The organism is Chryseobacterium sp. DZ-32, assembly GCF_059587025.1.
This window is the reverse complement of sequence record NZ_JCAIOM010000004.1, coordinates 57,672-115,342: the sequence shown is the minus strand read 5'-3', so window position 1 is coordinate 115,342 and position 57,671 is coordinate 57,672. Positions and strand designations below refer to the sequence as shown.

Below are 57,671 nucleotides of genomic sequence, written 5' to 3'. Positions count from 1 at the left end.
ACTGACCGCCGGGATCCTTTTCATTTTTGCGTATGTCCTGTATTTCGTTTCAGAGAAAAACAGGGAAGATGAGTTCAATGACCGTTTGGGATATAAGATCACCTGGAGATCGGAATTCATATTCGATGCAAAGATCAACAATTCCAAGATCCGGGAACTTCACGAGCGAAACAAGAAGATACTGAACGAAGCGGACATCACCGTATACGACAGTAATAAAAAGCTTCTGTTTACAGACATCAGGCCTTCTTCAAAAAATCAGCAATATCTGGATCGACTTATCAGAAGTAAAAAGGAAAGAATAGCCTGGGTAAGAAGGGAGCGCCAGTATATGGCCATTAGATATGAGTTTAACGGAGAGAATTATTACATCATAGGAAGTGCAGTGGATATAACAGGAAAAGCCCATATCGACGAGTTTAAGTATGATATCATTATCATCTATTTCATTTCGATCGTGATCATTTTCATCGTTGGTTTTATATTTTCATATTATACTTTGAAACCTTTGAAAGATATCATTCTCCAGATCCGCGATATTTCTGAGCATAATCTGAATAAAAGGTTGGTTGTCCCGAAGGCAAAAGACGAGATCTATGAACTGACGGAAACGTTCAACTCAACATTTAGCAGGTTGGAGAGATCGTTTAATAACCATAAACAGTTTATCACAACGATTTCCCACGAATTCCGAACGCCATTGTCCATACTGATAACAGAACTTGAACTTGCAAAAGAATTGAATGTAACCCTGGAAGATTATAAGAATTCTATTGACAATGCTTTGCAGGATGCCCAACAGGCCTCACAACTTTCTTCGGCTTTATTGGATTTTGCCAGGGCAAGTTATGATGTCTCACAGATCAGCTTTACAGATCTTCGCCTGGACGAAGTTCTAGCTGATGCGAAAATAGCATTAATACAGAAAAATTCGGATTACAGGGTCGGGATCAATTACATGGATGGATGGGCAGATACGGAAGAGAATAATTATGATTTTTTCGGTAATCCATATTTATTACAAATTGCATTTTTAAATCTAATGGAGAATGCCTGCAAGTATTCTCCAGATAAATATTGCTCGGTAGAAATTATAATGCAGAATGGAGATCTTCGAATTGATTTTATTGACCAGGGTATTGGTATCTCTATAGAAGACCAGTCGAAGATCTTTGATCTGTTCTACAGAGTGAACAATAAAGATCATCAAAAAGGAAATGGTATCGGATTATCTATAGTATCGAGAATTATTGAGGTCCACAAGGGACAGATCTCACTGAAATCTGTACCAGGTGAAGGCACAATTTTTAGTGTTGATTTCAGATCTTATAAGGAATATTCTCAGCGATCTTAATTCCCTTGTTCATTTAAAAGTACATCTTGATCAATATGACAATATCTATACTTGATGGGCCAAAGCAAATATTGATAAAAAATATTGTTAGCAGAATGACTTTGTCCATTCGATCGATCTAGTAAATTCTATTTTAAACAACAATATTTGGTAAATTAAAGTAAACATTACGCAGCGATTGATAACTTGTTGCAATAACTAGATATAATGCAGACATTATATTTAAGAATTCTTTTTGGTACTAATATACTTAACTGTACCACCCAATATCTTTTATTGAAAACATTATTGTACTGCTAAATATAACCAGTTATATTGAATTTAGAAACCTAGATTTTAGATATTTGATTGGGTACATTCAAATATATGGTTGCCTTAAAATAACACCTAACAAGATATAGATTAAAAGTCCCAACGCCGCAATGAGGGATATGATAGGCCCAGTTTTGTCAATGGGGCCTCCTATATGTAATAGCGAAATAGGGATAGCAAGCCACCGTTCTAGGGAAATAGTTGCAATGTTATCGATGTATATAACAGCCATAACTGTTTTGATCATTTTATTTTACAATTTTATTATCTATCCGTATTCTCATCAAAAAATCAAAAACAACAGTGGAATGATAATGCCGATAACGAATTCAATACCCCGGATACCAAAGAAACCGCGGTCGCCTTTGTTCATAATCAACCCAGTGATGATGACGATGATGATACTGATGGCAAATGCATCGGAAAAATACTTCCAGTATGTACCTGGATTATAGTGCAGAAAAGATAGTTGGAAGAAAAAAGGCCGCCTTTTTATCCCCTGATATTCCACCTGCCCGTTTACGGTATTAACGGTAAAGGAGGAACCGGTAGAAAGGAACACTTTAAGTGTTTGGGAGTTGGGATAAAAATGTTTTTTGTAATGTTGGTCTTCGGACACAGGTTTCAGCAGGTTTACGATTTCATCTTTGGTAAAATTTGCACTGTGCGGAAATTGTCCTTCAGCTCTGTACTGTTGGACGGAAACGTCATACTGGGGGTTAAAAATGTTTTGGTGGTTCATTGCGATCCCGGAAACAACGTAAATGAAAAGCACTCCCGAAAAAAAGAAGGATAAGTGACCATGTAGATTACGGCTGTACTTGCGTAAAGTATTGCCCCAGGTTGAATCGTTGATTATTTCTTTAGCCATATATTTGTTATTTCAGATATAAACATATTGTGATGGGACATAGGTGCATTTTTGTACATATCGGCAATTTTATAGGACGGAACAGTCTTATTATAGTCTAAATCCTGTATCATTATATTTTTACATTCAATAATCATCCTTGCTTCCCTATAGGAAATTAGTCCGGAAGGTGTCTCTATAGGTGTAAGGCCTGCTTCTTTCACTTTGTCGTTAGACTTTCCCGATTTACCACCTAAGATGCGCATTGCTCCTCGGTATTTTTCAGGGAAGACAGCCAATGTGTAGCCACTCTCCTGTTGTAAAAACTGATAAGTATATCTGCTGCTGTTTATGAAAGTAAAAACAACTGGTTTCTCCCATATATAACCCAGTCCTCCCCAGCTGATCACCATGCTGTTAAATGCATTTTCTTTACCTGCCGTAACCACCATCCATTGCTCACTGATAAGCTCGATAGCATTGTCAGGTAGATCTTTTGGGTCGATGTGATCGTATTGTGACTGCCATCCATTATTTTGCGTGATGCTGTGCGTTTTCTTGGCAGGTGGCTTTGGATCATTGCTGCAACCTGATAATGCCATGACAAATGGTAAAAATCCCCATAGCCACTTTATGCTTGTTGTTCTCATCTTTTTTGGGCTAAGCCCCTTTTTAGTTGTTCTTAAAATGTTTAAAACAAAGGTTCTGGATAAGAAATCATCCGGATACATTTTTTTTACCAGTAATCTAACTGATGTTTTTATATTTTTAAAAATTGTCTTTTAAATTAAACACGGCCTTGTAAAAAAGGTAAGGTATAAAATTGAATCTTGAACTTTATCCATATTTTTTCCTAGGGCAAATACTTCCAGCTTAAGACATGATTCATAAACCGTGATTTAAAACCTTTTTTCTCAGCGTAGGTTGTAAGTTCCTCATTTGAAACAATAAAACGACACCTGCATTTTTTTGCAATTTCTTGAACATCTAACGCATGGTTTAGATGTCTAGGTGTAGAAAGTATAATCTGCTTGGAGCAATTGATAGCAATGCTTTAACAATTGGATTTCCGGAAGTAAATAAATTGATAATAATATGGAGTATCTTAAACGAGATCACCAAAAGTATACTCAAAATAACTAACTCATATTATGCAATTTAAATATGATTTTTGATTCCACTTTATGCTAATTGAAAATCGGGTGGTTTATTAGGATCAAAAGATTGCGCATTTAAAATGTTTTGTTTCTATTGATAAGAAATTTAAATCTCAACCGACAACTCCATTGACTCTCCAATATCTAAGAGCAGCAATTCCTTGCCTTTTTTGGAAAATATTCGTTTTGATTCTTCATGATCTATCTCTATAAAAGGATTGGTATCAAAATGATAACCCAAAACCCTATCACATTCTAAGAAGTCGGAGGCTATTACTGCATCTTCAACATCCATTGTAAAATTACTACCCATGGGTAAAATTGCCAGGTCCAATCTTGTACGCACCGGAATCAATTTCATATCATAGGTGAGAGCGGTATCTCCCGCATATTTCCATCTTCGGTATCGATGACAAACCCACCTGGATTTCCACCGTGGGTACCGTCCGCAAAACTGCTGGAATGGCTTGCATTGACGTATTTTACTTTACCAAAATCAAAGTTCCAGCTTCCGCCGTGATTCATAAAATGATATCTGAATCCTCTTTTCTCATAATAGGTTGTGATCTCAGCATTTGAAACGATCACGGCATCTGTATTTTTAGCAATGGCCTCAACATCCAAAACATGATCAAAATGAGCGTGCGTCAAAAATATATAATCTGCTTTGAGTTTTGTGATATCGATTTTAGCGGCTAGCGGATTCCCTGTTATAAAAGGATCGACAATGATATGTTTTCCTCCCACTTCAATTCCCAATGAAGCGTGGCCGTAAAATGTTATTTTCATTTATTATTTGATTCTATTTTTTATTTTACCCCAGTCTATGAGTGCGATGATTACTTTTTTTAAAGTACTTCCGTAATCTGTCAGTTCATATTGTACAGCAACATTCCGCGAATCTAAAATTCTCCTGGTAATAAGCTGGTTAGTTTCCAGTTCTTTCAGCTCCTTGCTCAGCATTCTGGCGGATATCCCACTGACATCTCTTTCTATACTCGAGAAATTTCTTTGACGATGACATAATAAAGAATAGAGAATGCGAAGCCTCCACTTGCCGTTCAATATGGTTACGCAGTTTTGCAATGACGTCATATCAATTTCAAACTTCTCTATTCCAACAGATTTACCGGCCATAACGATTCATTAAGAATGATTATTAGTTCTTAACTATTATAAGATTCCCAGTCGATATTTTTTTCTGCCCATTGTTTTGCAGAGGTTGTCTCAATCCCATTTTTGAAATTAAATGTCTTGTCAAAATCCCAGGATACTCCACGCCCTGCACCGAAAATTGAGCGGTATTTTTTAACGAAATTAGTGGGATCATTTTGAAGGTCATTCTGTAATTCATTGACATCAGAAAGTATGCGCTCGTACTTCTGTCCGGATAATGATTCTGCAATATCTCCTAACTGTCCATAGGTCAGGGTGTCTCCACCAATGTAAACGATCGTATCTTCAATAAGTGGCTCTGCAAAAAATATTTCAGCTGTTAGCATTCCGATATCTTCGGGTGTGGTTACGGTAACAGCGGTATCCCAGCCCCCGATCGCATTGACCACTTTTCTCTCCAGGTCCAATACGCCAAAGAATGGTTCAAACAGATAACTTGTAAACATCCCGGTCGATATGATCACCCATTTTGTCTTGTTCTGCGCACGAAGAAGTTCACGTACATCAAGTTGTTCATCAAAAAGATCTTGTGCACTGCCTCTTCCGATGATTTCAAAGTCAACTCCAAACTGCCATGGAAAATACCTTTCAACACCTGCCTTTAAAACAGCATTAGCCAATTTTAGCTGAAAACCTCCGGCGCCACTTCCATAGCCTGTACAGGAAATAATGGCATCGAAGTTTTTGAATATTGAAACTAATTCAGACGAAGGTGCAGACAAGTCTCCTGAAAGCAATTGAACATCGAGTGCCTTGATCTCGTCAATATTCTTTTTCTTATCAGGTTCTTCGGAATTGATCGTTGCTTCTCTAAGCAGTACGGTGACTGTAACGTTATGGTAGCTTTTAGCCTTTTTTGCTATATTTCTGATGACCGGCATTCCTAATTCGCCCGCGCCCAAAATTAAAATTGATGTATTTTTCATTGTAAAAAAATTAAGTATTGGAATTGAAATTCGTTCATTGCTGATCAATTCACTTCCTTTTTCTTCTACAAATTTAAACCGTTAAAACCTGTAAAACAATAAGGTACAATGATGTCAGCTAGTTACCTATATGTTAGTATTTTGATTGATAGCCACATTAATTTCAAATAATTTTCAAATAATAATAGTCTCTAAAATTCTCATTATTCTCAATTTTCTCATCAGAATCATTTATCTTTAAGCAAAATATTTTATTTAAACATAAGAGAATATGGAAAGATTGATGTCAGATGAAGAGATCGTAAAAGCTTGGGACGACATTTGTAAAGTTTTGAATAAAGATCAGGATGAACTTAAACGAGATGTATTGAATCACGTTGGTAACAAATGGTCACTTTTTGTCATACACGCTCTGGGAATAGATGGCAAAATGCGTTTTTCAAATCTACAGAATCATATTAACGGCATCAGTCAAAAAATGTTGACAAAATGCCTTCGCGAATTAGAAAGGGACGGATTGGTGTCGAGAAATATTTATCCCGAAGTGCCACCGAGAGTTGAATATGAACTCACGACTTTAGGCAGAGGTTTATTAGTACAGGTAACACCTCTTTGGTTTTGGATTGCCGATAATATCAATGAGTTTAGTGAGGCGAGATCCAATTTTTTAAATAATAGTACTATATAATATCTTTTGTTTAGAAATTATCAAGTATCCTAAAATATCTTTCCTAACCTAATATCCTTTTCCTAAAGCGGGAATATAGCAATAGAGAGTTGCCATAGATCTTTCGAGACTTTTTGCTATTTTTTAGTCCAGGTCTTCCACGTATCGCGCAGAGTAAAACATCTTCATTGCTTTTTTCGCAGCCAGACTTGTTGTGAGTCTCTATGAAGTTCTATAATTTGATCTACGGTCGATTCTTAGGTAATCTATTTTCATACTGAACTTTTGATAAAATTCTTACAATCCGAAAATAGGCTACATACTCTGAGCTCTCCCATTACAGAAATTTTGTAGCAAACTTCCTTTTTAGAAGTTCCGTTATGAGAAATAAAGATCAGAAAATCTTTAAAATTACAAACCTAATTTAAAGTTGTATTATTCCACAAAAAAAACTGTCTCTCAAATGAGACAGCTTCTCTTCTCCTGATTGTAAACTACAGTCGTATTGATTTTACATACTAATAATTTCTGAGGAATAACTTTTATTTATTAATAATCAGCTTACTGCTGAATGTCACACCAATGCCAGTGCCGGTCAGGATGTATGTACCTTTAGGAAGTGCAGAGGTCAGAACCGGTTCATCGGCGTTAACCGACTGTTCATCCACCTTTTTCCCGGACATATCATAGATAGAAACCTTGATTTTTCCAGAAATCTGTACGCCATTGGTTTTAATAAAAACTTCCTTGCTGGCCGGATTTGGATAGATAGAAATTTTCTTATTGACTGTAATTTCAAAAGTCCCCAAAGAGCACTCTGCCGGCACAGAAAAATCTTCTATCTGGTCAGAGATCGCATTAGGCAACGCTCCTCTTGTAGCGCCGGCGCTGGCATTAGCCCCAAGACCACGTTTGGCAAATGCGCTCCAGATCATACATTTGTTTTGACCGTTGTTCAGGTCAGCATCCGCTGCTATGATTGCATCTCGGCCAGTTACGAAATTCGGATAGCAACCTTGTATTTTCATTGCTTCCATTACCAGTTGAACCACTTTTCCGCTTCCTGAGTTTGGATTGTTTGCGATGTCATTAGAATAACCATACTTATCAGCAAATTTCCAATGAAGGTCCCACAGCATCGTTGCCCAGATAAAACCCACACCGTGAACATCTACGGCAAGGGCACCGCCGCCCGTGTCTATGTATTTCCCGTTTGTATCTCCATAGGTATAATCATTGATGGCAAAATCAGGAGAATACTTAGCAGGTCGGATTCCTGGACCGTCGGCTCCTTGATTCGCCACGAAACTTCCTGTAGACCTTGGCAGCGCAGCTGTGGCATCAGCTTTTCCGGTGACCATTAGTGCCATAAAGTCGGACCAGCCCTCTCCCATCTGCTCATTGGCATAAGCGGCATTGAGACAGCTGTAGCCGTTACCTGTACTTCTTGTAGAGATGCCGTGCGTATATTCGTGTGCTATAACACCGTTATCGAGACTTCCATCTACATCGAAAGTATTGTATTTCAGGTTGACATTTACATTAATGTTCTGGTCTATTTTGCTTTTGATGATTTCTCCTTCCTCATTGTCAATTAAGATTCCGGGGATTGTTACAGTGGTATCAGTACCACTCATATTGATGATCGTTTGACCCGGAGTAGGATTATATATGATAACACCTTTCGCTCCTTTGTCCTGTGCTTTTTTGAATTTGACATCAAAGTTGCAGGTTCCTCTCTGGATAAGTGCAATTTTTCCGTTCAGATTGGTATTGTCCAAGTTCGTACAAGCGTCTGCAGGTGTAGCTATGGCAACATCGCCGGTTAATGGTGAGTTTATTGGAAAGGCACCTCCAAAGTCAGCATTATAGCCTGCAGCAGGTTTTCTGTTCACCAAATCACTTGGTGCATTGTAGCTCAGCAAATAGCCATACCTCCAAAGGTACATCTGCATTCTTGGAGAAAAGCCGTCCGGAGGTGTTGCAAAGTTTGCATTATTAAGAGAAGAGCCGTCTCTGGCCTCTGATAGAACAGGATCGAAATCGGTGTAAGGTTCGCCCTTTCCAAAATTATTTGACTGAAAGTTACGCCCCGCTTCATCAAATCCAAATTTGTAGAATATGTCGTGCATCTTGTTGGACGCGTAGAAAAGATTGGTAATAGAAGCATTGGTATAGGTAGTTACTGGCTGATTCAAATCTAGTGGAAAATCAAAAAGTTTCTGTACCCCTCCATCGGCACTAGGTCCAAATGCATTGGAACCATTGAGGTCTACGTAGGCGTAGGCATTATTTCCTCTCGTGATGTTATAAATTTCGTCACCGTCATTTTGCCAACCTAGTGGAGAAGCATCCAGAAACCACGGGCTGGTTTCCAGCGTGCGCTGACCGAAATTAGGTGATTCGATTGGAAATGCATACACACGGTAAGAGGCATTATCTACAAGTACAGACTTGTGTTCTCCAGTTTGTTGGTCTGTTGGCTTTTCAGAATTATAATGAATACTATCCAACTGATGTTCAGAAGAAAAAGAATGGTCGTGAAACTGGCAAGATACTGTGAGATTGGTTTTCTCAATAATAGCACCTGTTACTGCATCTACAATGATGTCCCAGTAATTGTTGGTTCCTTTTTCATAGAAATTGACAGCATAAGCCAATTGCAGTTGTCCTTTCTCTGTTGGAAAATAAACTAATTTAGATAATACCGAATTATTTTTTCGTCCCTCGAAGGTATAATCGCCTTTGTCTCCTTTCAGATTAGCTGATGATAAAATGACCGAGAAGTCTTTGGGAACATCCACAGAAGGCTTGGCAGCAGTAATATTATCCGATACGGAAATAAATTTGTCAGACATATATTTCACCGTGTTGCCTCGCATCAACACAGACGAAATGGCACCGTAAACAGGAATACCTCTATAAGTCTGCTGTATATTTACAACTTTACCGTCAGAATCTTTTTTAGCCTCGGAATGAATGATGTCAAAGGTCTGGCTAAAAGTCGTTTTACCTGTTGCCAGATATTGTTCTATGATAGCCTTGTCGCTGTTCTGAGCCTGCATCACGGTGCCCGCAAACAGGGCGACTGCCGCTATCGTAATTTTAAATGTATGTTTATGATTTAGTTTCATTAGACCAAAATTAATTTTTAATGATTTTCTGTGATGATATTTTGCCTGTTGCATCGGTAATATTGATGATGTAATTACCGATTGGAAGATGGCTGATGTCAATCATCGTGGCATTTTGATAGCTCGCCACTTTTTGCCCTGCCATATTAAATACCGTTGCATCTTTGACCTTGTTTTTCAGGAAAAGATAGCCCGATGTAGGATTAGGATAAAAAGATGGTTTCGATGCGCTTGCTACTTCCTGACTGCCCATAATGGCACTGCAATCCGTTGCAAAAACTGCTGTCGAATCTATTTGCCAAAGCGTCTGACTGGAGCTGTACGCTACATCATCCACTTGTATACACTTTAGATTCGGGCTGGTATGTGCAAAAAAACCGATGGCGTTTTTATTGTTCCCGTTTTTCACGTTGATGAATTTCATCTTCTGATTTTCAATCGCATTAACATAGATCAGATCGCCGTTTGTAGATGCATCCACCTCGGTCAGCTGCGAATAATTAGCATAAAAATATTGCAGCATAGAATGACCGGTCAAGTTGACTACGGGTATTTGCGTACCATCCATTATAAATTGCCTTAAGTAAAGTTGCTTGCTGATGTCAATAGATGTGATAGGATTGGCCTGAATCATAAAAGTATCCAGCAAAGGATTGTTCGATACATCAATCTGCTGAAGTTTGTTAAGGCCTACGTTGAGGTAGGTAAGACGCGTATTTTTCGTCACATCAAGCGTCGAGATTTGATTGGCTGCTGTGTTTAGTTCCGCAAGTCTTGGGTTCTTGGTTACATCAATACTGGAGACATTGTTGGACGCAAAGTAAAAATTGGTCAGCATTGGACATCCTGTAACATTCAATGCTTCGATCGCATTGAACATAAGGCTGATAAATGACAATTGAGGATGCGATCCGAAGGTCAATTCTTTCAAGTAAGATGATTTGCTAATGTCTACTGCCAAGAGTTTGGAATTTTGTGAGAGGTTCAGTTTGGTGAGGAGAGAATTGTTGATCCGCACTTGATTGATTTCTTTGTTAGTCGTCACATCTACAACGGCCACTTTGGAACCATTGATAACAAGTGAAGTCAGGTTTTTGAAGTATTTAACCTCCGGAACGTCTTTGATATTTCCGGTAAGAGTAAATCCTCCGGTATAAGCCTCAGCTTCTGTCATCTGTATCTCGCCGTCATTATTGGTATCAATACCGGTATAGAGCAGAATATACTCGAGGAAATTTTCGTCTGCGAAATTGATGTTCTGTGCGTTTGCTGTCGTGAAACTGGCACTAATGAGCATCAATCCTATAGTTGCTAGAGTTTTTTTCATTTTACAATTAATTTAGTGGTGTTAACAGTTCCTTCATTGGTTTTACCTACCAGGATGTAGTTTCCATTAGGAACTGATAAATGCGTTTTGTTACCGTTGATTTTAACATTCTGATCCAGAAGACGCCCGTTCAGGTCATAGAGGTCATAGCTCACATATTCTTTTCCGCTGAAGAAAATATCGCCAGTGGTAGGATTAGGATAAACCATTTCGCTTTTTTTGTTAATGCCGGAGACTGCAAGAGTTGGAAACTCTATCTTGTAAAGTTCCTGTCCGTTAGCCACGTTAAGTTTCGCTGACAGATAAAGAGCCCCGTTATATGCTTCCATCTTCCCAAGAACAAAATTGGTGTATCCTGGTTTAAGTTCCAAAGTAAGCTTAGTTCCATCCGCTGTTCCATCACTCTCCCAAAGCCTTGCTTCGCCGGAACCATCATTTGCCAGAAAGTAGAGCTTACCGTTCAGTTCGGTCAGACTGCTGGGATTGGATGCCGCAGAACCAGGGTTGATATCTTTAACCAGTTTCGTTCCTTCCCCTGTGCCATCTGTTATCCAAAGTTCCGTACCGTTGGATCCATTATTGGCACTGAAGAAAACCTTATCACCAACTTGTTTGAAGTTCCCAGGGAAAGAGTTTGAGGTGCCCGGATTAATATTTTTCACCTCTACAGTGCCTTCCGTTGTTCCGTCTGTTTTCCAGAGTTCAAATCCTGATGTACTAGAACCTGCTGAAAAGAATACAGTATTTAATTGGCTGCTGTAAAAGAAATTCTGAGGATTGGAAGTTGTATTAGGATTAATGGTTTTAAGAAGAGAAACCGATGTGCCATCATACATATATATCTGGGCATTGTTAACGCCTGCTGCTGGAGATGCGGCCATTACAATTTTACCGTTGACAGCGCCCATCTGTCCGGTAATGACAATGGGTGTACTGATATCGTGTGTAGCGTTATCAGAAAAGTACCATAGTTTATTATTTAATCTGTAAAAGATCTTTCCATTGCTCTGCAAAAGATTTGCGGCAGTAGAAAGTCCGGAGCTTACAAGATGCGCACCTTCGCTATTATCATAGGAATAAAGACCTGTCGTACCAATCACTGTTAGAAAATGCAGTTTATTATTGTAATTCATTAAAGAAATCGGTAAAGAACTGGCAGTACCTGGGTTTATATCAAAAGCGAGATTTGTACCTTCCGGGGTACCGTCTGTGGACCAGAGTTCATTACCATAAGTTGGATTGCTGGCATTAAAGTACAGCTTGTCGCCGTAATTGAAAAATTCTGCCGGAGTAGATGGATTTGCACCGGGATTGATATCTTTTAATAAAGTAATGCTTTGTGCGCTTAACGCATTGGCTATAAAAAGGGTAAATACTATTTTTTTCATAATGATGTTTTTTGATTATTGAACAATAACTTTGGTCGACGCGTTCATCTTCTTATCATCAGAAGTAACCTTCAGAATGTAGTTTCCTGCTTTTGAATTCAGATTGATTTTACTATTATTATCAAATTTTCCAGCTTTGATGAGGCGACCAGTCGTATCGAATAACTCAAACGAACCGGAATTGACATTGCTGATCTTAATTTCGCCTTTAGAAGGATTAGGATACACGTTAAGCTTTGATGATGAAGCAGTCGTTACAGCAAGGGTTTCATTAGGAAGATTGACCTTGTAAAGTTCCACACCGATCTGGTCTGCAGCATCTACCCTGGCAGAAGCATAAAGATTGTCATTATACACAGCTAGTCCAAATGCCGCAGGAAGTGTTGAAAGCACTTTGGTGCCTTCTTCCGTGCCGTCTGATTCCCAAAGTTGTCTCAAATTGCCAGTGTTGTTCAGAAGGAAATATAGTTTATTTTTGAAAACCGTCAGTTTATCAGGAAATGAACTTGTGGAACCAGGCACTATGTCCTTCACCATTTTGGTTCCCTGCTCGGTGCCATCTGTCACCCACAGTTCGCTGCCGCTGGTTGCCCCATCTGATGCAGTAAAATAAACTTTCCCATTGTACTCTGTAAAGTTTGTGGCACTGGAGCCTGCCGTGGCCGTAGTGGTATTGATATCTTTGACCTGAACAGTTCCGTCCGCAGTTCCGTCTGACATCCACAGTTCCGGACCGTTACCTCCGTTTGCAGAGAAAAACGATTTTCCTAATGCGGGACTGTAATAAAAGTTCTGAGGATAAGCAGTAGCTGCAGAATTAATGGTTTTTAAAATATCCAGCGTATTTCCGTTCAAACTAAAAAGCTGATACCAACTTGGGTTTGTAGCCGTTTTGTACTGGCCATTGGCGATAATCTGCTGTCCCACATTTCCGAGGAACATCACGGTCACATTATCATCGACCATCACAGGCTGTAAACTATCATCCAAAGTATAAAGACGCTGCGTATTAGGTGACATTGTGCTGTTGGTCGCCTTGAAATAAAGCTTATTGTTGCTGGTTAGAAAAGTGGTTGCAAACTTAGCAGTTGTGGAAACTGTTTTAAGACCTTCAACGCTGTCGTAGGACATCAGGACACCAGAACTACTGACTCCATTCACAGGTAGAGCGGCTGTAAAATAAAGTTTGTTTCCGAAGGTATAAAGATTGGTCGGCGATGACGAAGGTGCACCAGGATTGATATCCGCCACTATCTTTGTACCAGCCTCTGTTCCGTCCGTTTCCCAAAGTTCAGTTCCTGTGGCAGAACCTGTCTGACCATAGGTGGCACTAAAGTACATTTTATTATTAAACACCATAAAATTAGAGGGGGCCGAATTGTTTAGGCCGGGATAAATGTCCCTTATAAGAGTAAAAGTAGTTTGGGCGGATAAAAGTCCCCCTAAAAGAATTGCTAAAAAGTTGATTTTTCTCATATCAATAAATTATCTTTAAATAAATAAGGTTTCTAAAAATGATTCAGAAAAATTATCTATCAATTAAATTGATTAAAAGATATTTTATCTCATCATTTTAGATTTCTAAATTATCAATATGAGCGTAAAAAAAATAGAGAAAAGCTTTCACATTTGAGAAAAATACTTGAATATGACAGTACAAAAGACCATCTAAATAATTCTGAATGAATTATTTACATTTCAAAAAGAAACAATATCAATTAAAAGTTTTTTTCATTGAAAAATGGTAGAAAAACGAAGTTAAAAGAGTTAAAATGATGACTAAAATCGAAATCGTTATGAAATTCCATATTACGTTTTTATTATTTTTATGGATAAAATTTGCATTATCATTAATTACAAGCCTTTCAATTGTTTCATTCTGAAATTTTGAAATTTTCAATAATACTTGATTATATTTATCAAAATAATAAAGATATAATTTGTAATTTTTTCTTAAATAACTATCCTGAGCCATCAGTCGATAATAAAGAGATGTAAGCTCTGCATCATACTGAACAAAATCATCGACATCAATAGTTTTCAGTAATTGGCCAGCTCTATCCAAATCTTTTCTTTTTAAATAGATATCGACCAGCCCCACAGATGCAAAGTATTTATTATAACCTAATCCATCTTTTTTGCTGTCCAGAACTTCGGCGTAGAGCTTTTCTGCATCTTGGGTCTTCCCAATGGATTCCAAACAGTGAGCTTTCTGGATATCAATCAAAAGCCGGTTTGTAACAACCACATCCTCAGCTGGTAACTGATCATAGACGGTCAGTGCCTTGTCAAAATATTTTATGGCAAACTCACAGTTGAGCTCATTTTTGAAGACAATACCTTTCACATTATAGACATTGCCTTGAATAAATAGAAGGTCTTTGGGCAACGATATTATATTGATTAAATTCTCTGCCTCGTCTAGATTTCTCTTGGCGTCAGCATTCATATTGATTTGCTGATACTGGTTTCCGAGCATCGAGAGAAAACGGACCTGATTGATTTTATCATCATTTTCCTTGGCCATCTTAATGCCCTGATTGCAATTTCTAATGACCTGACTGATGTCTCCCAGAACCATCTGCGCATTGACCAACTTGGAAAGTGCTCTAATTTTTGTAGGATAATCCTTAGCTTCCAGGAGTATTTTCGTAGAAATGCTCACCAATTTTTTTGGATCGGTAAAAATAAGATTCGCGGCTTCGTCCAACTGTTTATCGTTCTCCGTTTTTTGTCCAAATACTGCGAAGGCGAAAAGCATCAATAGTATGTTCAATAATTTTCTCATCCATTTATTTTTTGGAGAAATTCTGTTGGCGAAAGGTTCATCCTGTTTTTAAAAATCGTTGTAAAAAGGCTGTGTGACGAGAATCCGCACTCGTCTGCAAGATAACTTACCTTATATTTCCTGTATTCTGGATTTTCTTTGATCTTATCAACAATATAATCGATTCTGAGATTGTTGATATAGGTATTAAAATTAGAGTTTTTATGTTTGTTAACCACCTCGGACAAATACTTCGGATTGGTATCGAACTGTTGCGCCAGAGTTTTGAGCGACACCGTTTTCTGGATGTATTTCTGATTTTTTTCAAACTCTTCGAGCTTGTTCAGAATCCTTTTTTCCGTTTTATCTGAAATGACGAAATTTTTGACCTCTGTACTAGCAGGCACTTTTTTTGCGAGCCTGGACTTATACTTTACAGACCAATAAATCAATATTATTGCGATGATGAAAATCACAATAATTGCGAGATAGATATACCGGAACATCTTTTGCTGAGCTGCCAGTTTTTCCTCATTCATCTTGTTGATATGGTTCACCAACATTGCTTTGGCAACCGATTTTTTTGATTCGATGTTTTGAATAATGTTGAAATAATTATTATTCGCCGAACCAAGCATATTGAATTCATTGATTCCTGCAGAAGCTTTTGCCAGATTTTTGTAAAAATCTGCTTTCAGTCCAATATTAGAAATACCGGAAGCCGAACTCTGGAAATTTTTGAGTAAATCAAATGCAGCCTTTGGGTTACTCTTTTCCAATTCAATTTTAGCTAAAGAGTTGAAAACCAGAATCTCGTAATAAATACCAGACTTATTGATGCTTGTTAGTCCACGGGCATAATTTCTTGCAAGTATCGATTTAGCACTATTCTTGTTCAATAATTCCGAAAGCCATATACTGCTCTGAATCAAAGCCTTGTTATTACCTGCTTTTTTGTAATTCTCAATGGCAGATTTCAGAATGGCAATTCTTTCGGAAGGTGCAAATACTTCAAAACTGGTTTTATCAATCGCCAGATCTGCAAAAATTATTTGTTTTGAAAATTTAAAATTCTGAACATCATTGCTTATGTTTTTCAACTCACTGGTTAGACCTAAAGCCTGGCAAAGTTCTGCGTACAAGTATTGATATTGAAAGAAAATCTCAGACTTTTTATCATTCGTTGCAATTTTTTTTAATGCTGATAAACTGTTCAATGCTTCCTCGTAATTGCCTTTGATTAATAATGACTTAATGCGGAGAATCTGCGCGTCGGCTGGTGAAATTTTGGAATAATACTTCAGCAGCGGTTCCAGCTGTTGACTGTCGTACTGCATCTTGTCCAGGATCTCTTCTCTCAGGATTCCGACATCATTCGGCGTCTGCGGGGTATAGAATGCAATAATAAATAAGCACAGAAAAACAACAATGCGCTCTGTCAACAGATTTACTGGTATTTTCTTTATTATTGCTATCATACTAACTTACAAAAATAGGAAATAATTATCGCTATCTTATTAACTATATACCACACAATTGTAATTCTCAAAAACCCAACTATCTGCGATAATTTCTAAGTAAGTAAATTTGATATCTAAAAATTAAGTGATCTTCGATTACATAATTACTATTCGTACTTTTTTTCTTCAGGCTTCATCAACATCACACACGCACCAGCAATCAGGAAAAGAAATCCCGTCAGAACAATGACCAACGAAGGGTTGTCATTCAGAAAGGTTTTGTAAATGAATCCGAAAGAAACAGTCTGTAACAGCATCGGTATTACGATCATCATATTGATAACGCCCATATAAACTCCTCTCTTCTTCGATGGAATAGATGGAGAAACCATCGAATAAGGCAGTCCCATGATGGATGCCCAGCCTATTCCCAACGCGACCATCGGAAGCAGAATGAGATACTCATTCTTGATGAATGGCAATGTCATTATACCAAATCCCGTGATACAAAGACAGAAAATATAGGTGTTTTTGGAAGTAAATTTTTTGGCAAAAGGCACCAGTAATAAGGCCGAAATCATCGTTACGATATTGTAGGAGCCATTCATTAGTCCGGTTTGTCCAACAGCAACTTCCACTATGTGAAGCACGTTTTTTGCCCAGGATACATCTTTTTCTGCTACAGAAACTCCGCTCTTCGCCAGTGCAATGATTTTGCCTGCCTTTTGCTCATCGCTTTCAGAAATTCCATATAGCGACAGCTTGAGCATTGGCGTGATGAACTGCCAGTAGCAGAACAGCGCATACCATTGGAAAAGATAGACCAAAGCCAGCTGCCAGAGTAATTTCGGCATATCCCGTATTGCAGAAAAAATTTCTATGAATGGTGTAAAAAATGTACTTCCTTCCTTGAACTTTCTGAGTTCTTCAAGCTCTTCGTCAGATGGAGGAATCTCAGGTGTTCTGTAAACCGACCATACCACTGATGCTATAGAACAGAAAGATCCCAGAAAAAAAGAATAATATACCCAAACAGGAATACCACCACCGGAAGCATTGCCGCCGAGATATTTCTGGAAAATGAACAATGACAGGTTAGCAAGTGTAATCCCGGCTCCAACAAACAAGCTCTGCATCTGAAATCCGAAAGTCTGCTGTTCGTGCGGAAGTTTGTCTGCAATGAAAGCACGGTAAGGTTCCATCGCCGTATTATTGGCGGCATCCAGAATCCAAAGTAATCCTACTGCCATCCAAATAGCGGAACTGAAAGGAAACAAAAATAAAGAGATACTGCAAAAAATGGCTCCCAAAAGAAAAAACGGTTTTCTGCGCCCCCATTTAGGACTCCAGGTTTTATCGCTGATGGCACCAATTAATGGCTGAATCAGCAATCCTGTAATAGGACCGGCAAGATTTAGAATTGGAAGCTGCTCTGCGTGTGCTCCGAGAAAAGTATATATCGGGTTCACCGCGGTCTGCTGCAATCCAAAACTGTATTGTATTCCGAAAAAGCCGACATTCATATTCCAGATTTGCCAAAAACTGAGATGCGGAATTATTTTCTTTGTTGTCATAATTTATTTTTCTTTGTGAGAATCAACAAGGTAAAGTACTATTAAATACATCATTTATTTCGGCAAGAGCTCGTAATTCTTTCCAAGAACGAGGTCTGCTTTTGCTTTGAATTGTTTAATAATCTGATGTTCTATTTCCAGCACCTGTTCTACAAAATCACTCATTTCATCGCGGTTTCTGCTCATCCTGTTTTCATAGGTATCTTTGTAATTTCTGTCGATGAAAATTTTAAAATCAAAATCATCAATTTCCAGAATGTAGGTGCCTTCCACGATAACAACTTTGTAATCTGCTACCTCTGTCTCTTCGCTGGCTATCCTATTCTCATTGTAATGTACCAAAGGTTTTTCTATTTCCGTTTTCCCATTTTTAAACTCGGAAATATTTTGGGAAAGCTTTGCCAAATCGACTTCCTGTATTCCTACATTTTGTATGGATTTCAGGCGATTTTCGTGATTACTCTTTGGTGGAAGTTTAAAATAATCATCCATCTGCCACACCAGACTTTTGATGTTATTTTCGTTTAAAATCTTTTGAAGTGCAAAAGCGGTCACAGATTTACCGCTCCCGCTTTCTCCTGCAATTCCTATGGTGAGTTTGTGTTTACTTTTTAATGGCAATTTTGTATTCAGTATTTCAAATATTTCTTTACCTGTTGCCAGATGAATCTCTTTAAGTTCTATTATATCTCCAATCATTTTATTCTTTCTTAATGTATTAATTCTGTTTTTCCAGGGTCATCATCAGATATCCTGAAGCCGAAAAGCATAATTGCTCGGTTCCCAGAGGCAGGAGTTTATCGGTGGAATAATATTCCCTGAAATGAAAACCCTTTTCCTGCATCAACTGTTCGTACTGTGAAAGTATTTTTCCAGGGATCTCTGCCAATCCTTTTCTATTAAGTGCCAAACAAAGCCATCCCAAAAATATAGGCCAGGAACCGCCATTGTGAAAATGGTGTGGTTCGTTTTTGAAGCTATAACTGTAATTGTTTTCCAGGAGTTTCCAATCGTAATCGCCGGGATAAATCACGGGATAGAATACGGGAAGCATCCAGTGTTCGAATTCTGTATGAAGACCTTCCAAAAATCCGGTAAAAGCTTCGAGATCCAATTCGAAATCCAGGAGAATCGCCAAAGCATTTCCTGCCAGGTCAAATCGGTCATCGTAGCCATTGGCATTAAGCGATGCCCAGAAATAAGGTTTTGCATCGGTTTTGGCGTAAGCTGTTTCGTGGTATTTTGGTTCTGATGAATCGTTCTTATAAAAATTTTCCTGAATCAAATTCCGGATGTGTGTTGCCTGAATTTCCAACTCGGAGTTCTGGTAAAGCTCGGCTGCATTTTTCACCGCCCAGTAGCGCAAAACATTATCGTAGAGCGTGTATCCGGAAGTTACATATTCGTCTGCCCAGTTGCCGCCTAACGGACTGTACAAAAGATCTTTCTGATTGTATTCCCAGGTTTTGAGGCAGGACAGTGCTTTCAGTATTTTTTCTTCGAAAGATTGTTTTAGGTCATCTTTTTGATAAATTTTCAAATATTCGCAGGTTACAATAATCCACCAAGTGGTGGCGTCTGTTCTGCCAACGTGTGTTCCGTAGCTTGCTTTTCCGCTCACAACATTGGACGGAATCTGCCCGTTGTCCGCCTGATGTTTGGCAAGCGTGCGGATAGATTGTTCCAAGCCCGCCAGAATCTCTTCATCATTGACCAAAATACCGGCATAGCCTGTCATCATAGAATCTCTTGCCCAGACGCGGGCATAGTTGTCCCTTTGCTGCGCCGATGCTAAAATTCCTTCTTCCGTAATTGCTTTCCTGATAATATCTATGGCTTCTTGTTTAAACATATCTAATTTTTACTTTTATATGAAGCCAAAATCTATCAAAATTTGGCTTAAATGTTTTCTGTATTACCTTATCGATTCAAAATAAATTCATATTAATAAAACTAAGTTGAGTATAAGCAAAATAAAATATTTTTAAAAATATCATATTCTGATCTGTCATCAATTATCTACAAATCAAATTTCACACTCACGCTGTAGCTGGCTCCCGGAAGTGTTCTTGCTCTCACGATTCCGTTTCCGCCGGCAATGGAACCTTCTTCTGCCTCTGTCACCGCAATGGTATTGAATACATTATTAGCATTCAAACTTACGGAAAGGTTTTTGAGCACCTGATAAGAAACATATGGATTTACGATAGCGTAACCCGGCATTAACAATTTGTTGTTATCCTGGGTAAATGCTTTGGTAGCGCCGATCAGGTAGAATCCTACATTGAACTTGTTCGCATTGAAGTTAGGATTCACTGAATACATCAATTTCGGTGTTCTTCTCGGCATATTTCCGATGATAGTAGGGTCTATAGCATTTCTAATTTCTGCGTGGGTGTAGGTAAGACCGGCCTTTACATCTAATCCCTTCGTAATTTTGTAATAACCATCTAATTCTACCCCGAAAGACTGGTATTTGTTATCCGTTTTTCTCTGAGTTGTAGCTTCGTAATTGGCTTCTTTGGTTCCTGCATAGAACAAAGTGGTATTAAGGAAATAGCCTGAACCTCTTAATTTATATCCCGCTTCCACCTGATTAACCTTATTTACTTTCACAGCATCCAAAGCCGGGTCGTCATTATTAGTATAATTGTAACCGGAAAACAGGATTCTGTCCGCAGATGCGCTTCCGCCCTGGCTTACTCTTGCGAAAACCGCATTTTTGTTGCTCAGAGCATAGTTGGCACCTACCGAATATCCGAAGATGCCGTATCTGTAATTTACTGGAACATTAATGTTATCATTGGAACCAACCATCTGTTCAGGAATGTCAATCACGCCGTTTCCGTTCATATCACGGCTGGTGTAAGTTACTGTAGCTCCTGAGAAATAGCCTGTTACTTTTCCAATGTCATATCTTGCACCCGCATCGATTGTTAATTTGTCTGTTGCATTGATTTCCACCTGAGCGTGCGGTGCGGTAATATCATATTTGGTGTTGTAGTCTCTTTTCAGGTTGCCCCAGTCTTTCATTCCGTAGTTAAGCAAACCATTATCAGTAATGTATTGTCCTGACGTATTTTTAACATCAACTAATCTTGCATTTTTATCGCTCACTTCCTTCAGGTAGTTGTTCCACATCCAGGACATATTGATGTTCTGGGATGCCTTGTATAATCCTGCGTTGAACTTCACAATATCCCATTTTTTACTGACGTTAAAGTCATTCACAAAATTATTGAAGTTGTTCAGCTTTACATTGAAAAGGGCAATTTTCATATAATTCGCATTCATATCAACCGGCGTGTTGGTTCCCGCATAGACTGCGCTTCCGAAATTGGCGAAATTAGTTGCATTGAAAAAATCGCTACCCTTGCTCACACTTGCAGGGAAAGGTGCCACAAACTGTCCGTCATTGGCAGCATATCTGATTTTTTCGTCCAATTTCCAGCCTTCTCCCAAATCATAATTGAATTCGGCACCGATGGTTTTTGAAAGGGAATGCATCCCGTCTGAAACATCGGTATTGAAAATATTACCATCATTCCCCAAAGTCCTATCGTGCTGCAGATTGATGGTCTGCAACGCACCAGTAAGAATGTTGTAGTTAGGCAGTGAAGACCATTTCGGGTCAGCATCTGTACCTTTAACGCCAACAGGCATCGGCATATAAGCTGCAGTTCTGTCATCCAGAACTTTTGCATAAATCCTGAAGCTTCCTTTTTCAAATTTCTTAAGAAAAGACAGTCTGAACTGGCCGCCGTTGTTGGAATTAAATCCTGTTTTTCTTGGGCCATCCCCTATCCTGTAGAAACCTCCCACTGCCATATAAGTATCATCGCCTATTTTGGTTCCGTAATCGAAATCGGTTCTGTAATTTTTGTAATTAAGTCCCATTTGCTGGGTAATGCTTCCGCCTTCTTTCTCACCGGTCTTGGTAATAAAGTTGATAATTCCGGCCGGAGAGTTGCTCGCAAATACCGAAGCCGAACCTCCTCTAAGTGCCTCAACTCTTGAAACGAACGAGTCAAATCTTGTAAACTGGTCCTGAGTTCCGAAAGCAATGTCACCAAACTGCATGACCGGAAGACCATCTTCCTGAATCAGCAAATATCTGGAACCACCGGCCGAAACAGGAACCCCTCTCACGGTAATGTTAGAATTACCTTCCCCACCTGAAGATTCTGAACGGATTCCCGGAATGGTACGGAAAATCTCTGCGGTAGTTCTTGGAGCTGCATTTTCTATATCTTTCATTTTTAATGTAGAGATAGACGTACTGGTCTTGATGGATGCTTTAGGATTAGAGTTCCCTGTAATCACCACTTCATCAATTGTTTTATCTCTTGATATTGTGTCATTTACAGTACTCTGCGAAAACATAAAGGCCGCGGTGTTCATCGCACCGAAAATCAGTAATTTAGTGAACATCTTTGATTCCATATCTTTATGAAGTTTTTTTGTTATGGGTTAAAAGTATTTTTTTTAACACATCAAAAATGCGTTTTGAATATTGTATTAACATTGCGTTAATATCAACCGGTTGCGCAAACGGTTGCGGTTGGTAACAAAATTTTATTTTAACGTTTTATTAACTTTGAATATTTCAAATTTAACATATTTTAACAATTAAAACAATGTAAATCATTACTAAATTACCCCAAAAATATACTCCATTAACTCAAAATGAAAAGAATCACTATAAAAGATATTGCAAAAATGCTCAATATAAGTACCTCTACAGTGTCCCGAGCGCTTAAGAATCACCCTGACATCAGTGCAGCTGTAAAACAGCGTGTAAAAGAGGTTGCAGATACCTTCAACTATGTCCCGAATGATTTCGCCATCAATTTCCGAAAGAAATCATCCAAGGTTATCGGACTTATCATCCCGGAAATTTCGATGTTTTTCATTCCTTCCATTATCAAAGGGATTTCCTCCGTGCTACATTCGGAAGGCTATAACTTTTTTGTGCTTTCTTCGGAAGAATCTCTGGGAATGGAAGAGGAAAATCTGCTTACCTGTATCAACTCAAGGGTGGATGGCATCCTGATTTCTCTCAGCAGACAGACAAAGGACCTCACCCATTTCAATAAAATTAAGGAGCTGGAACTTCCTTTGGTCATTTTCGACAAGACCATTCCACAAAATGTCTTTGAAGAGGTGATATTTGACAACAGGCTTTATGCGCAAACTGCCGCCCAAAAGCTCATAGAAGCTGGCTGTAAAAATATTGTTGCTATTTTCGGGGATGAAAACCTGGAAATATCACAAACCCGTAAAAATCATTTTTCAGAGGTTATCGATAAGCACAAAGATGTAAAGTGCAAGATCATCTACTGCAATTCCGCCGATATGGTAAAGGAGAAAATGAGTATCATCTTTGATTATGAAGACTTCGACGGTTACTTTGTAATGAGTGATGAGACTCTTGCCGGACTGCACAGTTCCCTTGTCAATAAAAAAACGGCTTCCCCAAAAGCTAAAGTCGTTGCCATAACGGAGGGAATTCTTCCAAAATATCTGGACGATTCCTATGAATGTATCATTAACGACGGCTATGAAATGGGAAAAACGGCTGCGATGAAACTATTGACAATCATTAAAAAACAGTCTATTTAAAATTTACTCAATTAACTGTACTTGCTTGAACATTTAAAGAACCGATTTTGTTATTGTGCACTTACGCAAACTCAGTTGTATGAAAGTTTTTTTATATCTCGATTTTTCTACATTAAAATTTGTGGCTACCAGAATTTTACAATATAATTTTAATGTATTTTAATTCTAAATGACTACGTGACGAGGAAATATTTTATATACCATACTTTATTTTAACATTTAATTTACAATAAATTAGAATATATTATTAAGCTAAAATCTCAATTGCTATAATATTATTTTCGTAATGACAACCTCTTGATTAGTAACCGATCCAAGATTTAAATTGTGCAGATTTTTCTCGACTTATGATAATTGCTTCATCGCTTTTTTTTAGTTTTACTTTAAGCTTACCCTTAAAATAATTGCTGATCTGTAAAATAGAATTAATGTTTATAATATACTGCCTGTTGGCTCTGAAAAATAATTTGGGATCAAGTTGCTGTTCCAGTTCTTCCAACGTTTCCGGAATTATTTCCTCCTCACCATTAGCCAGCCTGGCTTTCGTCATTTTAAATTCTGAATAAAAGTACATTATATCATCAACGAGTACAGTCTTATAACTATCTCTATATGATATCAGAAAACGATTCCTGTAACCTTGTGGCTTCAGAGAAGTTAAAAGAGTTTCCATTAATGTACGATCAATTTTTACAATCGTCTTTGCTTCGAGTTTTTCTATAGCCATATTCAGTTCATCCTGCTCAATAGGCTTCAAAAGATAAAAAACACTGTTATACCTGAACGCCTTGACTGCATATTCGTCATATGCAGTGGTAAAGATAACGGGGCAAAGGACTTCCGCTTTTTCAAAAATTTCAAAACTTAATCCATCAGACAGCCTGATATCCATCATCACAACATCGGGCTGCTCATTTTCATTAAACCACTCCACACTTTCCGCAACGCTTTCAATAACAGCTACTATCTCTGCATTTGGTCGTACTTTACCAAGCAGACGAACAAGTCTTTCTGCATTGGGAATCTCGTCTTCAATAATTAAAATCCTGCTTGTCATCATAGTTTAAGAAGTGGTATGGTTACTTTGAAACAATTATTGGCTTTACTGATCTCAACCGGCCGTTTTGACAGCAAATGATACCTACGTTTTATATTGGTTAATCCTATACCAAAAGAATCTTGAACCTTTGCAATTGGCAGCATATTATTTTCAACTGTCAATGTTTGCGCATTATCAGTACTGATGCGTACGATCAGTGGTTCTTTTCGGTTCGTTTTATTGTGCTTTAACGCATTTTCGACAAGAAGCTGCAAGGTAAGAGGCGGCATATAAAGATTTTTTGATGACTCATCTGCAGAGATATGAAACTGTACCCCATTAGAGAACCGGTGTTCAATAAGAAATCGGTAAGACTCTAAAAATTTAAGCTCCTGTTCCAGCGTAATAATATCTTTTTTAGCATTTAGAAGAAGGTAACGGTATATACGGGAAAAGTTTTCAGCATATGCATATCCCAGCATCTGATCTTTGAGGATGGTCTCAGACAATACACTCAGATTATTGAATACAAAATGTGAATCTATCTGAAGTTTTAATGACTGTAACTCAGCATCCAATGCTACCTGCTTAAGCTCTGAAGCCTTTAATGCCTCGTTTTTCCAATTTGATATCAGGTAATTGCCAATATGAATTCCTACGATAAATAGTGCAATAATAGTACTAACGACAAGCCACTGGATCATCCCTCTTGCCTCTTCTACGGATCCTCCCGGACCAAATCCAAAAGTCAGAGGTTTTCCATTCATCCTCGATTTGAAAAAGTTAATAATCAGCTGTACTGCCAGGATTACAAAAAGATTCAGAAATATTTCAATCGTAAAACGCTTTCCAGGATAATTGGTCCAGGGAACACTTTGGTTAAACCTGTTGCTGATGAGAATGCTCACTTCTGATACAATAAAGCAAAAAATAAAAGAGGTTGCAAGATCCCGGCTTACTTTCGTCCAATCCCTTTTAAAAAAATTGCCCCAGTAAGGAGAGAACGGATCGATGATGAATGAAATGAGGTACATCATTAAAAAGGCAAAACAAACAATCAATATTCGTTTCCAGCGGTTATTCAAAAATGCATTTTGTTCTTTCTTCATAAAATAGATCTCAATTGTTAAGTCGAATTATATTATTAAAATTCATTATAAATTAAAAAATGAGAATTTAAATATACAAAGACTTTTACACCGATAGCATTTTGCCCTTCTTAAGTTTATTGGTCAGAACAGATTTCCTCAGATTTATCAGTTAGCTTTTTTTGCCCTATCATTGATTGCAGAATGTTGTCTCTGTAAATAAACCCGTGAATCAAGGCCGCAGAAAGATGCCCGACTATCATAAAGAAAAACGCCCAAGCCATTATCCGGTGTGAATCGTGCAACAAGGCATAAGAAGTTGGGTTTTGTTCTAATATCGCGGGAAGATGGAAACCCGGGTAAAGCCTCACCGGGAAGCCACCGGCTGACAGCTGTGCCCAGCCGGAAAGAGGCAGTGCAAACATCAGCGCATAAAATACCCAATGCAGTATCGTAGCCATATATTTCTGCCAGCCCGGCATTTCACCGGGAAGCTTTGGAACGGGTCTGGTCAGGCGGTTGATCAAACGGACAATTACCAGCAGCAGTACAGCTACTCCCAACGGTATATGCAAATCCAGCAGCCAAGGCCTTAATGTTAATGATGTCATCATTCCTACTCCCACGAATAACATTGTTAATATCATTGCGGCCATCAGCCAATGTAGGATTCGCGCCGTAATATTAAAAGATGAAGGAGGCATCTGAGTCAGCTTTTTATTATTCATCGTTATTTGTTTTGAGAGTTGTCTTTTTAGGTTTTCCTACAGCATCGGTCGCTTTGCCATAACCGATTTCTCTTACCCTGTCATTGTACGAATGAGAATATATACCTGCCCTTGCTGCTAAAACAGGATCATCAGACAACGCAATTCCCTTCGGCACAAGCGTTGGATCAAAGTTGATATCCCTGCACCCACCTTCTGCCTGATCAAAAACACGGTTAACTTCCAAAGTCCCTGCAATGATTTGTTTACGGTTTGCAGGCCATTGTTGGGAGGGGTCGTTGACAGGGTCTCCGGGTTCAGCGATAGTCAATACCAGATCCCAATAAAGAGGAGCTTTTTCCAGTCGCTTTTTCAATTCATCAAATAAATAGTTTGGGCCAGCCTTTTTTCGTTCTTCTGCGCTCATCGAAACAAAGGGAGCGTGCGGACGCATTGACCAACGAACAGGATGTTCTTTTCCGTTGGAATCTATTAAAAGAAATGCATTGATAACATAATATTCCGAGCCTGCAAAACTTTTAGTCCAGGGTGCCTTGGCATCATATTCCATAGACTTTTTTGCTTCAGGGTATTCTTTAAGAAAAGCTGCAACCTTTTCAGGATTAGGTTTTCCTGTTGTAGGATCGGGCTTAAAAGCTTCAATTTGTTTTAGAAATCCTACGGCATCCCGAGTGCCAAAAAAAGGTTTATTATTCAATTTCATTCGCCACTGTTCGCCATCAGCAGATGTCAGCATCAAAGCCATACTTACTGTACGGCTGGAATTATCCGGCGCGTGCGGATTGCCGGTACCTAAAGAAAATCGACCCACTGCAGGAACATCTTTCTGTCCAAATACCTGTGCTATAGATAATGGCACAGCATTTCCAGAAGCGTGAAAAGTGCCTTCAAAGCAAATACCTTTGCCGTGAGCCCGACGGTATCCTGCCGGAAATGAATCCGGTGTATTCTCTAAAAATGTTCTGGTCGTATTACGTTGCCCAATAAGACCTGCAGACCACGCAAAGGCTGAAACTAGCAGCAATGCAGTAAGGGCAATACCCGCTAATCTGATTCCGGTTTTTCGTTTTATGGAATCAGCTGGAAAAAAATATTTTTTCATAATATTCTGGTTCAATTATTTATATTTATTAATACAAAGAAATGAACGAGAAGCCGACATCTGACTTTTATCTTTACCGAAACGGAATAATTGGCTACTGAAATGGACTTTGAAATAACTGAAATTTACTACTATTTCAATCCTGATTGTATCAAAGCTTTACGAAACTATCAATTTTGTTTAAAAAAATTATGCTCAAAGGCTATGAAATAAATATATTGAGATTCTCCATTTAGCATTTTCATTGGTCAAATCATCAACGAAAAAGTATAATCGTGGTGCTAAAACTTTAATCCCTTATAATCCCATGCAATGTTTTTTTTATTGCTTTATAGATAAAGTACCAAACCGAATTTGCCCAGCTAAAAAACAGATATTTTTTAGCTTCAATTTTTAATGAATGTAAATTAAACAACATTTAATACATTCAAAATATTATCAATATCTAATATTAATTGGTTTGAATATAGTCCTGTGATGTCACAAGACGGGGATTAAGATTTTTCAAATTTTGATCCCCTCTTTTTTTTCCACCTAATTCCTTCTTAATCAAAAAAATACTTTTAGCAAAACTATTCATTTTAGCGGTTCGAAAACTAGTTCCGTCAAAAGTTAACTTTTCAGGAAATATCGAACCAACAATCGCCCGTTTATCAATCAAATTGGCATTTCTGTAACGATCTGCTACATTTGTTACAGCATCTAATGCCAAAGAAAGTTTAGTTTCAATTTCACTCTCGGGGCTTTTCTTTATCAAACCTGACTTTTCTTTTAATTCGTCCAGTTCACCCTTATACCTATTCTTAATGTCTCTAAAATCATCTTCATCGATTTTATCAGATAAAAACATATCTCTTGCCTTTGAGATTCTTTCATTTAGAGAGTTGATTCTATTTGTAATAGTAGATCTTTCATCTTTTATCGTTGATGAAACACTTTTGAAATTATGTAGAATTATCGTATTTAAAATTTTTCTAATACCAGGCTGAAACTCATATTTTGAAAGTTCACTTTCAAATAGTTCATTAACTAAATCAGAATTATGTCTAAATCCACAGGCAGAACTGCAATGATAATAGTAGTAATGCTTTTTTCTTCCTTTTGAACCGCTCGCAGTAAGATTGTTTCCACATTTAGGACAGAGCAAAATTCCTCGCAAAGGGTATCTTTCATCATTAATTGCTTTTCCTCCTGGCAACCTTAGGTCCTTGGTCCCTTTTCGTCGTAAAACATTCTGAACCTTCATAAAGAGCTCTTCTGATATTAACGGCTCGTGTTTTCCCTCCACTATTTTCTCCTCTTCTTTTCCATTAGCACGTAATAATAACTTCCCACAATAAGCTACATTCTTTAAGGCTTCCATAAAAGCATTTAAAGAAATATTCCTCCCATCATGTTTGTTCATTTCAACACGCACTATAGCTGTAGGTAAATGACCTTTGGCCACTTGTTTAAATGCCCATATTATATTAGAAGCTTCCGGCTCCTTAAGAACACTTGTCTAAAGAATATGTACTTGGCATCGTTAATCTTAGGTATCATTCGTTACTTAATTTCGCAAGATTCTGACTATGCAAACATGAAATAATTGCAAAATTACCGAAAATCATAAAAGTTGCCATCTAATTAGCAGTGAAATAAATTCAGTTGTTAACTTTATTCATAAAAAAAACCGATTGTTCTATTTTATTATTTAACTTTGTCCCGGGTAAGAAAATAGTACTGATGAAAACTCAAAAATCCGAAACTACCAAACAGCTGATCATAGAGAAAACTTCGACCGTTTTTAATGTGAAAGGCTATGCGGGTACATCCATAAATGATGTAATGAGCGCCACTGGTCTTTCGAAAGGTTGCATCTATGGTAATTTTGTGAATAAGGATGAGATTGCATTAAGCGTATTTGACTATAATTTTGCTAAGGTAACGCAGCATATGAAAGAACGTATTTTAGCAACTAAAGACTCACTTGAAAGGTTGTTGGTTTATCCTCATACCTACAAGAACTATTTTAGGTACCCTTATTTGCAGGCAGGATGCCCTATTTTAAATACTGCCACGGAGGCTGATGATACACATCCGGCACTGCAGAAACGCGTACAAAAAGCCCTGGCATTTTGGAAAACATCTATCGAAAATCAAATCAAACGCGGCATAGATAGAAATGAAATAAAAGCAGATACCGACCCTACCGAAATTGCTGTAGTGATGATCTCGATGATCGAAGGTGCTTTTATGCAGGCAAAGGTCAACAAGCATATGACAGAGCTTAATATAGCGATGTCCTTTTTAGAGAGAATGATCAGCAATCTGAAAGCATAATTTTTTTTTGCTTATGAAAAGACCGATCGGTTTATTTTAATAAATATTATACTAAAAAACGAATAAAATATCATTAAAACTAAATTACCATCTTAAAGTTATGCCAACACAAATCAGGCTCGCAACCACCGGAGATTATCCAGGAATCATGGAAATCTGGGAATCCGCTGTAAGAGCAACTCACGACTTTCTTGCCGAAGAAGATTTCATTTATTTCAAAGAAATCATCCCAAAAGATTATCTGACCCATCTCGAAGTATTTCTTCTTATTGAAAATAGGAAACCTATCGGATTTTCTTCGGTATCAGAAGGAAACCTCGAAATGCTTTTTATTCACAATGACTACCGCGGCAAAGGTTATGGAAAGAGCCTATTTTAATTTATGGATGAGACAATAGGCATTACAAAGGTTGACGTCAATGAGCAAAATTATCAGGCTATCGGATTTTATGAAAAATTAGGGTTCAGAAAATTAGGACGATCTGAAAAAGATGGATCAGGTAAAGATTATCCGATAATTCATATGCTTAGATGACAAATGTCCCTAATTATCAAAATACTATAATTATTAATAATAAAATATATAAAAATGATTGAAGGATTATACGAGACACACATTCAAGTAAGCAACTTGGAAAACGCAGTTCAGTTTTATACTCAAATATTGGGACTTGAGTTTGCACACTATGATGAAACCAGACCGATTGCATTTCTTTGGATTGGAGAAAATAAAAAGGCCATGCTTGGACTTTGGGAACAACAGGGTAATCTCCATAAAAGACATTTTGCATTCAGCTGTTCCAAAGATTTTATCTTAAAAGATGCAAATACTTTTTTAGATAAAAACGGATTAAAGGCGTATAATTTTCTCAAAAATGGCAGCAATGAACCAATGGTTTTTACCTGGATGCCCGCACTTGCTCTTTATTTTGACGATCCAGACGGAAATCAACTGGAGTTTATCCATATTCTGAACGGTAAAAGTCAACCAGAACTTGGCGTAATCAGCTACGAGGAATGGCAAAAAATCAATTCACCTCAGTAAATAAATAATATGAATGCAGAAGACAATTATTTGGAAATAAACAGGGATTCTTGGAATACCAGAACAGAAGCTCATATCAATTCTGATTTTTATAACCTGGATGCCTTTTTGAAAGGGAAAAGTTCATTAAAAGATATAGAAATTAATTTACTTGGAGACTTGACAGGCAAATCCGTATTGCATTTACAGTGCCATTTCGGACAGGATAGTATCTCTTTAAGTCGCCTGGGAGTGGATGTGATCGGCGTTGACCTTTCGGATGTAGCAATAGATCGAGCACGGGAACTGGCAAAACAGAGTAATGTTTCAACAGCTTTTATCTGCAGCGATGTTTATGATCTGCCCAATCATCTGGATCGCGAGTTTGATATTGTCTTTACAAGTTATGGGACCATCGGCTGGCTTCCTGATCTGGATCGGTGGGCAAAAATTATTTCTAAATTCCTGAAACCCGGCGGTACATTTGTTTTTGTAGAATTTCATCCGGTTGTCTGGATGTTTGACTCGGCGTTTAAAAAGATTGAATACAGGTATTTTAATTCCGGAGCCATCATAGAAATCGAAAAAGGAACTTATGCAGATAAGGATGCGGAATTTGAAGTCAAATCAATTGGCTGGAATCACGGCTTAGCCGAAGTGATAGGTAGTTTGATGCAAAATGGTTTAGAAATAAATTCCATTGAAGAATTTGATTATTCACCATACAATAATTTCAATAATTCAATTGAATTTGAACCCGGTAAGTTCAGAATTGCTCATCTGGGAGACAAAATTCCTATGGTATATGCATTAAAAGCCTCAAAAAGGCATTTTACGGATAAGGAACAATAAAATTTTATATTGTCCTTAAATTAAAATACTCGGTTTATTCAAATTATATGTTTTTCAGGTTAATAATTCTTTATCTGTCATTTCTTCCACTTACTGTTAATGCTCAAAATAGTACTCAAAAAAAGTATGTATTTTTTTTGCATAATAAATTTTTGGAAGAACATTCGTTAAATGAATCCCATCCTAAATACGGACCAGCGGCATATACAGCTATTTTAGAAAAACTTCAGTCTAAAAATTCTGTTATACTATCTGAAAAAAGAAAGCCCGGCACTAATCCCAAGATATATGCAAAAAAAATGATTCTTAAAATTGACAGCTTACACAGTGATGGAGTTCCTTATGACCATATTTCAATTGTTGGAACGTCTCAGGGAGGTTATATAGCTCAATATATCTCCTATTATGCCAAAAATCCAGATTTGAAATTTGTTTTCATTGGTGCAAGCTTTAAAAATGATTCGATGAATAAAAATCAAAAGTTCAGGCTCTACGGTAACATTTTATCGATTAATGAAAAAACTGATGTTGACGCTGAGTTATTATCAAGGCAACTTAGGTTTAAAGATTCTGATTTAAAATCTTTTAAAGAAATTACCCTCAACACAGGCCTAGAACACGGCTTTCTGTTCAGGGCATTAGATGAGTGGATAATACCTGTCAAAGAATGGATAAACAGTAATAACCTATAAATTGATACTTATGAAAGAAGTAAAGTCACAATCATTTGTCAGATGGTTCGATCGACAATTTGATTCAAACACAGGTTCGGAATATTTTGACAAATTTCTACAACGCCTTGAACATTTTCCGGTCGTTTTATATCAACTGCTGAAAAGTTGTCCTAAAGAAGTTTCAACGCTCAAAAAGGGAAATAAATGGTCTGTCAATGAAAATATAGGACATTTGATTCTCTTAGAAGGCCTATGGCGAATCCGTTTTAGAGATATAAAGGAAGGAAAGCCTGATATGTCTCCTGCCGATTTAAACAATACAGCAACCGATCAATCTTCTTTCAACAAAATGTTGGTTGAAGAGCTTGCTGAAGGTTTGAAAAATGTAAGAGCCGGGACCATTACAATGCTTCAAACATTGAGTGAAAAAGATTTACTGAAGACAAGTATGCATCCTAGGTTACATCAACCAATGAATATCATTGACCTGATGCATTTTGTTGCGGAGCATGATTTGCACCACTTGAACGCCATACAATCTATAATCGGACGCATGGAAACGATATAATTTTTTATCACAAAAAAGACCGATTGGTTTATTTTACACAAATATAAATAACAACAGATATGACAAAGTTATCAATATTGGATTACTTAAATAAATTGATAAAAAGGGAAATCACAGATGACATGCATACGCACATGCATTACCCGACACCAATATCAAAAACATTGGGGATAGACATTGTTGAAGCCGGTTCAGGTACAGCTACTGTACAGATCAATGCTACAAAAGAAAAGCACAGTAACCAACAGGGAACCATTCACGGAGGTCTGCTTTGTGAACTGGCAGACGCAGCCATCGGAACCGCACATTCGACCCTTATTCAGGAAGGCGAAACTTTTACATCTGTAGAATTGAAAATCAATTTTTACCGACCCGTTTTCGAGGATATACTCACTGCCAAAGCATCACCCTTACATAGTGGAAAAAACTTAAGCCATTATCAATGCGATATTTTCCGCAGTGATGGTAAAAAAGCCGCTATGATAACAAGTACGGTCATGACTTTAAGAGATGATAAAGCGACAGGACGTTAATCTAATTCTCAATTACAACTTTATACAAACCATTCATGAATCAATCAATCTTTAAAAGCCCTGAAGGAAAAGACAAAATTATCCGGACTTACGACGATGCCATAAAAAATGCTCCATTGAATTTGAAAACCGGTGTCCTGAAAACAACTTATGGGGACACCCATTTTTTGGCGGCAGGAAGTCAACACCAAGAAATTATCATCTTATTGCATGGCGCGTCTTCTAATGCGACATCATGGTTATCCGACATGGCTGAATATTCAAAACAATATAAAGTCATAGCAATAGATATTATCGGAGAGGCAGGAAAGAGCGCAGAAACCAGACTTTCTTATGAAACAAATGACTTCACAAAATGGCTAAAAGAGATTTTTGACAGGCTCAATATCAGCAAGGCAAATATAATCGGATTATCGCAAGGAGGATGGCTGGCATTGCGCTTTGCAACAAGCTTTCCTGAATTAGTCGACCGGCTGATTTTGCTGACACCGGCGGGAGTAGTTCCTACCAAAACAACATTTATCATAAAAGCCATCCTCTATTCCCTTTTGGGAACAACTGGACGTATCAAGATTAATAGATTGGTCTTGGGAAGCCAGCGTGTGGATCAAAAAATTGTAGCATTTATGGATTTAATACAAACCAATTTTAATGCGAGGATAGAAAAAGAATATATTTTTTCAGATGATGAGCTCAGCCGTTTGACAATGCCTGTGTTATTCATTGGCGGAGAACAGGATGTAATCCGCTCTACTCAGGAAATTGCTGCTAGATTGCAACATATTATCGACGACTTTACCATAATAACCATTCCGGAAATGGGACATGTTTTGACTGGATTAGCACCACGAATATTTCCTTTTTTAAACAAAACACTAATTAAATCGTAGTACCTGATGAATACGCAAATAAACTACAGTCACCTCAAGATTCCATTTGATAACCTGGAAATCTATATTCTTTTCGATGGATATTTTGATATAGGATCATATCAGCCTATTATTGCAACGGATGCAACACCTGCAGATCTTCAAAAAGAGCTTAACCGACTGCATTTACCTGCCGATATCTACGAAGCTCCTATTAATGTGATGCTTATCCGAAAGGATGAACAATTAATACTCATAGATACAGGAGAAGGCTTTTATGATAAAAAAAATGCAGGCAAACTATTATATAGCCTGGAAAGTGCCGGATTTAAAGCCAGTGATATTTCTGATGTATTGATAACGCATGCTCATCGGGATCACATTGGAGGCATATTAACCGAAGATGGTAATTTGGCATTTCCAAATGCAAGATTCTGTATTTCACGAACTGAACTGGAATTTTGGTTTGCAAAGAATCCTGATTTTTCCAACAGCCGGAGACCGGAGTTTGGGCATGCGTCTGTTTCACTGGTTAAGCAGATATTAAACGCCATTACCCACCGTTTAGAAATATTTGATGCAGGTGATGAATTATTTTCCTGTATTAAAACACAGGCAGCTCCCGGACATACTCCTGGGCACATCATCTTTACAGTGTATTCGGATAAGCTGTCCATTACGCATCTGGTTGATCTGGTTCATAGTTCTGTATTGATCTCTAATCCGGTTTGGGGAACACAATGGGATGCTGATTTTTCTTTGGGAATCAACACCCGAAAAAATATACTGGAACAATGTTATGAGCAAAAATCTATAGTTTGCACATCCCACCTTCCCTGGCCGGGAATAGGTTTTATTGACAGATATCATGATCAATGGCAATGGACTCCAAAACCATATCTCTCACCGTTGTTACTCACATTTTGATAATGATGTTTCATTCAGCTTTAGCAATAAAATTTGAAATGTCTTTCACAAGCGACGGAAACAGTGAATCTGGTATAGCGTGTCCCATACCTTTTTTTATGATCAGCTGAGAGTCGGATATATTGTTTTTTAAATCAGTCGCATGTTCTATACTGAAAAGCGGATCTTCGTTCCCATGTATCACTATAGTAGGCGCCTGAATATCAATAAGAACATTCGGATTAAATATATAAGTTACGAGGGCGACTATTTGGCGATAAGGTCTTACCGAAGAAGATTTTCGGATTTCATCTTCAATAATTAGCACCTGCTCTTTTTCCTCATTGAGGATATATCTGCTGCCGTAAATAGCTTTCATAAAGTCTATTTTTTCTTTCAAATAGGCTTCCCGGTTATCTTCGAAATTAACAGATGAGCTGGTCATTTTTTTTACCAATGCATCATCAGGCTTCGGAAGAGCTGGATTAAAACTTGAAGACATCAATAAAGTTAGTGTCTGAGCCATTGCCGGATATCGTGATACGAATAGCTGTGCTATGATACCACAGTTGTAATGCTGTAATCCGATTCCAAATTTTCATCATGAAACTGTGAAGATAAGAAACGTCGTAGGGCTTCCAATATTGTAAAACACTCTTGAAAAATAGAAAGTTTATGAATTTTTGTAAAGAAAAATATATCATTGATTGTTATTATAAAGCTAATTTTTTTACACCAATTTTTGAGACTACCTCTATAATATTAATTTTAAATAATCAATCACTCTGAAGTGTTTATCAATTCTAAACACAGTATTCTATCAAGATCTTCTAAAAAATGGTTCGAAGATAATCCTGTCAAGTTCACAAACACCCAAATGGCTCCAATTTAATCTAAATTGAGCCATTTTTTTGATTCTAAAATAATCTTTTTGAATGTTTTAGAAAATTTAGATTCGAAATACTAATAAATAATTTTTCAGAAAATGATATATCTTAAAAATTACTAAGATTCTGTTGATACATTAAAGTATATAGTTAGCACCATTTTTATTTAATGAGAATATTATTTTAAGTATTGGAACATAATCAAAATACAATATTTTAAAAATGACTATTATCAATCATTTTTCTTCCTTACTTATATCCTATTTTTGCAAAAAAGAATAAATGGATAAACTCAATTTTCTGGAAGTTATTGCTGTGATTGCCGTTTTTATATCGCTGCTGCTTGCCGTTTTTTTATTAACGGTAAAAACAGAAAGAAAACTGGAAAACAGATTATTTGCAGCGTTCCTTATCATTAATGCCATTGATATCAGCGGACTTTTTATGCATCTTTTTACTGATAGCTATAATCTGAAAGCTTTCAAAATATCCGCTTATTTATTGGTAATGCCTCTTTTTTATCTGTACGTTAATGCCGTTTGTTATTCAGATTTTACCTTAAAAAGAAAACATTTACTGCATCTTATTCCGTTTATTGTTGCCAATTTAATTTTAGTTCCACGACTTTTTCTGGCAGAAGGTGCTGCTAAAGAGTCGTTCTTTAAAGATATGTGGAATTCCCCAGAAATGTTTTTATATCAGGCAATCGCAGAACTGCAGTATTTCTTTTATATCATTGGTGTATTTCTTATCCTTAAAAAATATAAGAAGATTTACCTTGAAAACTATACCAATCCAAATACTTTGTTGTACAAATGGCTGTCTCAGCTTACAATAATCTTTCTATTCATCCACTTATGTATTATTGTAAAAAACATCGTAAGATACTCGCACGATAGAGATTTATTTATCTGGTTGAATATTGTTGCTGGAACGGTGTTTTTACTGACCGCCTGTTGGTTTATACTAAAGGCTTTAAATTATCCTGAACTTTTTCGCAGAATCGATTCTACCTTACAACCGACAGAAAATTTTGTTGAAAATTTGGAAATTGAAACCCAAACCGATGAAACAAAAAATTTCCAGATCGAACAGCTTAGAAAATTTATGGTTGAAAAAGAACCTTTTTTAGAACCGTCACTAACGATTCAGGAATTGGCAGATCAGGTTCAAATTCCTGTTCGTGATTTGTCTGTGTTAATTAATCATCATATCAATCAGCATTTTTTTGATTTCGTAAATGAATACCGCATTAAAAAAGCAATGACCATTCTGAAAGATTCCACAAAAAAAGAAGTAACCGTTTTAGAAATCTTGTATGAGGTAGGTTTCAATTCAAAATCTTCATTTCATACTTATTTTAAAAAATATACGAACCAAACGCCAACAGAATTCAGAAACAATTGATAATTAAACAATTGTAAATACTCGAACTTTGGTTTGCAGATAATCGGACTCATTTTATTGATCAAAATGAGTCCGACTTTTTTTATCTGGACTTCTTTCAAAACTTTCTAAAGCATATTTGTATCAACAAATTTAAACTCAAATTAAAACTTAGAAATAATGAAAAAAGTAAGTCTTTTTATCTTCACTCTGTTATCAATATTTTATTTCGCACAATCAAATGTCGTAAAAATGGACACTCTTCTCACCGTAGAAATTGGCGGAATAAAACAAGCGATAGACATTAAAACTGATGATATTCATAAACCTATCCTACTCTTTTTATCAGGCGGTCCGGGAAGCTCAATGATGAAAAATGCGGATTCTTTTACCACTATTTTAAAAAATAAATTTACAATCGTCCAGTGGGATCAAAGAGATGCCGGAAAAACATTGGAATTGAATCCGTCACCCATTCAGCCTTCAGTAGAACTTATGGGAAAAGATACGTATGAGGTTATTAATTTCCTGCTCAAAAAACTCAATCAGAAAAAGCTTTATTTATTAGGCAGCTCTTGGGGAAATGCTTTGGGCTTTTATATTGTCAAAAATCATCCCGAATTATTGAATGCTTATTATGCTGTTAATCCCGTCATCAGTCAGCTGGCGAGTGAGAAAGAATTGCTTAAAACATTAAAATTTCATTTTAAAGATAACCCTATAGCCTCAGAAGAACTATCAAAAGTACATTTTCCTTTTACCAATGATGAGTTTATGTTTTACTTGAGAAAGTGGCTTTTTTACAAAGACGGTAAGGAATATGTAACCTCTGATAATTTCAAAAAAGGTTTTCTGCAATGGTCAAAAACCTGGTCACCTGCCTGGAACGAAGTGATGAAAATTGATTTACCAAAAACTTTAAAGAAAGTTGATTGTCCGGTTTATTTCTTAGTCGGGAAAAACGATATTCAAACATTAACTTCTATTACAGAAGAATATTATAAGCAAGTGAAAGCGCCCAAGAAAGATTTATTCTTATTTGAAAATTCAGGGCATCAAATTCATAAAGATGAAGCTGAAAAATTTCAAAAAACAATCCTTAAAACAGTAGATTAATAAACTTTTATTAAACTATAAATTATGACCATAAAATATTTAATTGCTATCCTGTTTTTCGCTTTAATTGGGTGTAAAAGTGTTCATCAAACCAGTCAACAAAAGGTTGAAAATGCGATTACAAAAAATGCGCTTCAGTTATTAGAGGACAAAAGATTTCATTCTGTTTCTGTTGCAGTGCTTAAAGACGGAAAATCTACCATTAAACATTTTGGAGAATTAATGATTGGAAAAGGAAACAAGCCAAACGATTCTACACTTTATGAATTGGCTTCTGTAACTAAGACTTTTACAGGTTATGTAGCTACAAAAGCCGTACTTGATAAAAAAATAAACTTAGATGATGATATTAGAATCTATCTTGATGAGCCTTATCCCAATTTAGAATTTAAAGGAGAACCTATAACAATCAAACATCTTATCACGCATACAAGTGGTTTTCCTAATATGCCTCTAAAAAGTGAAAATATAAAGGCTTTTTTGGGAGGATTGACACTCATCAAAATTGAAACGAAGCCCGGAGAAGTCTATTCTTATTCCAACACAGCTCCAGAGTTAACCGCATATATTCTTGAAAAAGTGTATCAAAAATCTTTTGAGCAATTGGTTATTGAATTTATTTTAAAGCCCAATAAAATGAACCAAACCAAATTTACACTCAATGAAAATGACAGAAAAAGATTAGTAAAAGGTTATAACGATAAAAATGAATTAATGCCCAACTACAACAGAACTTTATGGGGTGGAATTTCGGGATTACACTCTACGGCTCCAGATTTAGTGAAATATATGAAATTGCAACTTGATCAATCAAATCCTGTTGTAAACGAATCTCATAGAAAATTACACAAAGAGGGTTCTGATTTTTGGGAAGGCTATCATTGGTACATCATAGAAAATGATAATCTATTAATTTACAGACATCACGGCGGTATTTACGGAATGCAGAATTGGTTTGTAATCTATCCTAAACAAAATATTGGGATATCTATATTAACAAACACTAGCTTTAATGAAACAGGAGAAATTTTAGAAAAAGTGGTTGATAACTTGTATAATGATCTTAATGTAAAATAAAAATAATTCGCTCATAATAACAGTTTTATTTAGGATACATAAATTTAAATATCATTTAAAACCTTCAAAATATTGTCAATATCTGCTAATAAATGGTTTGAATAGAGTCCTGTCAAGTTCACCAAAAGCCAAACGGCGCCAACTGTCTTCAGTTGGCGCTATTTTTATTATTATCAATAATTAATTAAATTTGTAATTATTAAAAAAAATTATATCTAAATAATTGGATCAGGTGCAAAAGTTGGGGCTAGGCAAAGAATAAATGACAAATTTAAATTAATATTTGATTCAATGCACTTTTATAACACCCTAAAATAAATTCGGTATATACAACTGTGCATCCAGTGCCTGAGTCTTATCATGAAGCTCTATGCGTTTGGAAAGTACAATCTCTCCTTTGTAACTGAATGAACAGAATGAATACACTTTAAATCCCGAATTTCTTACAGATGCAGCATATCCAGTAGAAGCAATTCCCCAATCTGTTCCAAATGATTCAGCGACCTTTACAGCCATTGTATCAGCCATTTTTTGGGTTTCAAAACCATTTTCCTTAACTTCAATTTGATTTATATCTAAAAATTGAACTTTTTCAGGTAATGTAAAAGTCGTTATTCCTCCTTTGTAAAACAGTTTTGCATTAGCCATTTGGGAAAAAGCCAGCTGTATTAATCCCGAGGTTACGCTTTCTGCTATAGAAACCGTTTCATTCATTGTAATGAGTGAAGTACTGATATAATCAAGTAAACTTTGCTGAAATTTCATGGGTCTATTATTTATGTTGATCAAAAAAACTTTTATGCTGCTGAAATCAATATTCAGATAACGTCATAATCATTCATGGTTGTAACAAAATAATGCTCAATCATTTCTCTGGCATTTCTGCACATTGACAAAAGATCTTCTCTGGTCATATCTTCAAAAATAAAATCATCATGAACTTCAATAATGAACTCAGTCACTTTTTCGGTGTTCATCAGATCATAGGCCATTAAATCATTTAAATTATCTAATCTACATTCTTCCTTAAAAAAAGGAGGTTTCCTGGTAATGGAATTCTTAAACTGAAAAAGGTGTATTGTTTTCATGACTTTTGATGTTAAAGTGATAATAAGAAAGTCTGTTTTGTATTTAAACATGTTGTTTACTCATGAATGTTCAAACAATTTTATGGACTCAGTTGATGAAAATTTTTATATATCTATCAATTCCTATAATATGGATGAAAAGGACAGAAACCATGGGTCTCCATCCTTGATTAATTAAACCCTTTCGAAAACATATCTACTATTTTATCGGGACTTAATATGCTCATTGTCAAAATTGAGAATCCTTAAGCCTACTAATTTTATATGTCGTATATTCGCTTTTTCACATCTTTCTTTATTACTACAATGTTTTCAAATACGGGAGAACAGCCTGTTGTTTGATAAATATTTTCAACTGTTCACTATATTTCCTATCTAAAATTGCACTATTTATAGTGATATAAGCTTTATGGATTTTGTGAATTCCTGATTATTATACTACAAAGATGGCCGTTTAAGTGTTATACTAAGCTATATATATCCGACATAATTTTACATATATCACACATTTATAAGTCTTCCAGATTTCCAAGACGTCTTTGTTTCAGCTGTTTATAAAATGAAGGGGAAAGTCCTGTAATTTTTTTAAACTGATTGGAGAGGTGGGCCACGCTGCTGTAATTGAGTTTATAAGAGATTTCTGTAAGATTAAGTTCATCATATAACAGCAGTTCTTTTACCTTTTCTACTTTATTAATAATAATAAAATGCTGGAGTGTCATTCCTTTCACTTCTGAAAAGGTATTAGCCAGATAGGTATAATCATAGCCTAATTTTTCACTTACATAGTCTGAGAAATTTTCTTTTGGGAGTTCATCTGAATAATGAATCATTTCTATCACTACATTCTTTATTTTCTCTATCAGGATACTTTTTTTATCATCTAATACTTCAAGTCCTGTTTTAAGTAAATTTTCTTTAAGGATCTGTCTTTGTTCTGAGCTAATATCATCCAATAATTCTACTGTCCCTAAATCAACGACAGCATTTTTAATGCCCAATCTTTCCAGTTCCTGATGGACAACCATTTTGCAGCGCAAACTTACCATATATTTTACATACAACTTCATCTCCCTTACTGTTTACATCTGTCAATTATTTCATTAACAGTCATTTATCCAAAGTTAGTCTATTAAATCGGAAATATCTATGATTTATACAACAAATTAAAAGACAATTGCAAAGCTTTCCTTTTTTAATGATTGAAATTTACAGGTAACAAAAAAATATTTCACAATGTCAAAAGAAAAAGACGGAAAAAAGAAATCAGATAAAACTCCACCCGCAAAATCTGCAAAAGAGAAACGGGAGGATAAAATGAGTAAACGAAGAGAAAGGGAACAAGAAGCTCGAAATACCGGCAACTAAATGGTATCCTTGAAAAAAGATGGAATTATACTCAGAAAAACAACATTAGACTTTGAGAGTGAAGGAGTTCTAAATCCTGCAGTCATTCAGGATAACGGAAAAATACATTTATTATACAGGGCTCTTGCCAGGAATAACTTCTCGAGTATCGGATACTGTATATTATCGGATTATAAGACTCCTGAAATACGGCTCAGCAATCCGGTTATTATCCCTGAATTTGAATACGAAAAACATGGTGTTGAAGATCCAAGAATTGTCAAAATCGATCACTTATTTTACCTTACTTATACCAGTTATGACGGGGTTAATGCATTGGGTGCACTTGCCGTATCTAAGGATCTAATATCATGGCAAAAGCTAGGAATCATTGTGCCAAAAATTCCATACAAAAAGTTTAAGCTTTTAGCAGAATCTCAAGGTGAAATAGGAGAAAAGTACAGACGTTTCAACAAACTCCCGCATACTCATATAAAGGATAAAGTGGTCTTCCTTTGGGATAAAAATGTGATATTTTTTCCAAGAAGAATTAATGGTAAGCTTTATTTTCTACATCGCATAAGGCCTGATATCCAAATTGTAAGGATAGAAAAGATTGAAGATCTGAATCCTGATTTCTGGAAAGACTACTTCCTTCATTTTAAAGAACATATTGTATTATCTCCCAAATATGAGCATGAAGTAAGCTATATTGGCGGTGGATGCCCCCCTATAGAAACTGAACATGGATGGCTTTTAATCTACCATGGTGTACATGATACCATTGATGGATATGTTTACAGCGCATGTGCTGCTTTACTAGACCTTGATACTCCTGAAAAAGAAATTTCAAGACTTCCTTATCCTCTTTTCAAGCCCGATGAAGAATGGGAACAGAAGGGAGAAGTGAACAATGTCTGCTTCCCTACCGGAGCCATCGTAGAAGGACATACACTCCATATTTACTATGGCGCTGCAGACAAAAGAATAGCTATTGCTTCTTTAAGCATCCCTGAATTACTGAAGGAATTACTACAGTACACATCATAATTGACTATTCTATACAGAATGTCAGATTTAAAATAAATATCAATATGAATAAAAATATAAAATCAGAAGTGGAGGAAAAGACAAAAAGACAATCTTTACAAAGTAATAAAAACACAATTTATCATATACCTGAAATTATCTTTATAAGCACTTTTCCTCCCAAGGTATGCGGTATTGCAACATACTGTCAGGACTTGGTACAATCCCTTAAATTAAAATTCAGAGACTCATTTAGCATCAGCATCTGCCCAATGGAAACTGAGGATGAGCATTATCAATATGAAGATGATCCAGAATATCGCTTAAATACATCCGATGCCGTATCTTATCTGGAGCTGGCTGTTAAAATCAATAAGAATAACAATATTCAACTGGTTATGCTTCAGCATGAATTTGGATTTTTCAACGAAACCCCCAACGGATTACTGCTTTTTCTTCAAAATACAGAAAAAGATATCATCATGACTTTTCACACCGTTCTACCAAAACCGGATTGGGAATTAAAAGAAAAGGTAAAAGAAATCAGCAGTTTTGTAAAATCTATTATTGTAATGACCAGTATTTCTGCGGATATACTGAACAATGATTATGATATACCACCTGATAAAATTAAAGTGATACCCCACGGCACCCATTTACTGCCATTTATCGATAAAATTTCACTGAAAGCGAAATACGGATTTAATGATAAAAAAATTCTTTCAACATTTGGTTTATTGGGTTCTGGGAAAAATATTGAAACCACTTTAGAAGCTTTGCCTGAAATTATTACAAAAAACCCCGATGTAATGTTTCTGATTATTGGAAAAACGCATCCCGGCATCATTAAATACGAAGGTGAAAAATATCGTGATTTTTTGCAGCATACGATTAAGAGGCTCCATCTCGAAAAACATACTTACTTTATCAACCAGTACCTGCCTTTAGATGAGTTGTTGGATTATCTTCAGCTTACAAATATCTATCTTTTCACTTCAAAAGACAGAAATCAGGCAGTAAGTGGTACCTTTTCCTATGCCATCAGTTGTGGCTGCCCTGTGGTTTCCACTCCTATTCCCCATGCTTTGGAAGTACTGAATGAAGATCTTGGAATCATTATTGATTTCGAAGATCCGAAACAGCTTGCTGTTGCCGTGAATACATTACTAAAAAATGAAACTGCACAGGAAAAATTACGGTCAAATAGTTTGGAAAAAATGGCTCCCACAGCCTGGGAAAATTCTTCTATTTCGCACGCCCTATTATTTCAACAATACATCAAAAATAAAATGACATTACATTATACATTCCCCAACATTAATCTAAGCCATGTCAAAAATATGACAACGGATTTTGGGATGATTCAATTTTCTAAAATCAACAAACCTGATATCAATTCCGGGTATACTTTAGACGATAATGCTCGGGCTATGATTGTAGCCTGCAGACATTATGAGCTGAGCAGAGATGAATCTGACCTAGACTTAATCTCCACTTATCTAAAATTTATTAAGTTTTGTCAACAACCGGATGGAAGTTTTCTCAATTATATAAATCAGTACAAGGAATTTGTGCAACAGAATTATGAAACCAACCTTGAAGATTCCAATGGAAGAGCTATCTGGGCACTGGGATATCTTCTTTCAATAAAAGCAATCTTACCGCAGCAGTTTTCTGATGAAGCAGAATCAATCATTGAAAAAAGTATTTCATCTATTGAGAATATCCATTCTACCCGGGCAATGGCTTTTATCATCAAGGGATTGCATTATCAAAACTCTGAAAACAATATTCCATTATTGAAAAAACTCGCCAATCGTCTGGTGAAAATGTATCAGCATGAAAAACATAAAGACTGGCATTGGTTTGAAAACTATCTCACTTACGGAAACGGTGTACTCCCTGAAGCTTTATTGTGTGCGTGGATTACCACCAAGGATGAAATGTATAAACAGGTTGCCGATGAATCATTCAAGTTTTTGCTTTCTAAAATATTTAGTAAGGGCGGCATCAAAGTAATCTCCAATAAAGGATGGCTACAGAAAGAAACGGTTAAAAGTCCTGAATCAATTGGCGGGGAACAGCCCATAGATGTTGCTTACACCATACTTGCATTATCTACATTCTACAAGGTTTTTAAGGATGAAAAATATTTGCAGATGATGAGGAGTGCTTTTAGTTGGTTTTTAGGAAAAAATTATTTACATCAGATTATTTATAACCCTGCAACAGGTGGATGTTATGATGGGCTTGAAGAGAAAAATGTCAATCTCAATCAGGGAGCGGAATCAACAGTCAGCTATCTCATGGCAAGGCTCTGTTTTACTAAATAATTAGTTTACTTGTTTTTCAACCAGCAGCCAACCCTATGATCAAAACTCTGATATCAGTCATTTATCTGCAACTCTGTAATAAGACCTTAGGTTTATGATCTTTAAGATTTCTTCTTTTTCCAGCTCCAAATTTATACAATTATGGGCATAATCACAGATTTTTTCCCTTTTATAAAACATCAATCTCTCAGTAAGAAAAAGACTCCGGATACTAACAATGTGTGATAACTGCAATATAAAAAACAAGCTGTAATACATAGGTTATAAAAACACCACCTTGTACTGCAGCAATTAAGTTATATTAAATTCCACGTCATGAACACAAATCATCATAAAGGTGACAAACCTTTCAAATTCCTGAAAACTGGAATTTACAGTCAAAATAAATTTATAACTTTCTTGCAAAGAAAATTAAATATTACCACAGAATTGACGCATTAAAAAGTTATGCTTAAAAAATACCCTAAGAGCGTTAAAAATAAATGTATTATTTCTACTCCATATACGACAATAATAAATAGAATCACATGACTTGCAGCATATTAATGTAATTTATTTAGATATACATTTACTACTCATAATAGTTGTACATTCTCATTAGTACAATTGACTCTCCCCTAAAAAGGAGGGTTTTGTTATATACTCTCCTCCTAAGCATTAGAAAGGTTAATATCTGTAGGATATTAAATCGGACTGTAAAATTTACTATATAGTGTTTCCAGGATATGAGTGTGATTATACCTCTACAGAAATCTACTCATAATAGCGGGGATTTTTTATTTACACAGTTTTCGATTTTGCAAAATGTAATGACTTTTGTATGGGAAATTGTAATTGCTATGCGAAGCCGAAAGTGAAAATTCTAATTTTCATCATCATAGTGCCGTTGACCACTCCTTTAAAGATGTTATCGTTTTAGTAAGAGTAACAAATACTATAGCTTTCAGAAACCATCAAAACGAAATAAGACAAAGCATCAATATTCCAAACAAATTTGAATTCTAACATTAAGCTATGATCGGAGGAATAATAAAGTATAGTAATGTTATGTTTTCTGAATAGCGTAATTATATATTGTATCTTCACTAAGATATAAATACAATCTTGTCTTAAAAATTCCTAAAAATGTTTTTTTCAAAATATAAACACGCTCTATTGTATGTAGCTTTTCTAGCTGATAATCAGTTAGAAAACATTCTATAGCATCTATATTTTCTCCAATTAATTGATCTTCTGATATAATATTCTGACTTTTATCGTGGAAGTAATATTTTTTACTAGTCATATCGATAAATAATTTTTATTTGTAAAATCTTTTTTTCTGTTCAGAGTACTTTTCAAACTTTTAAAGTATTGACTTAACCCAAGTTGTGAACCAATTTCTGTGTTATCTCATTAGTTTTTATTTGAAATTTCAATATTTGGGCAACATCTTTATAATCATATGATTTGTACTCATTACTTGTTGCACAGTCATAAAACAAAATATGGTTTACTGCAATAATTCCTAATAAGTAATAACTTTTAATTTCCAAGATCATGTTTATGAATTTCCATGATTTTATAGGTATAAGTATCTCATCTTTGATTTATATTTTCCATTTATTCTGTTATAATCGAAATTTTAGCTTTCTCTCCGTTTTAATGATTTCCGATAGTGAGAAATTATAAGAAAGGTCGGTTTGGTAAGGAAAAAAGTTCTTTTCATGAGCCTTCAAACGTTTTTTTGGATTCATGATGAAATATATTCTATATCAACCATCATATCATATAAACTAAAGATGGCCGTTTCACTATATATCAAGCTATATAATGCATAACTTAAATAGGTTTATGGTACAATTGTAATAAAAAGATAAATTAAAAAAATAGCGATCAATACAATTCCCTGCATGATATTAGTTCTTCCTGTTGCCAGTGAAACAGTAATAATAAAAAGCGACAGTCCTAAAAGTATTGTTGATTTGATATCTATCCCCAATGTCATTCTTATACCGGTTATTACAGATATAATGGCAATCGCAGGAATACTTAGTCCGATACTCGCCAAAGCTGAACCAAAAGCCAAATTTAATGAGGTTTGGATCTGATCACTTTTTGCAGCTCTGAATGCAGCCAGACCTTCCGGAAGCAGAACAATACCAGCAATAATGATACCTACAAGAGATTTGGGGGCACCCACAGAAACAACTATATGTTCAACATCCTTTGAAAGAAGTTTTGCCAGCAAAACGACTATTCCCAGGGATAAAATTAACAATATACAATTGATATACAATTGTTTTGTGGAAATTATTTTATTATTGCTTTCTACAGGCAGATTCTCGAATAATTTGTTTTGTGGAGAAATGAAAAAGCTTCGATGTCTAAAAGTTTGGATCATGGTAAATCCAAGATAAAGCCCTAAAGAAATCAAGGCGATAAAAAGAAGTTGGAGGGACGTGTATTCGCCTCCGAGGTGACTTACCGTATAATTGGGCAGAATAAGCACAAAAATAATAACAGAGGTCAGTGTAATCAGTGCCGTACTTACCCCCTGTAAGGTAAAGCTCTGTTCTCTATATCGTAAGGATCCTATCACAATACAGCTTCCAATGATTCCCGTAAGGATTATCATCACTGCAGCAAAAACCGTATCTCTGGCAAGAGTAATGGTTTCTAAACCTTTTGCGCCCATCATAATGGAAATAATAAGCCCTACTTCTATGACCGTAATGGCAAATGCCAAAAGCAAAGTTCCAAATGGTTCCCCCAAACGATGCGCAATAACTTCGGAATGGTACACCGCAGCTAAAACACTTCCTATTAAAAATAAAGTAAGAATCACAGAGTAATACCCTGAAGAAAAAACAGAATTTCCAACATAAGAGAACCATGCCAGGATAGGAATCAAAAATGTCCACATCCTTAAATATTTTTTTATATACATAAAAACATTAATAATTTTTTTACCATTGAATTCTCTTTTGGAGAGAATCAGCAGATTTATATTCTCCTTTTCAAAAACAGTTTTATAAATGATTTGAAGTGGAACAGAGAGGTATGCCGGAAGTATTAAATAATGAAAGGAAAAGAAGTGAATACACTGGTTCTTAGAGTCCAGATTGTCAGCTCAATGCAATTATTCAGCAAGATACAAATAATCAATCACTTATTTGGAATTATTGAGCAGTATTTTAAGTTTGTAATCATTTCTTAGACTTAACCACCTCCATTACTTTATAAGGAGTCATCAAACACTGCTTTTATGATCAACCACATTTCAGATGTTCAAAATAAGCTGGAATTTTGTAAAAGTGTGATATGTGCAACATAAAAGAAACAATCTGTAATACAATAGATTAATAAATACCCAACTTTGTATTGTAGCAATGAAGTTACACTAAAACCTACCTTATGGACACAAACCACAACAAAGGCAACCAATCTTTCAAAATTCCAGGAGACTGGGATGTGCAATCAAAACAATTGAAAGAAAAATTTTCAACATTAACGGACCACGACCTGAAGCTTGAAGAAGGTAAAGAAAAGGAAATGCTGGAAAGAATCGGAAACAGATTAAGAAAAAACCGTGAAGAAGTTCTCAATATTATCAAAGAAATCAATCTTTCATAAATTGTTTTCAAGGACAGTTAAAGCCAATGAAAAGATATATTTATCAAACGCTTTCACTGGAAAAAGGGATGGAATATTAGACAGTTCTGTCCCTTTTATTTACAATACCATCTGCTCTTTTTATGTTTAAACCCACAGTGATGAATCATAGAGAACTTGAAAAATCGAAAGTATATATTACAAGCCAGATTGTAGATTACATTCCAAATTCTGTAGTCAGTAAAAATATACTTGAAAAACTGACCGGTAATATCAGTGTTTTATCTTTTGATGACAAAGAAGGGTTATCTGAAAAGATATCTCCTTTCGATACTGTTGCACAGATCATTGAAGGTAAAGCTGAAATCATTATAGACGGAGCTTCTTACTTTATGGAAGAAGGTGAATGCATTATCATTCCTGCCCATAAACGTCATTCAATAAAAGGAAATAAACGCTTTAAGATGATAGTAACAATAATAAAAAGCGGCTATGAATAATCTAAACACTATATCTATTTTAACGAAAAAGATATTTAAAAAAACAGTTGAAATCCAAAAAGAATTTCCTGAACTGTATGAACTTCTAGATGAAACTCCATTATTTTTTTCTGAGAAAGAAAAAAATATTACGATAAAAGATTTAAGACAATATCTTGTTTCCCTTATCATACAACAAAAATCCTTTGAAAAAGGAACTATGAAGAAAAATGATCTACAATAAAATTCTAATGAAAAAGTTAATCAAGCATCCAAAGAGCAAATCGGGTCTCAGAAATAAAAAAAATATTTCAAGAAGAGCCTATTATTCCCAGTTTACCTCTCTGTTCTATCTGCGAAATACCAACATCACCTTAGAAAGAGACGCTAAAGAAATTCTTAGAATGTTAAAAGAATTACAGCAGCTTATTAACAAATCAAGATTGATATTTAGCACATATTGCAGCTTAAGCCAGCATAACCTGTGGCAGTCTGTTTTAGAAGACCTGAGTGAGAACATAAAGAATATTAGAATCCAGTTTGAATATATACTGGGAAATATTATTAAAAAAAATAAAATCAATTCACTCATATTCTGGCAGCAAAACAAATTCTACACAGATGAAATGGAAGTAATCCATAAAAAACTTATTCTGTTGACTATTCAGATTTTACCGGAAGAAGAAAGATTATCTTGGAAGGTAAATATTTATAATTTTTATAATGAAATTTTTTCTTTACTTACTCCACTTATCGGGATGTGCAGGCTTGAATTAGACTTTATAGAAAAATATTCACCTAAAACCTTTAACCAAAATGTTATGGATATTATTAAAGATATTCCAGAAAATTACACATTACAGGAAGCAAAGGAATATGAACATGAATACATAAAAATATTAACTAACTACAGTCATGAATTATGTAGGAAAAATAATTTTTGGGGCAGCCTATTGTATATCCTTTCAGGCGGCTTGTACCCATTACCATCAGAACGTACTTTAACTAAAAAAAGGATCTACAGAAAAATAAAAGATAAACTTTCTTGACAAAGCATCAACCTAAATTTTCCATCCTATTAAATAGTTTATAATGAAAACAATACATCTCTTTCGGTTTAACGATTCTATTTTCCGTAAAATTCCTTTCTTCAAAGAAGAAAATAGGCTGAAAACCGATGTAACAGAAATTGATTTAATGAATATTGAAATAGTAACTGAATATATTGTGAAAACGCATGATGACTTTAGTTTCGACAACACATCAGTAAATGATCTTTTATCGATGTGCAAGAAAGCTCAAAAAATAATTGAACATTACTTTGTTTTGGGAGTGAATGATTATGATGTTATTTGACAATTACTAATCAGACCCTATTCAGATAAGGAAATAAATGGAATTAATCCAATATACTATCATTACTATTATTTTTTTGGTAGTGTCTCATTAACTGTGTAAGTTAAAAAGTTATTCTGGAAAATTTTGAGTCCCTTAGAGCTCAAAAAATTTTACGGAAATAACTTTTTATTATTTTTTAACCATTACATAGTTATGATAGACAAAGAAGACTTATTAAACGATAAGGATTTCTATAGATCCTTTTTAAATTTCCCACCAAATGTTTCGAGATCTCTTCGTTTATGGGTACAAGAACGAACAGCCAAATAGACAGTTATTATTCCAAAAGTAATTTCTACAAGTGTTGAAAACTTAATTGCATTAAACAAAAGTCTAATAGAATTTGTATGATAAATTGGGGAGACATAATTCATTTTTAATTTTGCTTAATCGAACCAAATCATCGATAAAAGTGTTTGAAGATACGCTCGTCTTGGTCACAAGACCGACATTTGAAGATTTCATTCTTTGATGTCGGTTTTTTTTATTCCTAATCCGTTGTTATACTGGTGTATACACTGAGCAACGATATTCATTTTAGGTGTTTGAAAACTTTTTCCGTCAAATTCTACTTTTTGGGGAAATATCAAACACACTATAGTTCCCATTGTAAATTCTGATTATTAAAGATCAATAATTCAAAAGATAAAAACGAAGTCAAAAAAGATTATAATATTGGCTTTACTAATAAGCCGGCAGCCTATTTATCAAAGCAATAAACGATTTTTAATTACTTAACGGAATATTAAAGCAATATTTGCAGATCATATGTTTGAATATTTTATTATAAAAAAATAGATTGTCCAAAAGAACAATCTATTCAATATATAGCATTACTGTGTTTGTAGATCAGGTTGCAACTAATTAAAAAAAGCATTTACAAGCTTTATGAAAGAATCCTAATTTCTACAATCCAGTGACACTGAATAATAACTTTAGCCCAGACTATTATATAGGTAAATGAGTATCCTCAGAAGGCCGTAACTAGAGTATTATGTAACTTAGAAACACTACCAAATTAAATGGATTGCCAGCGTTTAAAGAAACCATTCCGGTTACAATAGCTGAATATTGTAATTTCACATGTACAGGAAGTATTTATTTCAACTTGTGCATGTACTATGCAGTTTAAAAACAAAACAACAATAGGTAATTTTTTTTCATTCTAGTGTTTATTTGTAATGTAAATGATATGAAATTAAAATCAATAATATTTATTAGGCATTATATTTCGTATTTTTTTATTTTTTTACTAAAACTAATTTACTCTTTCTAATGATAAACGTACTACTCTGAAAGAAGTAGGAGTACCGGAAGCAAGATAGGTAAATCCTCTCATTTGAATCTGATCTCCAGGTACTAAATCTACTATTACACTCCAGGTATTGGAAACGGTTTCATTACTATAATTTGTTGACGCTCCCCCAGGCACTGCAGTTGTGGAACGATTACCTATCTGAGTACCGTTCTTAGTCGGAAAAGCCATGAAAGAATAGGTAGTCGGGACACTGCCGTTTATTAAAAGCCCTGCTGTATATGAGATTATATATGTTCCCCCTTGATTAGCAGGAACAGTAAGTGTGGTATTATTTGTTCTCCATGATGAAAGATTACCACTTCCCTGACTTATATCAAAGGTAGTAATAACATTGTCAACAGTCCATGGAACACTATTACCATATACTAATGCACTATATCCTAGTAGTGTACCACCAGAAGCCGGGGTAACAAGGGATTTCCATATAGTGCCATCAAAAAAGTAATATCCTACAGCTGTTACATTGATTGTTTTCGCCGAAGGTGAATTTGTTGCTGCTGTAACATAAACAATAGAACCTGTTTGATTAGTTGAATAAACGTTATCTTTTGCTTTTAACTGATCTCCTGTTAATCTGGGAGGTATAAAACCATCTGTTACGGTTGGACTTGCGGCTTGTCCTTCCACATCTAATGTAGCTTTAGGTATTGGAGTATTAATACCTACTTGAGATTTGTAAAATCCAAGAATCAGGATTGTACAGAATAAGAATAAATTTTTCATGTGTTTAAATAAATTTTACGTGTTTTATCGATGCATAGGCATTATGAAATAATCTCTAAAGAAATTTTTGGGGGTAATATGAAAGTTAAGAACACTATTTTTATCTATATTGAATCCCGTGTTATATAATGGTTCCGTTTACCAGTAAGACTTGACCAAAATAAAAAGCAGGAATCAAAACAGTTTACCAATAATTGTATTTTTTTATTGTGTATTTTTTATTATCCAGCTTTTACACTTTATTAATATTTTTTTAAAAATTGCCCATATAGCGCAACGTAAGATTAGAAAGTGTACCGTTGGGGGTAATTGTAGCAGCATCTGTAAAAGTAGGGTCTTTATAATATCTGTTTATGGAAAATCGGATCCTGTCATTTACATTTAAAGTCACAAACCCGGAAATGGCTGTGTTGCTGTCAAGAACATTTGGCCCGCTGGGAAACCCGTATGCAGTGCGCAGATTAGGTACAGGCTCTGCACCATTTACCAAAATGATTCCCTCATAGGCATCTCTGGCAGGATTATTACCATTTGTAATGCTATGAAGAGAAATTACGCCCTGAACATGATAAGTACCTGCTTTTTGCACAACCAGTTCTCCGGCTGTATTGACTGCAAAGTTACCTGTATCATTAGCAATAAGTGTAGTACCGTCAAAACCAAGAGTTCTTACATTGGTTGAAACAGAAGTTAAGGGTCCTTCATCAAATACATTTTTACAGCTTACATAGGTAATGGTTTTGTCCTTGGTCATTTTATTCATAGAAAGAATGGGAATCCATGTATTACTTGTATTATTCCACCAATAAAACCCTCTTTCAATAGCCTCAGTGAGCGGATCTTCAAAGTCAAGGAAAACCAATAATCCATGTGGTTTGGCACTTGTTACATTCAGTGATGTTACCCTTGGTACGATTACTCCTTCGTTACTTAAAGGATTATCTTTATCTCTTGTTTTAACTTCTAATGTGGTTTTAGCAGCATTGGTATTGATCCCAACCTGGGAGCTTAGAAAGCTAAAACAAAAAAAGTTAGCAAGTATAAGTAAAGTTGATATATTTTTCATAATTATTAATCCAAATAAGACAAGGTTAGTGTATAAACAGACTCCGGCCCAACTTCCGTAGTACATGAACTGGTTCTCCGTGTCTGTACTGATATTCTCTGCCCTTTAGTTAATGTTATAATATTTGAAATCGTATGATTGGTACTTCTTTTAGCATTATCTGCTGACGGTAATGGTGATTTAGCTATAAGAACAGGAGAAGCCCCGTTATCTATAAAAATTCCCACTTCTGTTACCGTTGCCCCAGTATCACCTGTATTTTTATATACACCACCGGTAAAGAATACTGAATAATTTCCAGTTTTCCCTACAACTACATCGCCATTTTGTAATGTGTAATTTGCATCCGGAGCTTTCAAACCTGTAAAGGAGGTTTTAAACCAAGCATTAGTATTTGTGTCACTATTGGAAATTACAGGAAATCCATTTCCTGAAGCAATCGTCTTAAATAGATTCTTTCCTAAAATCTTAGTCTGGAATAAATACTGCCATAGTTTTTTGGGATCATCCCAGAAATAGTACCCCTCAAAACCTGCCGTAATTGCGTTATCCAAAAAAACCAGCATTCCATTCTGAATCTGAGCAGGATCCACAGATGAAAATCGACTTACAGTTGGGAATAACATACCTGCAGAGTTTTCCGGAGTATCAGTATTTTTTGCCTGTATATCCAGCAGAGCCTGCGGAGCACTGGTGTTTATACCTATCCCATTCTGAGCAGACAAACATTCTACAGCAAGCATTAAGAAAAATAAAGTTATCTTTTTCATTACATTAAAGATTAATCATTCAGATATGTCATTGTAATACAGTTGGTTCCATAACCTGTGTATGATGTACTTCCCGTCTCAGTAGTTTTTTGTACTGTCACTATTATAACATCATTCTGAGCCAGATTTAAAATTCCACTAAGCGCCACGCTGGTTGCTGTTGTACCTTCATTAGTTATCGAATTGGAAGTTGTCAAAACTGTTAATCCGTTCTTTTTTATTCTATAAGTATAAATTGCTCTATTCTCATTAACTGTACCGACGTTTTTTTTTAATGCTGAATTAAAACTGACCAGATAGGTTCCGCTTTTTCCTACAGTAATCTGATTACCCGAAACAGAAAAACCTGTGGTATTATATGCCTTTAATGTATTAAATAATACATTATTCTCTGTATTTCCGGAAGCAGAATAACCAACTCCTGTTACTGCATAAATACTATCATCATACAGCCGGTTATAACTACTAAGAAAGGAAACCCAGCTTATGCCATCCCAATAATAAAAACCATCCGGAAGTGTAGCGTTCTGAAATAAAAAAATAGTATGCCCCTTCGACTGAGCAATAGGAAATGATTTTACTCTGGGAATCAAGATCCCATCCATCCCCGTAGGAGCCGAAATACTTGTCGGCTCCATATGAAGGCTTGCAATGGGAGAAGTTGTTCTAATCCCCACTTGAGCTAGGTGGAACATTGGAACTAATATAGCTCCATACATAATAAATTTTTTTTGCATGTGTATGTTTTTAGAATTGTGTTTTACCTTTAATTATACCCTACTAAGAAGGATATAATTATAATTTTTCATCTTAAACTGTATTCGTAACCGTACAAATAATTACAGTGTTACTTAATGCAAATCACATGAAATTACTTTATATATGCAAAAAAAGCCAGGTACCAACGAAGTACTTAGCATTACAAAACACTGATAATCAAACACAAAACCTTTTATTCTAATTTTCCCGAACCATAGAGTTGAATCATCCCCATCAGGAACTTTAATCCTCTTTCTTAAATTATTTTTTTGTTCCTGATGATCTGTATTGCTCTAAATATATGCTTGCTATATATTTCGTTGTAAGGCTTGAAAAATATATGCACAGAAGATAAGTTAAGAAACTTTAAGATTGGCATGTAGTTCCAGGGTCTTTTTCCGAAAGTCAGGGAACTGTTCCTAACAAAGCACCCAAAATTCTGGACTGTTATTCTTTGCAAGTTGAATATCTGGTTCCAACTCGTGCCAATAGACAGCTTAATAGTACTACTTCAAGACAATATTCATTACGATACAATATAAAGTCGCTGATATAATCTTTATATATTGTATCTCTATACTTTTATCTTGCTGTAATCATAAGTTTTACTAAGACCAGAATATCCGTTATTTTTCATTTGCGCTTTTTTATATGAAAGAATCTAAAGCTCCAAGTTTTAAAGGGACGAAGCAAAACAATTCATCGATTAAATCAAAAGAAATAAGGCACCCACAAAGTACCTTAATAAAATTAGCGTAGAAAATATATTATCAGAAAACACTATTTAACCCAAGAGTCATATTCTCTTTTCAGAAGTATTTGAAATCCTTTCTAAATATTAATTTCTTTATCCGTCTTATTTCTTATCCAAACTACTATATCTTCCTGTGCAGGGATATTTAATCTTTTTCTTAGATTATATTTATTATTTTTTATCGTCTGGACAGCCTTAAAGGTATAATTAGCAATATCTTTTGTATTAAACCCTAAATAAATATAAGCCGATAAGACGAGTTCGGAAACTTTTAAAGTAGGATTAATACTGAGAATTTTACTACGAAAATCAGGATATACTTCTTGAAAACGTCCCCAGAATTCGGGATGGTTTTCTTTTGCCAATTGTATTATTTCATCAAAAGTTTCATTTACTTTTTGCTCTAATACTTTCACCTGTAAATCTTTTTGCCAAATAGTTGTTGTACTCTCTTTCAACAACAGATCCTTTTTCTGTATTTTGTTGTAATATCCAAAGCATCGTAAAACTATTAGAATAGTTATCCCTGAAAATAATCCTGTAATTATGTAATACCATTTCTTATTCGAATCTTGGATCTGTTTCTTTTCATCATCTATGATTTTTTTTCCAGAGGTCTGTAAAGCAATCAAATTACCTTTCTCAAAGCTATCCCTAATTTTTGTATATTTTTTCAGATATTCATTGGCTTTATAAAGATTATTCTGAAGATTATATATTTCAGCTATTTCTTTGTAATTCTTCATCATGTTTTTGGGTCTGTTCATCTTAATTGATAAAGCGAGAGATTTTTCGTAGAACTCCAAAGCCTTATTGTAGTTTTTTATACTTTCATAATACTGTCCGGACATATAATTAAATACCAAAAAGTCAAATGTCTCCGTAGAGTTTTTAAGTAAACCTTCAGCCTCGTCAAGATAAAATTTTGCAGAATCAGGATTTTTCTTATTTTCGAGAAAATAGCTTGTAAGATTAGTTGCTTCCACTACTCTTGGTAAAATTTTATAAGCTTTGTGTATATAATAGTACATGGAATCATTATATTCAATCAGTCCGAAGTTTATAGCTTTACACCCATAAATATAATGAAGACGTTTTCTCTTTCGCTGTTTATCTTTTATTTTCACA

Annotated in this window: 54 protein-coding genes and 1 pseudogene (2 of these 55 cut by a window edge); 24 read left to right on the top strand and 31 right to left on the bottom strand. The window is 35.6% G+C overall.

Annotated features, from left to right (window positions below):
* A protein-coding gene (locus tag AC59HC_RS05745; protein WP_496558164.1) for a HAMP domain-containing sensor histidine kinase crosses the window boundary here: on the top strand, window positions 1-1,354 show its 3' portion. It extends 38 nt beyond the left edge of the window; only the last 1,354 of its 1,392 coding nucleotides appear in the window; the start codon falls outside the window, past its left edge; the stop codon is at window positions 1,352-1,354.
* A 595-nt stretch (window positions 1,355-1,949) separates the two neighbouring features.
* Here AC59HC_RS05745 and AC59HC_RS05740 read toward each other — a convergent pair.
* The 5 genes and pseudogenes from AC59HC_RS05740 to AC59HC_RS05720 all read right to left on the bottom strand — a co-directional run bounded on the left by AC59HC_RS05740 (window position 1,950) and on the right by AC59HC_RS05720 (window position 5,775).
* Window positions 1,950-2,537 (bottom strand): PepSY-associated TM helix domain-containing protein, encoded by a 588-nt coding sequence (locus tag AC59HC_RS05740; protein WP_496558163.1) that lies wholly within the window; start codon window positions 2,535-2,537, stop codon window positions 1,950-1,952.
* Window positions 2,522-3,118, bottom strand: coding sequence for a flavin reductase (locus tag AC59HC_RS05735; protein WP_496558162.1), 597 nt, complete (start codon window positions 3,116-3,118; stop codon window positions 2,522-2,524). Before AC59HC_RS05735 ends, AC59HC_RS05740 begins: the two co-directional genes overlap by 16 nt.
* A 661-nt stretch (window positions 3,119-3,779) precedes the next feature.
* Window positions 3,780-4,462, bottom strand: a pseudogene (locus AC59HC_RS05730) (metal-dependent hydrolase).
* A 3-nt stretch (window positions 4,463-4,465) separates the two neighbouring features.
* Window positions 4,466-4,810: a winged helix-turn-helix transcriptional regulator gene (locus tag AC59HC_RS05725; RefSeq protein WP_496558161.1), complete on the bottom strand. Its 345-nt coding sequence runs from the start codon at window positions 4,808-4,810 to the stop codon at window positions 4,466-4,468.
* A gap of 29 nt (window positions 4,811-4,839) precedes the next feature.
* Window positions 4,840-5,775, bottom strand: coding sequence for an aromatic alcohol reductase (locus AC59HC_RS05720; protein WP_496558160.1), 936 nt, complete (start codon window positions 5,773-5,775; stop codon window positions 4,840-4,842).
* Window positions 5,776-6,046: 271 nt separating this feature from the next.
* Between AC59HC_RS05720 and AC59HC_RS05715 the strand changes: the two genes are divergently transcribed.
* On the top strand, window positions 6,047-6,463 hold the full coding sequence (locus AC59HC_RS05715; RefSeq protein ID WP_496558159.1) for a winged helix-turn-helix transcriptional regulator: 417 nt from the start codon (window positions 6,047-6,049) through the stop codon (window positions 6,461-6,463).
* Between the two features lie 521 nt (window positions 6,464-6,984).
* Here AC59HC_RS05715 and AC59HC_RS05710 read toward each other — a convergent pair.
* From AC59HC_RS05710 to AC59HC_RS05665, 10 genes are all read right to left on the bottom strand, one after another.
* Complete coding sequence (locus AC59HC_RS05710; protein WP_496558158.1) at window positions 6,985-9,576, bottom strand: T9SS-dependent M36 family metallopeptidase; 2,592 nt, start codon at window positions 9,574-9,576, stop codon at window positions 6,985-6,987.
* Between the two features lie 10 nt (window positions 9,577-9,586).
* On the bottom strand, window positions 9,587-10,903 hold the full coding sequence (locus AC59HC_RS05705) for a T9SS type A sorting domain-containing protein (protein WP_496558157.1): 1,317 nt from the start codon (window positions 10,901-10,903) through the stop codon (window positions 9,587-9,589).
* Complete coding sequence (locus tag AC59HC_RS05700; protein WP_496558156.1) at window positions 10,900-12,291, bottom strand: ELWxxDGT repeat protein; 1,392 nt, start codon at window positions 12,289-12,291, stop codon at window positions 10,900-10,902. The genes AC59HC_RS05705 and AC59HC_RS05700 overlap by 4 nt, the downstream gene beginning before the upstream one ends.
* 15 nt (window positions 12,292-12,306) lie before the next feature.
* Window positions 12,307-13,632, bottom strand: coding sequence for an ELWxxDGT repeat protein (locus tag AC59HC_RS05695; protein ID WP_496558155.1), 1,326 nt, complete (start codon window positions 13,630-13,632; stop codon window positions 12,307-12,309).
* 373 nt (window positions 13,633-14,005) lie between these two features.
* Window positions 14,006-15,079 (bottom strand): hypothetical protein, encoded by a 1,074-nt coding sequence (locus AC59HC_RS05690; protein ID WP_496558154.1) that lies wholly within the window; start codon window positions 15,077-15,079, stop codon window positions 14,006-14,008.
* Complete coding sequence (locus AC59HC_RS05685; protein ID WP_496558153.1) at window positions 15,076-16,536, bottom strand: helix-turn-helix domain-containing protein; 1,461 nt, start codon at window positions 16,534-16,536, stop codon at window positions 15,076-15,078. Before AC59HC_RS05685 ends, AC59HC_RS05690 begins: the two co-directional genes overlap by 4 nt.
* 149 nt (window positions 16,537-16,685) lie before the next feature.
* Window positions 16,686-18,092, bottom strand: a complete 1,407-nt coding sequence (locus tag AC59HC_RS05680) for an MFS transporter (protein WP_120214051.1) — start codon at window positions 18,090-18,092, stop codon at window positions 16,686-16,688.
* Between the two features lie 54 nt (window positions 18,093-18,146).
* A complete protein-coding gene (locus tag AC59HC_RS05675) occupies window positions 18,147-18,791 on the bottom strand; it encodes a uridine kinase family protein (protein WP_496558152.1) in 645 nt (214 codons plus the stop codon).
* A 19-nt stretch (window positions 18,792-18,810) separates the two neighbouring features.
* Complete coding sequence (locus AC59HC_RS05670) at window positions 18,811-19,944, bottom strand: glycoside hydrolase 100 family protein (protein WP_120214049.1); 1,134 nt, start codon at window positions 19,942-19,944, stop codon at window positions 18,811-18,813.
* A 167-nt stretch (window positions 19,945-20,111) separates the two neighbouring features.
* Window positions 20,112-22,535 (bottom strand): TonB-dependent receptor, encoded by a 2,424-nt coding sequence (locus AC59HC_RS05665; RefSeq protein ID WP_496558151.1) that lies wholly within the window; start codon window positions 22,533-22,535, stop codon window positions 20,112-20,114.
* Between the two features lie 243 nt (window positions 22,536-22,778).
* On the opposite strand from AC59HC_RS05665, the gene AC59HC_RS05660 reads away from it, so the two are divergent.
* Window positions 22,779-23,714, top strand: a complete 936-nt coding sequence (locus tag AC59HC_RS05660) for a LacI family DNA-binding transcriptional regulator (RefSeq protein WP_074234357.1) — start codon at window positions 22,779-22,781, stop codon at window positions 23,712-23,714.
* A 301-nt stretch (window positions 23,715-24,015) separates the two neighbouring features.
* On the opposite strand, the gene AC59HC_RS05655 is transcribed toward AC59HC_RS05660, so the two are convergent.
* From AC59HC_RS05655 to AC59HC_RS05635, 5 genes are all read right to left on the bottom strand, one after another.
* Window positions 24,016-24,774, bottom strand: a complete 759-nt coding sequence (locus tag AC59HC_RS05655) for a LytR/AlgR family response regulator transcription factor (protein WP_221408301.1) — start codon at window positions 24,772-24,774, stop codon at window positions 24,016-24,018.
* Window positions 24,771-25,862, bottom strand: coding sequence for a sensor histidine kinase (locus AC59HC_RS05650; RefSeq protein ID WP_496558150.1), 1,092 nt, complete (start codon window positions 25,860-25,862; stop codon window positions 24,771-24,773). The genes AC59HC_RS05655 and AC59HC_RS05650 overlap by 4 nt, the downstream gene beginning before the upstream one ends.
* 116 nt (window positions 25,863-25,978) lie before the next feature.
* Window positions 25,979-26,569 (bottom strand): cytochrome b, encoded by a 591-nt coding sequence (locus AC59HC_RS05645; protein ID WP_074234364.1) that lies wholly within the window; start codon window positions 26,567-26,569, stop codon window positions 25,979-25,981.
* Window positions 26,562-27,671 carry a catalase family peroxidase gene (locus AC59HC_RS05640; RefSeq protein WP_496558149.1) on the bottom strand — a complete coding sequence of 370 codons (1,110 nt, stop codon included), beginning with the start codon at window positions 27,669-27,671 and terminating at the stop codon, window positions 26,562-26,564. The genes AC59HC_RS05645 and AC59HC_RS05640 overlap by 8 nt, the downstream gene beginning before the upstream one ends.
* A 451-nt stretch (window positions 27,672-28,122) precedes the next feature.
* Window positions 28,123-29,139, bottom strand: a complete 1,017-nt coding sequence (locus tag AC59HC_RS05635; RefSeq protein ID WP_496558275.1) for a recombinase family protein — start codon at window positions 29,137-29,139, stop codon at window positions 28,123-28,125.
* 257 nt (window positions 29,140-29,396) lie between these two features.
* Between AC59HC_RS05635 and AC59HC_RS05630 the strand changes: the two genes are divergently transcribed.
* The 10 genes from AC59HC_RS05630 to AC59HC_RS05585 all read left to right on the top strand — a co-directional run bounded on the left by AC59HC_RS05630 (window position 29,397) and on the right by AC59HC_RS05585 (window position 35,440).
* The gene (locus AC59HC_RS05630) at window positions 29,397-29,993 is read left to right on the top strand and encodes a TetR/AcrR family transcriptional regulator (protein ID WP_496558148.1); all 597 of its coding nucleotides are present in this window, start codon (window positions 29,397-29,399) and stop codon (window positions 29,991-29,993) included.
* A 100-nt stretch (window positions 29,994-30,093) separates the two neighbouring features.
* Window positions 30,094-30,372 carry a GNAT family N-acetyltransferase gene (locus tag AC59HC_RS05625; RefSeq protein WP_496558147.1) on the top strand — a complete coding sequence of 93 codons (279 nt, stop codon included), beginning with the start codon at window positions 30,094-30,096 and terminating at the stop codon, window positions 30,370-30,372.
* A gap of 3 nt (window positions 30,373-30,375) precedes the next feature.
* Complete coding sequence (locus tag AC59HC_RS05620) at window positions 30,376-30,528, top strand: hypothetical protein (protein ID WP_496558146.1); 153 nt, start codon at window positions 30,376-30,378, stop codon at window positions 30,526-30,528.
* A gap of 54 nt (window positions 30,529-30,582) precedes the next feature.
* Complete coding sequence (locus AC59HC_RS05615) at window positions 30,583-31,038, top strand: VOC family protein (protein ID WP_496558145.1); 456 nt, start codon at window positions 30,583-30,585, stop codon at window positions 31,036-31,038.
* Window positions 31,039-31,047: 9 nt separating this feature from the next.
* Window positions 31,048-31,869, top strand: coding sequence for a class I SAM-dependent methyltransferase (locus AC59HC_RS05610; RefSeq protein WP_496558144.1), 822 nt, complete (start codon window positions 31,048-31,050; stop codon window positions 31,867-31,869).
* A 152-nt stretch (window positions 31,870-32,021) separates the two neighbouring features.
* Window positions 32,022-32,561, top strand: coding sequence for an alpha/beta hydrolase (locus AC59HC_RS05605; protein ID WP_496558143.1), 540 nt, complete (start codon window positions 32,022-32,024; stop codon window positions 32,559-32,561).
* 10 nt (window positions 32,562-32,571) lie between these two features.
* Window positions 32,572-33,111, top strand: a complete 540-nt coding sequence (locus tag AC59HC_RS05600) for a DinB family protein (RefSeq protein ID WP_496558142.1) — start codon at window positions 32,572-32,574, stop codon at window positions 33,109-33,111.
* A 59-nt stretch (window positions 33,112-33,170) separates the two neighbouring features.
* The gene (locus tag AC59HC_RS05595) at window positions 33,171-33,644 is read left to right on the top strand and encodes a PaaI family thioesterase (protein ID WP_496558141.1); all 474 of its coding nucleotides are present in this window, start codon (window positions 33,171-33,173) and stop codon (window positions 33,642-33,644) included.
* Window positions 33,645-33,679: 35 nt separating this feature from the next.
* Window positions 33,680-34,534 (top strand): alpha/beta fold hydrolase, encoded by an 855-nt coding sequence (locus AC59HC_RS05590; protein ID WP_496558140.1) that lies wholly within the window; start codon window positions 33,680-33,682, stop codon window positions 34,532-34,534.
* A gap of 6 nt (window positions 34,535-34,540) precedes the next feature.
* Entirely contained in the window at window positions 34,541-35,440 is a 900-nt protein-coding gene (locus AC59HC_RS05585; protein WP_496558139.1) for an MBL fold metallo-hydrolase, read from the top strand.
* Between the two features lie 10 nt (window positions 35,441-35,450).
* On the opposite strand, the gene AC59HC_RS05580 is transcribed toward AC59HC_RS05585, so the two are convergent.
* Window positions 35,451-35,945 carry an alpha/beta fold hydrolase gene (locus AC59HC_RS05580; RefSeq protein ID WP_496558138.1) on the bottom strand — a complete coding sequence of 165 codons (495 nt, stop codon included), beginning with the start codon at window positions 35,943-35,945 and terminating at the stop codon, window positions 35,451-35,453.
* Between the two features lie 643 nt (window positions 35,946-36,588).
* On the opposite strand from AC59HC_RS05580, the gene AC59HC_RS05575 reads away from it, so the two are divergent.
* The 3 genes from AC59HC_RS05575 to AC59HC_RS05565 all read left to right on the top strand — a co-directional run bounded on the left by AC59HC_RS05575 (window position 36,589) and on the right by AC59HC_RS05565 (window position 39,885).
* The gene (locus AC59HC_RS05575; RefSeq protein WP_496558137.1) at window positions 36,589-37,713 is read left to right on the top strand and encodes a helix-turn-helix domain-containing protein; all 1,125 of its coding nucleotides are present in this window, start codon (window positions 36,589-36,591) and stop codon (window positions 37,711-37,713) included.
* A 231-nt stretch (window positions 37,714-37,944) separates the two neighbouring features.
* Window positions 37,945-38,808, top strand: coding sequence for an alpha/beta hydrolase (locus AC59HC_RS05570; protein ID WP_496558136.1), 864 nt, complete (start codon window positions 37,945-37,947; stop codon window positions 38,806-38,808).
* Window positions 38,809-38,832: 24 nt separating this feature from the next.
* A complete protein-coding gene (locus AC59HC_RS05565) occupies window positions 38,833-39,885 on the top strand; it encodes a serine hydrolase domain-containing protein (RefSeq protein ID WP_496558135.1) in 1,053 nt (350 codons plus the stop codon).
* Window positions 39,886-40,194: 309 nt separating this feature from the next.
* Here AC59HC_RS05565 and AC59HC_RS05560 read toward each other — a convergent pair whose 3' ends face one another.
* The 3 genes from AC59HC_RS05560 to AC59HC_RS05550 form a co-directional block, all read right to left on the bottom strand.
* Entirely contained in the window at window positions 40,195-40,650 is a 456-nt protein-coding gene (locus tag AC59HC_RS05560) for a CinA family protein (RefSeq protein WP_496558134.1), read from the bottom strand.
* Between the two features lie 53 nt (window positions 40,651-40,703).
* Window positions 40,704-40,973, bottom strand: a complete 270-nt coding sequence (locus AC59HC_RS05555) for a heme oxygenase (RefSeq protein WP_496558133.1) — start codon at window positions 40,971-40,973, stop codon at window positions 40,704-40,706.
* Window positions 40,974-41,482: 509 nt separating this feature from the next.
* A complete protein-coding gene (locus AC59HC_RS05550) occupies window positions 41,483-42,043 on the bottom strand; it encodes a helix-turn-helix domain-containing protein (protein WP_226798640.1) in 561 nt (186 codons plus the stop codon).
* A gap of 166 nt (window positions 42,044-42,209) precedes the next feature.
* Here AC59HC_RS05550 and AC59HC_RS05545 point away from each other — a divergent pair, with 166 nt between their 5' ends.
* Genes AC59HC_RS05545 through AC59HC_RS05535 form a run of 3 tightly spaced genes read left to right on the top strand, consistent with a single transcriptional unit; the run spans window position 42,210 to window position 45,682 of the window.
* Window positions 42,210-42,341: a hypothetical protein gene (locus tag AC59HC_RS05545; RefSeq protein WP_262484585.1), complete on the top strand. Its 132-nt coding sequence runs from the start codon at window positions 42,210-42,212 to the stop codon at window positions 42,339-42,341.
* On the top strand, window positions 42,342-43,370 hold the full coding sequence (locus AC59HC_RS05540; protein WP_496558132.1) for a glycoside hydrolase family 130 protein: 1,029 nt from the start codon (window positions 42,342-42,344) through the stop codon (window positions 43,368-43,370).
* A 44-nt stretch (window positions 43,371-43,414) separates the two neighbouring features.
* Complete coding sequence (locus AC59HC_RS05535) at window positions 43,415-45,682, top strand: glycosyltransferase (protein ID WP_496558131.1); 2,268 nt, start codon at window positions 43,415-43,417, stop codon at window positions 45,680-45,682.
* Between the two features lie 1,045 nt (window positions 45,683-46,727).
* On the opposite strand, the gene AC59HC_RS05530 is transcribed toward AC59HC_RS05535, so the two are convergent.
* Window positions 46,728-46,967 (bottom strand): hypothetical protein, encoded by a 240-nt coding sequence (locus AC59HC_RS05530; protein ID WP_062672576.1) that lies wholly within the window; start codon window positions 46,965-46,967, stop codon window positions 46,728-46,730.
* 546 nt (window positions 46,968-47,513) lie between these two features.
* Entirely contained in the window at window positions 47,514-48,611 is a 1,098-nt protein-coding gene (locus AC59HC_RS05525) for a calcium:cation antiporter (protein ID WP_120231667.1), read from the bottom strand.
* 467 nt (window positions 48,612-49,078) lie between these two features.
* Here AC59HC_RS05525 and AC59HC_RS05520 point away from each other — a divergent pair, with 467 nt between their 5' ends.
* The 5 genes from AC59HC_RS05520 to AC59HC_RS05500 all read left to right on the top strand — a co-directional run bounded on the left by AC59HC_RS05520 (window position 49,079) and on the right by AC59HC_RS05500 (window position 51,111).
* Window positions 49,079-49,297 (top strand): hypothetical protein, encoded by a 219-nt coding sequence (locus AC59HC_RS05520; protein WP_047430084.1) that lies wholly within the window; start codon window positions 49,079-49,081, stop codon window positions 49,295-49,297.
* A 140-nt stretch (window positions 49,298-49,437) separates the two neighbouring features.
* Window positions 49,438-49,776 carry a cupin domain-containing protein gene (locus tag AC59HC_RS05515; RefSeq protein WP_181397976.1) on the top strand — a complete coding sequence of 113 codons (339 nt, stop codon included), beginning with the start codon at window positions 49,438-49,440 and terminating at the stop codon, window positions 49,774-49,776.
* Window positions 49,769-49,999, top strand: a complete 231-nt coding sequence (locus AC59HC_RS05510) for a hypothetical protein (protein ID WP_076550606.1) — start codon at window positions 49,769-49,771, stop codon at window positions 49,997-49,999. The genes AC59HC_RS05515 and AC59HC_RS05510 overlap by 8 nt, the downstream gene beginning before the upstream one ends.
* 160 nt (window positions 50,000-50,159) lie before the next feature.
* A complete protein-coding gene (locus tag AC59HC_RS05505; RefSeq protein ID WP_146207865.1) occupies window positions 50,160-50,804 on the top strand; it encodes a hypothetical protein in 645 nt (214 codons plus the stop codon).
* A 43-nt stretch (window positions 50,805-50,847) separates the two neighbouring features.
* The gene (locus tag AC59HC_RS05500) at window positions 50,848-51,111 is read left to right on the top strand and encodes a heme oxygenase (protein ID WP_110010511.1); all 264 of its coding nucleotides are present in this window, start codon (window positions 50,848-50,850) and stop codon (window positions 51,109-51,111) included.
* Window positions 51,112-52,411: 1,300 nt separating this feature from the next.
* Here AC59HC_RS05500 and AC59HC_RS05495 read toward each other — a convergent pair.
* The 5 genes from AC59HC_RS05495 to AC59HC_RS05475 all read right to left on the bottom strand — a co-directional run.
* Window positions 52,412-53,194, bottom strand: a complete 783-nt coding sequence (locus tag AC59HC_RS05495; RefSeq protein ID WP_496558130.1) for a phage tail-like protein — start codon at window positions 53,192-53,194, stop codon at window positions 52,412-52,414.
* A 253-nt stretch (window positions 53,195-53,447) separates the two neighbouring features.
* On the bottom strand, window positions 53,448-54,260 hold the full coding sequence (locus tag AC59HC_RS05490; RefSeq protein ID WP_343639032.1) for a phage tail-like protein: 813 nt from the start codon (window positions 54,258-54,260) through the stop codon (window positions 53,448-53,450).
* 5 nt (window positions 54,261-54,265) lie between these two features.
* On the bottom strand, window positions 54,266-55,030 hold the full coding sequence (locus AC59HC_RS05485) for a phage tail-like protein (protein WP_202839361.1): 765 nt from the start codon (window positions 55,028-55,030) through the stop codon (window positions 54,266-54,268).
* A gap of 11 nt (window positions 55,031-55,041) precedes the next feature.
* Window positions 55,042-55,767, bottom strand: coding sequence for a phage tail-like protein (locus tag AC59HC_RS05480; protein ID WP_202839360.1), 726 nt, complete (start codon window positions 55,765-55,767; stop codon window positions 55,042-55,044).
* 853 nt (window positions 55,768-56,620) lie between these two features.
* Window positions 56,621-57,671, bottom strand: partial view of a tetratricopeptide repeat protein gene (locus AC59HC_RS05475; protein WP_202839358.1) — the 3' portion only. 569 nt of this gene lie beyond the right edge of the window; the window shows 1,051 of its 1,620 coding nt (coding positions 570-1,620); its start codon lies beyond the right edge, outside the window; it ends in the stop codon at window positions 56,621-56,623.

Coding starts and splice junctions, on each gene's coding strand:
- AC59HC_RS05735 (WP_496558162.1), bottom strand. CDS start 3,118: ATGGCATTATCAGGTTGCAGCAATGATCCAAAGCCACCTGCCAAGAAA.
- AC59HC_RS05580 (WP_496558138.1), bottom strand. CDS start 35,945: ATGGCTCAGACACTAACTTTATTGATGTCTTCAAGTTTTAATCCAGCT.
- AC59HC_RS05640 (WP_496558149.1), bottom strand. CDS start 27,671: ATGAAAAAATATTTTTTTCCAGCTGATTCCATAAAACGAAAAACCGGA.
- AC59HC_RS05700 (WP_496558156.1), bottom strand. CDS start 12,291: ATGAAAAAAATAGTATTTACCCTTTTTATAGCCAATGCGTTAAGCGCA.
- AC59HC_RS05585 (WP_496558139.1), top strand. CDS start 34,541: ATGAATACGCAAATAAACTACAGTCACCTCAAGATTCCATTTGATAAC.
- AC59HC_RS05610 (WP_496558144.1), top strand. CDS start 31,048: ATGAATGCAGAAGACAATTATTTGGAAATAAACAGGGATTCTTGGAAT.
- AC59HC_RS05725 (WP_496558161.1), bottom strand. CDS start 4,810: ATGGCCGGTAAATCTGTTGGAATAGAGAAGTTTGAAATTGATATGACG.
- AC59HC_RS05685 (WP_496558153.1), bottom strand. CDS start 16,536: ATGATAGCAATAATAAAGAAAATACCAGTAAATCTGTTGACAGAGCGC.
- AC59HC_RS05740 (WP_496558163.1), bottom strand. CDS start 2,537: ATGGCTAAAGAAATAATCAACGATTCAACCTGGGGCAATACTTTACGC.
- AC59HC_RS05480 (WP_202839360.1), bottom strand. CDS start 55,767: ATGCAAAAAAAATTTATTATGTATGGAGCTATATTAGTTCCAATGTTC.
- AC59HC_RS05625 (WP_496558147.1), top strand. CDS start 30,094: ATGCCAACACAAATCAGGCTCGCAACCACCGGAGATTATCCAGGAATC.
- AC59HC_RS05490 (WP_343639032.1), bottom strand. CDS start 54,260: ATGAAAAATATATCAACTTTACTTATACTTGCTAACTTTTTTTGTTTT.
- AC59HC_RS05595 (WP_496558141.1), top strand. CDS start 33,171: ATGACAAAGTTATCAATATTGGATTACTTAAATAAATTGATAAAAAGG.
- AC59HC_RS05690 (WP_496558154.1), bottom strand. CDS start 15,079: ATGAGAAAATTATTGAACATACTATTGATGCTTTTCGCCTTCGCAGTA.
- AC59HC_RS05510 (WP_076550606.1), top strand. CDS start 49,769: ATGAATAATCTAAACACTATATCTATTTTAACGAAAAAGATATTTAAA.
- AC59HC_RS05705 (WP_496558157.1), bottom strand. CDS start 10,903: ATGAAAAAAACTCTAGCAACTATAGGATTGATGCTCATTAGTGCCAGT.
- AC59HC_RS05680 (WP_120214051.1), bottom strand. CDS start 18,092: ATGACAACAAAGAAAATAATTCCGCATCTCAGTTTTTGGCAAATCTGG.
- AC59HC_RS05675 (WP_496558152.1), bottom strand. CDS start 18,791: ATGATTGGAGATATAATAGAACTTAAAGAGATTCATCTGGCAACAGGT.
- AC59HC_RS05645 (WP_074234364.1), bottom strand. CDS start 26,569: ATGAATAATAAAAAGCTGACTCAGATGCCTCCTTCATCTTTTAATATT.
- AC59HC_RS05620 (WP_496558146.1), top strand. CDS start 30,376: ATGGATGAGACAATAGGCATTACAAAGGTTGACGTCAATGAGCAAAAT.
- AC59HC_RS05630 (WP_496558148.1), top strand. CDS start 29,397: ATGAAAACTCAAAAATCCGAAACTACCAAACAGCTGATCATAGAGAAA.
- AC59HC_RS05660 (WP_074234357.1), top strand. CDS start 22,779: ATGAAAAGAATCACTATAAAAGATATTGCAAAAATGCTCAATATAAGT.
- AC59HC_RS05525 (WP_120231667.1), bottom strand. CDS start 48,611: ATGTATATAAAAAAATATTTAAGGATGTGGACATTTTTGATTCCTATC.
- AC59HC_RS05720 (WP_496558160.1), bottom strand. CDS start 5,775: ATGAAAAATACATCAATTTTAATTTTGGGCGCGGGCGAATTAGGAATG.
- AC59HC_RS05650 (WP_496558150.1), bottom strand. CDS start 25,862: ATGAAGAAAGAACAAAATGCATTTTTGAATAACCGCTGGAAACGAATA.
- AC59HC_RS05600 (WP_496558142.1), top strand. CDS start 32,572: ATGAAAGAAGTAAAGTCACAATCATTTGTCAGATGGTTCGATCGACAA.
- AC59HC_RS05655 (WP_221408301.1), bottom strand. CDS start 24,774: ATGATGACAAGCAGGATTTTAATTATTGAAGACGAGATTCCCAATGCA.
- AC59HC_RS05485 (WP_202839361.1), bottom strand. CDS start 55,030: ATGAAAAAGATAACTTTATTTTTCTTAATGCTTGCTGTAGAATGTTTG.
- AC59HC_RS05575 (WP_496558137.1), top strand. CDS start 36,589: ATGGATAAACTCAATTTTCTGGAAGTTATTGCTGTGATTGCCGTTTTT.
- AC59HC_RS05545 (WP_262484585.1), top strand. CDS start 42,210: ATGTCAAAAGAAAAAGACGGAAAAAAGAAATCAGATAAAACTCCACCC.
- AC59HC_RS05555 (WP_496558133.1), bottom strand. CDS start 40,973: ATGAAAACAATACACCTTTTTCAGTTTAAGAATTCCATTACCAGGAAA.
- AC59HC_RS05710 (WP_496558158.1), bottom strand. CDS start 9,576: ATGAAACTAAATCATAAACATACATTTAAAATTACGATAGCGGCAGTC.
- AC59HC_RS05615 (WP_496558145.1), top strand. CDS start 30,583: ATGATTGAAGGATTATACGAGACACACATTCAAGTAAGCAACTTGGAA.
- AC59HC_RS05520 (WP_047430084.1), top strand. CDS start 49,079: ATGGACACAAACCACAACAAAGGCAACCAATCTTTCAAAATTCCAGGA.
- AC59HC_RS05570 (WP_496558136.1), top strand. CDS start 37,945: ATGGACACTCTTCTCACCGTAGAAATTGGCGGAATAAAACAAGCGATA.
- AC59HC_RS05530 (WP_062672576.1), bottom strand. CDS start 46,967: ATGACTAGTAAAAAATATTACTTCCACGATAAAAGTCAGAATATTATA.
- AC59HC_RS05540 (WP_496558132.1), top strand. CDS start 42,342: ATGGTATCCTTGAAAAAAGATGGAATTATACTCAGAAAAACAACATTA.
- AC59HC_RS05565 (WP_496558135.1), top strand. CDS start 38,833: ATGACCATAAAATATTTAATTGCTATCCTGTTTTTCGCTTTAATTGGG.
- AC59HC_RS05695 (WP_496558155.1), bottom strand. CDS start 13,632: ATGTACTTTAGTGCCACCTATGGTCAGACAGGTTCTGCCACAGGAACT.
- AC59HC_RS05505 (WP_146207865.1), top strand. CDS start 50,160: ATGTTAAAAGAATTACAGCAGCTTATTAACAAATCAAGATTGATATTT.
- AC59HC_RS05715 (WP_496558159.1), top strand. CDS start 6,047: ATGGAAAGATTGATGTCAGATGAAGAGATCGTAAAAGCTTGGGACGAC.
- AC59HC_RS05535 (WP_496558131.1), top strand. CDS start 43,415: ATGAATAAAAATATAAAATCAGAAGTGGAGGAAAAGACAAAAAGACAA.
- AC59HC_RS05515 (WP_181397976.1), top strand. CDS start 49,438: ATGAATCATAGAGAACTTGAAAAATCGAAAGTATATATTACAAGCCAG.
- AC59HC_RS05665 (WP_496558151.1), bottom strand. CDS start 22,535: ATGGAATCAAAGATGTTCACTAAATTACTGATTTTCGGTGCGATGAAC.
- AC59HC_RS05560 (WP_496558134.1), bottom strand. CDS start 40,650: ATGAAATTTCAGCAAAGTTTACTTGATTATATCAGTACTTCACTCATT.
- AC59HC_RS05670 (WP_120214049.1), bottom strand. CDS start 19,944: ATGTTTAAACAAGAAGCCATAGATATTATCAGGAAAGCAATTACGGAA.
- AC59HC_RS05495 (WP_496558130.1), bottom strand. CDS start 53,194: ATGAAAAATTTATTCTTATTCTGTACAATCCTGATTCTTGGATTTTAC.
- AC59HC_RS05550 (WP_226798640.1), bottom strand. CDS start 42,043: ATGAAGTTGTATGTAAAATATATGGTAAGTTTGCGCTGCAAAATGGTT.
- AC59HC_RS05500 (WP_110010511.1), top strand. CDS start 50,848: ATGAAAACAATACATCTCTTTCGGTTTAACGATTCTATTTTCCGTAAA.
- AC59HC_RS05590 (WP_496558140.1), top strand. CDS start 33,680: ATGAATCAATCAATCTTTAAAAGCCCTGAAGGAAAAGACAAAATTATC.